Consider the following 57671-nt stretch of genomic DNA (forward strand, 5'->3'; position numbering starts at 1 on the left):
GCTCAGGCTGCAAAAGAACAAGCGGAACAAGAGCGTCAAGCCGCAGAAGCCGCAAGCCTTGCTGAGGAAGAAGCTGAGCGTCAAGCTCAACAAGATGCTGAGAATGCACCTATAATCGAACAAGAAAAACCTAAAAAAGAAGGTTTTTTTGCGCGATTAAAAAGCGGATTATTAAAAACACGTCAAAATTTAGGCTCTGGTTTTTTTAGCTTATTTAGCGGCAAAAAAATTGATGATGACCTCTTTGAGGAATTAGAAGAACAATTACTCATTGCCGATGTGGGTGTGGAAACAACACGGAAAATTATCGATAATTTAACGGCACATGCAAGCCGTAAAGAACTCAAAGATGCGGACGCTTTATACAGTAAATTACGTGAGGAAATGTCTGATATTTTAGCGGGTGCAGATAAACCACTAGTTATCGAAGATAAAAAACCTTATGTTATTCTTATGGTTGGGGTTAATGGAGTTGGGAAAACAACTACCATTGGCAAAATGGCTCGTCAATTCCAATCCGAAGGTAAAACCGTCATGTTAGCTGCGGGAGATACTTTCCGTGCCGCTGCGGTAGAACAGCTACAAGTTTGGGGTGAGCGCAACAAAATTCCTGTTGTTGCACAACACACGGGTGCTGATCCTGCCTCTGTCATTTTTGATGGGATCCAATCAGCTCAAGCTAAAGGTGCTGATATTCTGATTGCAGATACCGCAGGGCGCTTACAAAATAAAGCACATTTAATGGAAGAGCTGAAAAAAATAGTCCGAGTGATGAAAAAACTGGACCAAGACGCCCCTCATGAAATTATGCTAACACTAGATGCAAGTACTGGACAAAATGCGATTAGTCAGGCGAAACTTTTTAATGAAGCGGTAGGTCTGACTGGTATAACATTGACGAAACTCGATGGCACAGCAAAAGGTGGGGTAATTTTCTCTATTGCAGATCAATTCGGTATTCCTATTCGTTATATCGGTATTGGTGAAGGCATTGAAGATTTACGTCCATTTAAAGCAGATGACTTTATCGAGGCTCTATTTGCCCGAGAGGAATAATTTTCGATGATCCGCTTTGAACACGTTAGTAAAGCTTATCGCGGTGGCCGCCAAGCTCTTCAAGGGGTAGATTTTCATCTACAAGCCGGAGAAATGGCATTTTTAACGGGTCACTCAGGCGCAGGTAAAAGTACATTACTTAAACTCATTTGTGGTATTGAGCGCCCAAGTGCGGGTCATATCTTGTTTAATGGTCATGATATCAGTCGTTTGAAAAATAGGGAGATCCCCTTTTTACGTCGACAAATTGGGATGATTTTTCAAGATCATCACCTGCTATTTGACCGAACAGTTTATGACAATGTTGCTATGCCGCTGATTATTTCTGGGGCAAGTACTGAAGATATTCGTCGACGTGTCTCAGCTGCATTAGACAAAGTTGGATTATTGGATAAAGCAAAAAACTTGCCTATTCAATTATCGGGCGGTGAACAGCAGCGTATTGGTATCGCTCGCGCGGTTGTGAATAAACCGACGATGCTACTTGCGGATGAGCCAACGGGTAACCTTGATGGAGAACTTTCTGAGGGGATCATGCGTTTATTTGAAGAATTTAACCGCGTTGGTGTGACCGTTTTAATGGCAACCCATGATGTTGCACTGATTGAGCGTCGTAACTATCGTGTGCTTACTTTAAGTGAAGGTCGGATGCTTGGAGGTCAACATGGCTAGGAATGTCCGTAAAGGCAAGCCAGAACGTACCATGAAGTCGAAAAGCAAGGCACTTAAAGGGGGATGGCGTGAACAGTGGCGTTATTCATGGCTAAATGCGTTAGCTGATATGCTAAGACAGCCACTAGCAACCTTTTTAACCATTATGGTTATTGCTATTTCATTAGCACTACCTAGCCTTTGCTATGTTGTTTGGAAGAATGTTTCCCAAGCCGCATCACAGTGGTATCCTGCACCACAACTAACTGTTTATCTTGATAAATCTCTTGATGAGCAAGGTGGTCAAAATGTGGTTAATCAATTACAGGCCCTTGATGGTATTGAACACGTTAATTATCTGTCTCGCGATCAAGCCATGAGTGAGTTTCGTAGTTGGTCTGGTTTTAGTACTGCTTTGGATATGCTTGAAGAAAATCCATTACCTGCTGTTGCGATTATCACGCCAAAGATTAATTTTGAGGGGTCCGATGTTTTAGCCACTTTACGCGATAGAGTTAGCCAAGTTGGCGGTATCGAAGAAGTGCGCATGGACGACAGTTGGTTTTCTCGACTTGCAGCGCTGACGAGGCTAGTTGGGCAGGTTGCCTCTGTGATTGGCATTTTGATGATAGTATCGTTGTTCTTAGTGATAGGTAATAGTGTCCGTTTGAATATTTTTGCCCGCAGAGATACCATTAATGTCATGAAATTGATTGGGGCAACTGATGGTTTTATTATGCGCCCATTTTTAAATGGCGGTATTGTGTTAGGGGCACTCGGTGCCATTATCTCACTGATAATGACATCATTATTGGTGTGGCAACTCTCCGGTGTTGTTGCGCAAGTAGCCAGTGTATTTGGGACCCAATTTCGTATCGAAGGGCTGTTGTGGGAAGAAACGTTACTTATTTTGTTGTTATCAGCCATTGTTGGCTGGGTCGCCGCTTGGTTAGCGACCATTCAACATCTACGTCATTTCACTCCTGAATAATTGCGTATTTCATCGGCACTTAATATAAGGGTGTCGATGAAAATTTCGCCATTAAGGAACTTCAAACGATAATTTTTGTCCTACATTGACCCGTTGTTGATAAATCTTGCCTATAATTTATTTAATGTAACGAAGCTGATAAACTGATTATTCACCACATCGAATTCAAATTAATTTTTTTTTATTTATTTTATAGAGGATCTGCATGACCAAAGATATGCAATCATTAGCGCTTGTTCCGCAAGGGAGTATTGAAGCTTATATGCGAGCTGCCAATGCGTACCCTATGCTCACCGCTGAGGAAGAGAAGGAACTTGCTGAACGGCTGCATTACCATGGTGATCTGGATGCCGCAAAGCAATTGATCTTATCTCATTTGCGTTTTGTTATTCATGTTGCACGAGGCTATGCAGGGTATGGTTTACCGCAAGCTGATTTAATTCAGGAAGGTAACATCGGCCTGATGAAAGCCGTTCGTCGCTTTAATCCTGAAGTCGGTGTCCGCTTGGTCTCTTTTGCTGTTCATTGGATCAAAGCAGAAATTCATGAATACGTTCTACGTAACTGGCGTATTGTTAAAGTTGCCACGACAAAGTCGCAGCGTAAATTATTCTTTAATTTAAGAAAAAATAAAAAACGTCTTGGTTGGTTTAATCAGGACGAAGTGGATATGGTTGCTCAAGAATTAGGAGTGAGCACCAAAGATGTCCGCGAAATGGAATCACGTATGTCAGCGCAGGACATGGCATTTGATATGTCTGATGATGATGACAGTAGCGATTTTGGTGGTCCTGTTGCACCAGTGCTTTTTTTACAGGATAAATCGTCTGATTTTGCTGGCTCAATTGAAGATGATAATTGGGAAAGTCATGCAACTGATCGTTTATCTGATGCATTGGAGTCCCTCGATGAACGTAGTCAGGATATCATCCGCGCTCGTTGGTTAGATGACGATAATAAAACAACGCTTCAAGAGCTTGCTGATAAATATGGTGTATCTGCTGAGCGTGTGCGCCAACTTGAAAAAAATGCGATGAAAAAATTGCGTTTAGCGATGGAAGACGACGAAGACGAAGACGAAATGTAATTTTTATTTCTTCTTATCACTATCTGCATTTATTATTATTTTGCAGTGTAATAGATGCAGATAGTGACTTAATTTTATTTCCTGCCTTTATTCCTCTTGTTTTAATCACGCTTTATTCAAATCATTCTTTACACTAATCACAGTATAATTCTAATGGCAACCCATCTGGGTCCGCGAAAAAAGTAAATCGTTTTTGTGTATAGGGATCGATTCTTATTGCTTCACAGATAACGCCATGCTGACTTAAATAGGTTATCCATTTATCTAATTCATCAACACTAAATGCAAGATGCCGTAGCCCCATAGCTTCAGGGTAACTAGGTCTTGCTGGCGGATTAGGAAAACTAAATAGTTCGATTTGATAATTATCACCAAAAGCTAAATCTGCTTTCCATGAATCATTTTCTGGGCGGTAGTATTCTGCGAGTAAATTCAATCCAAGAATACGGCAGTAAAAATCTTTACTGATTTGGTAATTCGACGCAATAATTGCAACATGATGAATTTTCTTTAATTTCATGTTATTCACCTATTTTCATATCCCATTCGCCATCTTTTACTGTGGCACTAAAACCACAGGCGCTTAGAAATTTTTCTATGATGATTTTTTGTTGCACTTCTAACCCATTGAAATTGAAGTACCAATGTTTAACTTCAGGTTGTTGGCGGCAAATTTCTTGTAGCAAGTATAGGCCAACTCCCCGACGACGAGTGACTTCACGTACACAAAAATCACTGATAGTTCCTTGAGATCTATTGATACTGACTTTAGCCGCAGCGAGCAATCGGTCATTAAAGCGAGCCGCAAAAAATTGTTGATCTGATTTGAGTGCTTGGATCAGTTGTGGTTGTGTCTGGTCTATCCAGATCTTATATAAGTCTTGGTACTGATGTTCAGTAGGATTAACCAAAGGAATAATCGTGAGTCTCATGATGTATTTATCTGTTTCCTTGTCTGTTTTTCAGTCATTTCTGTTGTCGGAGTGATCCATAACTGATTTTTTAATTTTAGAGAGAAAAATTTTGTCTAGCTTGATCTTCCGAGTTTAGCTCGGATTAATTTAAATTTAACCAGAATATAACACTAGTATTTACAAAAAAACCATTTTATAACATCAGTTTTTTATTCTGCATATAACTTAATAATCTACCATATCCATTTGCTTTTTAGCATAATTATCTTGTTTAATGGTCTGAAATATATAGCCTTATTTGCTGTATTTTGAAATATCAGGCATTGATCCTGTCAACTATAATAAACGACTATAAATCAAACACAAACACTCAGAACCATCGAGATAGGGACAATAACATGAAGAAGATGAATAAAGCATTATTGGCTGGCTGCATCGCAATGGCATTTAGTTCAAGCGGATGGGCAAAGGAAATTAAGATTGCTGTTGTTGGGGCAATGTCTGGTCCCGTTGCACAATATGGTGACATGGAATTTACAGGTGCGCGTCAAGCGATTGCAGACATTAATGCAAAAGGCGGTATCAATGGCGATACTCTAGTTGCTGTTGAATATGATGATGCTTGCGACCCGAAACAAGCCGTTGCTGTTGCAAATAAAGTGATTAATGATGGGATTCGTTATGTCATTGGCCATTTGTGTTCATCATCAACTCAGCCTGCATCTGATATTTATGAAGATGAAGGCATTATTATGATCACACCAGCGGCAACAAATGCTGATTTAACCACACGTGGCTACCAAATGGTATTGCGTACAACAGGGTTAGATTCAGACCAAGGTCCTACCGCAGTTAAATATATTTTAGATGAAATTAAGCCAAAGCGTATTGCGGTTGTCCATGACAAGCAGCAGTACGGTGAAGGTCTAGCTCGTTCAGTTCGCGAAAGTTTAAATAAAGCGGGTGTAAAAGAAGTGCTGTTTGAAGGTGTCACCGCAGGAGATAAAGATTTCTCAGCGTTAGTCGCAAAATTGAAAAAAGAGAACGTTGATTTTGTTTACTTTGGTGGGTATTACCCTGAAATGGGCCAAATTTTACGTCAAGCGAAGCAATCAGGCCTTAATATCGGCTTTATGGGACCAGAAGGCGTGGGTAACTCGTCTTTATCTAATATTGCAGGAGACGCCTCTGAAGGGATGCTAGTCACTTTACCTAAGCGTTATGATCAAGTTCCAACTAACCAACCGATTGTGGATGCACTGAAAGCGAAAAAAGAAGATCCAACGGGCCCATTCGTTTGGACTACTTATGCGGCTATCCAAAGTTTAACAACGGCAATGCAACGTACCGGTAGCGCTGAGCCTGAAGATTTAGCTAAAGATCTGAAAGCAAATCCGGTTGATACAGTCATGGGCACATTAAGCTGGCAGCCTAATGGTGACCTGAAAGGCTTCGAATTTGGTGTGTTTAAATGGCACAAAGATGGGACGTCTACTGCGGTGAAATAATGTCTTTCATACTTTAAGTTGTATAGGTTGGGCGTTATTGATGGCCTTTATGCAATTTGAATTATTTAGGGCAGAGAATGGGTTGTTTTAGTTAAAATTAGCTGGAGGTTAGCTTTGCTGACTTCCAGCTTTAGCTCTCCTTGAGGGACAGTAGTTTGAAAGGATAGTCCTATGTCAGATCAAATTCTTTATTTTATTCAGCAATTTCTTAATGGATTAACATTAGGTAGTACCTATGCGCTGATAGCCATTGGCTATACCATGGTGTATGGCATTATTGGCATGATTAACTTTGCTCATGGCGAAGTGTATATGATTGGGAGTTATGTCTCGTTCATTGCAATAGCCGGTTTAATGATGCTAGGTATCGATGTCGGCTGGATATTGGTTGCCGCAGCATTTGTTGCCGCTATTGTCGTTTCGAGCGCTTACGGCTGGAGTATTGAGCGCGTTGCTTATCGACCTGTGCGTCATTCTAAACGTCTAATTGCCTTGATCTCCGCGATCGGGATGTCTATTTTTCTGCAAAACTATGTCAGCCTTTCCCAAGGTTCACGAGATCTTGCGTTGCCAAGTTTGATCACTGGCCAGTGGATCATCGGAGAAAGTGATGGTTTCGAAGCAATCATCACTAAAATGCAATTGACGATTTGGGTCGTCACCTTATTAGCAATGCTAGCATTGACGGTATTTATTCGTTATTCGCGCATGGGGAGAGCTTGTCGCGCTTGTGCCGAAGACTTAAAAATGGCGAGTTTATTAGGAATTAATACTGATCGCGTTATTTCACTGACTTTTGTGATTGGTGCCGCAATGGCGGCAGTTGCCGGTGTGTTACTCGGACAATTTTACGGTGTTATCAATCCTTATATTGGTTTCATGGCAGGAATGAAAGCCTTTACGGCAGCGGTACTCGGTGGTATCGGTAGTATTCCGGGAGCAATGCTTGGTGGATTGATTCTAGGCGTTGCTGAGGCGATGACATCTGCATATTTTAGCACTGAATATAAAGATGTCGTGTCATTTGGTTTACTAATAGGTGTATTGCTAATCATGCCAACCGGCATTCTGGGACGCCCGGAGGTCGAAAAGGTATGAGAAAAGAAAATTGGATTAATGCCATTGTGGCATCTGTGACTTTTTTTGTTTTAGCCGTTTTTATGTTAGGGCTAAGACTTACTCTTGATGGTACAAAGCTAGTGGTCACTACAGGCGATTCAGTTCGTTGGAATTGGATCTTTGTTGGGATTGGGATCATCTTTATTTATCAACTGGTTCGCCCATCGCTGGCAAAAGTTTGGCAAGGTGTACCGAAAAAATCGTGGGCGATACCTGATTTCGATGGATCAACGCCGAAACAAAAAATTCTTGCCATTATCATTATTATTGCTGCCATTATATGGCCATTTATCGTGTCGCGTGGAAGTGTAGATATTGCCACACTCACGTTAATTTATGTGATGTTAGGTTTAGGCTTGAATGTGGTGGTTGGCCTTTCAGGGCTACTAGTATTAGGCTATGCGGGATTTTATGCTATCGGTGCATACACCTTTGGCTTGTTAAATCATTATTATGGTTTTGGCTTCTGGGAAAGTTTGCCAATTGCGGGCTTAACTGCGGCATTAGCGGGGTTATTACTCGGCTTCCCAGTATTAAGGCTGCGGGGGGATTACCTCGCAATTGTCACATTAGGTTTTGGTGAAATTGTACGTATTTTACTGCTGAATAATACTGAAATTACTGGCGGACCAAATGGTCTTAGCCAACTACCAAAACCTACATTCTTTGGTCTCGAATTTAGTCGTAGTGCTAAAGATGGTTGGGACACATTCCATCACTTTTTTGGTTTAGATTACAATCCGGGTGATCGGATTATCTTCCTCTATTTTGTTGCGTTATTACTCGTTATTTTAACCTTGTTCGTAATCAATCGATTATTGCGTATGCCATTAGGCCGTGCTTGGGAAGCGCTACGCGAAGATGAAATTGCCTGTCGCTCATTAGGACTAAGCCCTACACGGATTAAATTAACCGCATTTACCATTAGTGCTGCATTTGCGGGTTTCGCGGGGACGTTGTTTGCTGCGCGTCAGGGGTTTATCAGTCCGGAGTCATTCACATTTGTTGAATCCGCATTTGTATTAGCAATTGTAGTACTTGGTGGTATGGGCTCACAAATGTCAGTAATTTTAGCGGCAATCATCTTAGTTGTATCAAGGGAGATGATGCGTGACCTTAATGAATACAGCATGTTATTGCTTGGCGCATTGATGGTACTGATGATGATTTGGCGACCACAGGGTCTATTGCCAATGAAACGTCGCCAAATGAAGTTGAAGAAAACGCAGGAGGGCGATATCGCATGAGTATAACAACGCCTTTGTTGCAAGTCAGTGGCCTAACGATGCGTTTTGGAGGCTTGCTAGCAGTAAATAATGTGGAACTGACGTTAAATCAAGGGGAAATTGTTTCTTTGATAGGTCCAAATGGTGCGGGAAAAACCACCATTTTTAACTGCCTAACTGGTTTCTATAAGCCAACTAGTGGCACTATTGTTTATCGTGATAAACATTTAGAAGGCTTACCTGGACAGGCGATTGCTCGTCTTGGCGTTATTCGAACTTTTCAACACGTTCGTTTGTTTAAAGAAATGACAGTAATTGAAAATCTACTTGTTGCTCAACATCAACATTTGAAAAGCGGTATTTTTTCTGGCTTATTGAAAACGCCAGCGTTTCGTCGCGCAGAATCAGACGCGGTAGATAATGCCATTAAATGGCTCGAGCGGGTTGATTTGTTGCAATTTGCTAATCGACAAGCTGGAAATTTGGCTTATGGACAACAGAGACGTCTTGAAATAGCACGCTGCATGGTAACGCGACCAGAAATCCTAATGCTAGATGAACCTGCTGCTGGGTTAAATCCTAAAGAAACCAATGATTTGGATGAGCTAATTGCAGAGCTACGTACTCATCATAATGTTTCAATTTTATTGATAGAACATGATATGAAGTTAGTCATGGGGATTTCAGATAGAATTTATGTGGTAAACCAAGGTACGCCATTAACCAACGGTACGCCGAATGAAATTCGTCAACACCCAGATGTTATTAAAGCCTATTTGGGAGAAGCTTACTGATGTTAGAATTTAAAAAAGTTTCTACCCATTATGGAAAAATACAAGCATTACATGAAATTAGCTTGAATATCCAAAAAGGTGAAATTGTCACTCTGATAGGTGCCAATGGAGCAGGAAAAACGACATTACTGAGTACACTTTGTGGCGATCCTCGCGCTTCTGAAGGGCAAGTGGTTTATCGTGGTGTTGATATTACGCAATTGCCAACAGCGAAAATTATGCGTGAAGATATTGCCTTGGTGCCAGAAGGCCGTCGTGTTTTTTCACGTATGACGGTGGACGAAAATTTGGCGATGGGCGGCTTTTTTGCCACCCGCTCGCAATACCAAGAGCGTATCGAGAAAGTGTATAAACTTTTTCCAAGGCTCTATGAGCGCCGTAGTCAGCGTTCAGGCACGATGTCTGGTGGCGAGCAGCAGATGCTTGCCATCGGCCGAGCGCTGATGAGTCAGCCAGAACTTCTTCTTTTGGATGAGCCGTCATTAGGGCTTGCTCCGATTATCATTATGCAGATATTTGACACAATTCAACAACTACGTGAAGAAGGCATGACTATCTTCCTTGTAGAGCAAAACGCAAATCAAGCGCTGAAGCTCGCAGATAGGGGCTATGTGTTAGAAAATGGGCATATTGTGTTAGAAGATAGTGGTAAGGCTTTGTTGGCTAATGAGGCGGTGCGAAGCGCTTATCTCGGCGGCTAAAATACTCGTCATCCCTCGAGTTGTAGGGGGTGTTGGCTTCGCTTCGGCTACTCGGGTCACATACTTGTGTATGCTTCCCGAGATATCCTTACTTGCCGCCTACCTACAATTCGAATGATTTAGAGTAGTGAATACTGGCTTCCCTTGAGTTATAGGAGGTGTTGGCTTCGCTTTAACTGTCTGCAATCCTAATGCGCTTCTATATGAATAGATACAGGGTCTTTAATCGTTTTAACAACAAAATTTGTTCCATTTTTGTATAGCGTGACTAGTCTTATTCTTGATGATTTGATCTCTATGTTAGAACAGTCTTTTTCTGATTTTAAGTTAATTAAATTAAAGGTTTGTTTACTTAAAACATGAAAAACAGATTCTGTAATGTCTTCTAACTTATTCATTAATAATAATAAAGAACCATTATTAGGGTCTTTTAATGATAAATATTTGACTAATTCTTTAATTGGCATTGCTTGCAACTCTTTGTTATTTTCAAATGAACTATATTTTTTGATAATATTTTCTACATCCATATTTAATAATGATGAAATATTTATTAATCCTTTAAATCCATTCTCAGCACAAAGTGAATTAGATGATGATAACTTACGAAGGCTTATTTCATTATTATCTTTCCCTGGAAGACTTATGGCTTTATATTCTGAGCTTTTAATAAGTAATTTACTAATCTCATTTTTTATATTTTCTTTGTAAATATCATCTACTATGTTATATAGCGTTGGTGCATTACTTGATAATTTATGATAAAAATCATAATGTGATATTAATTGTGGTGCCTGATTATTATCATCAGTATATTTTATTGCTAATTCATTTATGTTAGCAATAAAAGCTGTTATAGGTCTGTCACTTATATTATATAATTTAAAATCTAAACTGTTGCTTTCTTCTAATTTATTATAATTATAATATTTTGATTTAAATAAATTTGATAAATAGTCTTGAGGGGGAATTGTTCTACTTAGTTGGCCTGTTGATTTAGGTATTTTATCAAAATAACTGGCTGGTGGATTAAATATTTCATTGAGGTTACTTATTTTAGAGTGAGACTTATTTTTTAACAAAGGTGACTTTACTATATTCTGCGAAGTAACTTTATTGATTTTCACTAATTTACTTTCATTTTTTGAAAAGTTACTTTGGTTTTTAAAATCCTGAGTGGGTTGTAGCAGTTTATTTATTTTCACTTTTTTATTCCTTTATCTTGTTTTTTAATTATTTGTTTTTTTATTATTTAAATTAAGCAATGGATTTTATTATTTTCTATAGTTATCACTCTCTTTAATTTATCATTTTTTAATGAGTGATTTTAATTTTTTTTCATTATTAAATATTGCAAAAAGTAATGAAATAAATATTTACTGAAATTTATTATTATTTTTGATTGGATCATAAATGAAAGAGAGGGCTATCTAGAGAGATAACCTTAGCTTGATGTATTCGTAATGTGAAGCCTCTCGCATTTTCGCTATTTCTTTGTTTCTATGCATGAAATCAAATGTATATACATATTATCGAGTAGAAACAGCTATCTAGTTGTTGTTGTATAACCTCCCCTTGTATTCAACCTACAAACTTGGTGTAAGAATTCAAATTTAAATGTATATACTTTGTGAATTAAATGTATATATATTTAAGTGAGAAATGAATGATTGTGATGGATTGATAGCGGTAAGCTAACAATGAATTTCAGTAACAATATGAATTGTATGTAAATAATTAATTTGATGGCTTGATTTGAAAATTAAGAAAAATGAGTTCACTCATGATTTCACTGTAAGTTGTTAAGTTAAAGTTAAATCAATTAAGCGATAGGGAATAGACTCATGTTAAACCGTACAGATCCAACTCGTGTTATTCGTGCCCCACGAGGTAGTGAAAAAACCTGCAAAAGTTGGCTAACAGAAGCGGTGTATCGCATGTTACAAAATAACTTAGATCCTGATGTGGCAGAACATCCTCAAAGTTTAGTCGTTTATGGTGGGATAGGCCGTGCCGCGCGTGATTGGGAATGTTATGACAAAATTCTAGAAGTGCTCACGACACTTGAAGATGACCAAACATTGCTAGTTCAGTCAGGTAAACCTGTCGGTGTTTTCCCAACTCATGTTGATGCGCCACGCGTATTGATCGCTAATTCCAATATCGTACCTCATTGGGCTAATTGGGATCATTTTAATGAATTAGACCGTAAAGGTTTGATGATGTATGGGCAGATGACAGCAGGCTCATGGATTTACATCGGCTCTCAAGGCATTGTCCAAGGGACTTATGAAACCTTTATTTCTTTAGCTAAACAACATTTTAATGGCAATCCTGCGGGTCGTTGGATTTTAACTGGTGGGCTTGGTGGTATGGGCGGTGCGCAGCCATTAGCTGCAACAATGGCAGGTTTTAGCATGATTGCCGTTGAATGTGATGAGAGCCGGATTGATTTTCGTTTGAGAACTCGTTATGTCGATAAAAAAGCGACCTCTCTAGATGAAGCTTTGCAATATATCGAAGAAGCGAAAGCGAATGGCGTTCCTGTTTCTGTTGGTTTACTTGGTAATGCCGCAGATATTTATAGCGAAATGGTGAAACGTAATATCACGCCAGATTCGGTTACAGATCAAACAAGTGCTCATGACCCAATACATGGTTATTTACCTCAAGGTTGGACACTCGCTCAATGGCGAGAGAAACAACAAACCGCACCCGCTGAAGTAACTAAAGCGGCGAAAAAAAGTATGGCGGTACAGGTAGAAGCCATGCTGCAAATGCAAAAACGTGGATCAGCTGCTTTTGACTATGGCAACAATATTCGCCAAATGGCAAAAGATGAAGGTGTAAGTAACGCATTTGATTTTCCAGGTTTCGTTCCGGCCTATATCCGACCTCTTTTTTGTGAAGGTATTGGTCCATTCCGTTGGGTGGCATTATCGGGTGATCCTGAAGATATCTATAAAACAGATCAAAAAGTTAAAGAGCTGCTGCCGGATGATAAACACCTACATAACTGGTTAGACATGGCGCGAGAGCGCATCGCATTCCAAGGCTTACCTGCACGTATTTGCTGGGTAGGGCTTAAAGATAGGGAAAGACTCGGTCGCGCATTTAATGAAATGGTTAAAACTGGCGAGCTTAAAGGACCAATTGTGATCGGGCGTGATCACTTGGACTCCGGTTCAGTAGCAAGTCCTCATCGTGAAACCGAATCAATGAAAGATGGCTCAGATGCTGTCTCTGACTGGCCATTATTGAATGCCTTATTGAATACCGCAGGTGGCGCAACATGGGTTAGCTTACACCATGGCGGCGGTGTGGGAATGGGCTTTTCACAGCATGCCGGAGTGGTGATTGTCTGTGATGGAACTGATGCGGCAGATAAACGATTAGCACGAGTGCTACATAACGACCCTGCAACAGGGGTGATGCGCCATGCTGACGCAGGTTATGACATCGCAATTAAATGTGCGAAAGATCAAGGCCTTAATTTGCCAATGGTGAAGTAATGTCGATTGCCAAACCATTTTTTGGGGCGGCAAATTTCCTGAAGATATAAGGAATTCAGTATGAATACTGCGTCAACTCAAAAAAGGACAGGGCCCCTTGCTGGGATTAAAGTCATTGATTTAAGCCGCGTACTTGCCGGCCCTTATTGTACAGGCATGATGGCAGATCTTGGTGCTGAAGTGATTAAAATTGAAGTGCCAAATCAAGGTGATGATAGTCGTCATTTAGGACCTTTTATTGATGGCGAGAGCGTTTATTACGGTCTGATCAACAGAGGGAAGCGCAGTATTGAGTTAGATCTAAAATCAGATGCCGATCGCGCCATTCTTTTTCAATTAGTAAAAGACAGTGATGTGGTGGTTGAAAATTTTCGTCCAGGTGTTACAGCACGGCTTGGCATCGATTTTGACAGCTTAAAACAGCATAACCCCAAGTTAGTCTACGCCAGTATTTCTGGTTTTGGTCAGGATAGTCCGTTAGCAAGTTACCCTGCTTATGACATTGTTGCTCAAGCCATGTCTGGCTTGATGAGCGTGACAGGTTTTCCACAAACGGGGCCAACGCGTAGCGGTGAATCTATTGGTGATGTTTGCGCAGGTATGTTTGCTTCATGGGCGATCAGCAGTGCGCTATTTGCGAGGGAACGTCATGGGGAAAGTGCACAATATATTGATGTTGCGATGGTTGATGTATTGCTAAGTATGCAACTTACTGGGCTTTCAAACTTATTTGCCAATGATAAAGCCCCAAGCTTAGTGGGTAATCGCCACCCTGTATCGACGCCATTTGATACTTATCAGGCCGATGATGGTTTAGTGGTAATTGCGATTGCGAGTGAAAAGCTATTTCAACGTTTTTGCCAATGTATAGGAAAACCGGAGTTGTTGAGTGACCCTCGCTATCTTGACGACCCGACGCGAACGATTTATCAGGCAGAACTGAGACAAGAAATTGAATGTTGGACTGGGCAACGAAGTGTTGAAGATGTGTGCGACCTATTGCTTAATGCAGGGGTTCCAGCCTCACCTATTCATAACTTACAGCAAGCAACCCAGAGTGAACACGCAAAGGTTCGCCAAGTTCTGACACATCTAAACGATGGCGGCACACCTTTGGTTTCTCAGCCAGTTTTCTTTAATGGGTATAAGCCGCATTCGATTCAACGAGCACCTGTATTAGGTGAAGCTAATGATATTTATAAACCGATAAAAACGACAACAAAAAGCGTGGAGACAATACGATGAGCTTTGAAATTAATGAGACAGAACAAGCCATTGTCGATGCAGTTGAAAAAGTGTGTCGCGATATTTTACAGCCTAATGCACAACGTTATGATGAAACAGAAACTTTTTGTGCCGAGAGCTTAGCTGCCCTTGGTGAAATGGGATGTTGGGGAATTAATTTACCGGAACAATATGGTGGTTTTGGTATTGGGAGTGTAGCAATGAGCCGAGTGGTCGAAGGCGTTGCTGCGGCTTGTGCTTCAACATCATCTGCATTAACGGCGCATTTTCTTGCGACTGATTCGATTTTAATTGGTGGGACCGAGCAGCAAAAAGCGCATTGGTTACCGAAAGCGGCAAGTGGTGAAGTTTTAGGTGCTTTTGGCCTGACAGAGCCTGCGGCAGGTTCGAATCCGGCAGATATGCGAACGACGGCAACTCGTGAAAATGGCGGTTGGCGTATTAAAGGTAATAAGCATTATATTACCAATGCGAAAGAAGCGGATTTTATTGTGTTGTATGCCAAAACAGATCCTGAGGCTGGGGCTCGAGGCATCAGTGCTTTCATGATCCCAAAAGGGACGGAAGGAGTGGCATTTTCGCAACCGGAAAAAACCATGGGGTTACGAGGAAGTACTATTTATGAGTTAGCGATTAACTGCTGGCTACCTGAATCGGGTCTTTTAGGTGAAGAAAATAAAGGTTTTCATACGGCAATGGAAGTTTTGGATAAAGGTCGTGTTGAAGTTGCGGCAACCTCATTGGGGATTGCGCGAGCAGCCATGGAAAGCGCATTAGGTTGGGTTAAGGAACGTCAAATTGGTAAAAAACCGTTGGCTGCCTATCAAGGAACTCAATGGCGAATTGCTGATATGCATACACAACTCGAAGCAGCAAGAATGCTGACTTGGCATGCGGCGCAGTTGCGTGATTCAGGCAATCGCTTTAGTTTACAATCGGCCACAGCAAAACTGTTTGCGGCTGAGTGTGCAGGGTTTGTTACTGATGCGGCATTACAACTTCATGGCGGTTATGGCTACATTCGCGATTTACCTTTAGAGCGCTATGTACGTGACGCTAGAATTTTACGTATTTTTGAAGGTACCTCAGAAATTCAAAAAATCATTATTTCTCGCGCTGTTCTAGATGCGGTTTGATAATTTAAAAGAGAAAAGTTAGACCTCGGTAGGCGGGACAGGCGACTACCGATTATTAAGCAAAATTAGCTAGTCACAGGATCATGGAATTAAAACACAACAACAATCAGGTTTAAGAATGTATTTCAATTATTAATGACGGGTAGACAAAAGATAAAACATCGCCCTAAATAATATTTAATGACGGTATTTGACAAATACGCATTATGACTAATTGATTCATTCTTTAGGCCAGCCCTTGCTTAAAGAGGAGTTACCATGACAGTTTCAAACGAAATAAACGTAGAAAAGAAAAGCAAACAGGAAAACGTTCCATTAATTGAAGCTCGCTCTATCGACTATATCCCTGAATCAGAACGTCATGGTACGTTATCGAGTCAATTCACGCTTTGGTTTGGTGCTAATTTACAGATAACCGCAATTGTGACTGGGGCGCTTGCCGTTGTGCTCGGTGGTGATGTGTTCTGGTCGCTAATAGGCTTATTTATCGGCCAGTTATTAGGTGGTGCGGTGATGGCTTTACATGCTGTTCAAGGGCCTAAACTTGGCTTACCGCAAATGATATCCAGCCGTGTTCAATTTGGTGTGTATGGCGCTGTTATTCCTATCCTATTAGTTTGTATGATGTATGTCGGATTTTCGGCAAGTGGTACTGTATTAGCAGGTCAAGCGGTTGGTCAGCTATTACATATTAGCGATTGGATGGGAATATTAATATTCGGTGCGGTAATTATTGGTATAACCATCTGCGGTTATCGGATCATTCATATATTAGGGAAGGCCGCGAGTGTAATTGGCGTTATTGCTTTCTTTTACTTATTTTTCCGTTTGTTCTATATGAATGATGTTTCTGTTTTATTGGATAATCGTCATTTTGATTGGACTAATTTCTTATTAGCGATGTCGTTATCGGCTTCTTGGCAAATCGCCTTTGGGCCTTATGTCGCAGACTATTCACGTTATTTACCGACCAAAACACCGACAATCAAAGCGTTTTTAGCTGTCGGTTCAGGTACTGTGATTGGCACGCAAGCTTCGATGATCTTGGGTGTATTCGCAGCGGCATTAGCTGGCAACAAATTTGCGGGCAATGAAGTTTCTTATATTGTCGGTTTAGGTAGCACAGGTCTAATTGCCGCATTATTGTATATCAGTATTTTCTTTGGAAAGGTCACCATAACGGCGTTGAATGCTTATGGTAGCTTCATGTCTATGGCGGCAATTTGGTGTGGTTTTCGTGGGAAAAACCAAATAACCCGTGGTCAACGACTGTTTTTTATTATCTTAATGGTGAGTTTCTCAACCCTTTTAGGCCTTGCTGGGCAGCATTCATTTCTAAAATTATTCTCTGCATTTTTATTGTTCTTACTGGCTTTCTTTACGCCTTGGAGTGCAATTAATTTAGTCGATTACTATTGGGTGACTAAAGGGCGCTACGATGTACCTGAACTCGCTAATCCAGAAGGGCGTTATGGTCGTTGGAACAAAGTTGGGATCACCACATACGTTATTGGTGTATTAATTCAATTACCTTTTATCTCAACGGGATTCTATACCGGTCCACTCGTGGAGGCATTAGGTGGTGTTGATATTTCATGGATTATTGGCTTAGTGGCGACCAGTGTTATTTATTATGTCGCAATCAAAAAATGGCCAACATCCGTTGCCGATAGGTTGATATTGCCCACGGAGAAATAAGTGTTTTTAAGTGCTGAGCCATAGTCTTAAAGCGTAGATCTAAATAAAAAATAAGAGAGCAATAGCAGTGAATTAATCACTGCTAAGGCTTCCTTCAACTCAAAAATACGTTCAAAGAAATTGAAAGTTATTCAGATAAATAGTGATAGGAGCCGTTATGAAAATCTTAATCGCAGTGAAGCGAGTTATTGACCACAACGTAAAAATTAGAGTGAAAGCAGACGGTTCTGGAGTAGAGCTTACTAATGTCAAAATGGCTATTAATCCATTCGATGAAATCGCAGTGGAAGAAGCGGTACGTTTGAAAGAAGCTGGAAAAGCGAGTGAAGTGGTAGTGGTTTCTATTGGCGAGATAAGTTCTCAAGAGATCTTACGTAGTGCAATGGCTCTCGGCGCAGATAGCGCTATTTTGCTGCAAAGGCCTGCGGATATGATATTAGAGCCGTTGGATATTGCTCGCTTATTACAACAAGTAGTTATTCGTGAGCAGCCAGATCTTATTTTGCTAGGCAAACAAGCAATTGATGATGATTGCAATCAAACAGGACAAATGCTGTCAGCGCTACTTGAATACCCTCAAGGAACTTTTGCATCACAAATTATTATTGAAAATGACTTAATTCATGTTACTCGTGAAATTGACGGTGGGCTAGAAACGCTTTCTATGCCACTTCCAGCTATTGTTACAACCGATTTACGCCTCAATGTACCACGCTATGCAACATTGCCTAATATTATGAAAGCCAAGAAAAAGCCATTAGAAATCATGAATATCGTCGAGATGGATTTCTCACCTTTGGGCCAAGTTAAGACTATCAATGTTTCTGAACCTAAAAAGCGCAGCGGGCAGTGCACTTTATTGAATAATGCAACAGCATTGGTCAGTGAGCTTAAAGCGAAAGAAGTGATTTAATCAAGGAGCCTTACCATGAGTCAGTTATCAGTCTTAGTTATTGTTGAACATGATAATCAAACAATTAAATCATCAACTTATCATAGTATCACTGCGGCACGTGAAATCCTCTCAATAGGGGGTAGCTTACATCTTCTGGTTGTGGGTAGCCAAACAGCAGCGGTGGCTGAACTGGGTAGTGTTATTGATGGTGTTGAGAAAGTTATCACCATTGAAGCGGCGGTATTGGAATCTCAGCTTGCAGAACCCATGACGCGTGCGATTGTTGCCGTTGCGCAGAATTATAGCCATTTGTTATTTCCTGCGACCACATTTGGCAAAAATATAGCGCCACGCGTAGCGGCAACCTTAGGTATTTCTCAGATATCAGATATTACTCAAGTTATCGATGCTGAAACTTTTATTCGACCTATTTATGCAGGTAATGCATTAGCGACAGTACAAAATAATGGCAATCAAGTCGTTATCACTGTGCGGAGTTCTGCGTTTTCAGGAGTGACGGAAATACAAGATAGCGCGCCAATTGAAACGGTTATCGTGAATGATATCAGCCAACTTTCACAGTTAAAAAGCCAGTCTTTAACGCAGGTTGCCCGTGCTGAGTTAAGCTCTGCAAAAATAGTGATATCCGGTGGGCGTGGGCTTAGTTCTGGGGAAAACTTTGTATTATTGGAAGCTATTGCTGACAAATTGGGCGCAGCAGTTGGCGCTTCAAGAGCTGCGGTTGATGCAGGTTATGTACCGAATGATTATCAAGTCGGACAAACAGGGAAAATTGTTGCTCCAGATTTATATATCGCCGTCGGTATTTCAGGGGCGATACAACATGTGGCGGGAATGAAAGAAAGTAAAGTGATCGTTGCCATCAATAGTGATCCTGAAGCGCCTATTTTCCAAGTCGCAGATTACGGTATTGTCGGCGATCTATTTGAAATTTTACCTGAATTTGATCAAGCGTTAGCGTAGGAGGGGCTCATGACTATCGACAATAGCGTAAATATAAATGTGACGCCTGAGCGGGAATCGATGGAATTTGATGTCTTGATTGTCGGTGGTGGGCCCGCAGGATTATCTGCAGCAATTCGTTTAAAACAGCTCGCCATTGAGCGGGAAATCGCGCTCTCGGTGTGTTTAATTGATAAAGGAGCTGAAATAGGCGCGCATATTTTATCAGGTGCAGTTATTGATCCTCGTGCTTTAAATGAATTATTACCTGACTGGCAGCAGAAAGTAACTGCTGATTTAACACCAGTGAGCAGCGATCGATTTCTCTGGCTAAAAGAACATAAAGCAAGCAATTTACCGTTATCATTACTGCCTACCTGCTTAAAAAATAGCGGTAATTTAATTGGCAGCCTTGGGCAGATTTGCGCTGCTTTAGCGGCAGAAGCTGAAGGGCTTGGTGTTGATATTTTTGCCGGTTTTGTCGCGACACAAATTTTATTTGGTGAATCAGGTCAAGTAATTGGTATTACAACAGGTGACATGGGGTTGGATAAAGCAGGAAATCCTACCGCGGCTTATCAACCAGGTATGAATCTAATCGCGAAAATGACCTTTTTTGCTGAAGGTTGCCGTGGGCAATTAGGTAAGCAGCTTATTGACCATTTTGATTTAGCTGAAAATAGTGGAAAACAAACTTACGGACTAGGGTTAAAAGAAATTTGGCAGATCCCAAAAGAGCAACATCAACCTGGGTTAGTTGTTCATTCGGTTGGTTGGCCTCTCGATAATCAAACCTATGGTGGTGGTTTTGCTTATCATTATGGTGACAACTTAGTAGCGATCGGATTAGTTGTTGGGCTGAATTATGAAAATCCATATTTATCGCCTTTTGAAGAATTTCAGCGTTTAAAAACACATCCTTCATTTAGTGCTTTTTTAGAGGGTGGAGAACGATTGAGCTATGGCGCTAGAACGATGGTAGCGGGTGGGTTATCAGCATTGCCAGAATTAACCTTTCCAGGTGGCGTATTAATTGGGGATGACGCGGGATTTCTTAATGCTGCTCGTATTAAAGGAAGTCACTGTGCGGTTAAAAGTGGTTCGTTAGCCGCTGAGGCATTATTTGATCCCCTAAGCCATGAACTAGTGAATGACGAGTTATTTAAAATTCAGTTTAAGAATAAATTTGAACAAAGCTGGCTTTATGATGAGTTATACCAAACACGTAATTTTAAGCCTTATATGAAAAAAGGCTTGGTTATCGGCTCGATGTTATTTGGTACGGAACAATTACTTTTAAAAGGGCGTGCGCCTTGGACGCTTAAATTAAAACACGAGGATCATGAAAGCCTCAAAGAAGCAAAAAATTGCCAGCCGATTGTCTATCCAAAACCCGATGGCACGCTGACCTTTGATCGATCTTCATCAGTGTTTTTATCAAATACTCACCATGAAGAACAACAACCTTGTCATTTGAAATTAAAAGATCTCACGGTTCCAATTAAGGTGAATTTAACAAAGTATGGGGCACCGGAAACGCGTTATTGTCCTGCGGGAGTGTATGAAATTATTAGCGAAAAAGAACAAGATAAATTACAGATAAACGCTCAAAACTGTCTGCATTGTAAGGCTTGCGATATTAAAGATCCTTCGAGAAATATTACTTGGACCGCGCCACAAGGTGGGGAAGGTCCTATTTATCAAGGAATGTAAAATTTATTTGTTGTGATGTTTACCCATGATATTTGAAATTACTAGACTGTTAGTTATTCAAGTTGGTTCAAATGATATCGTTATTCATTAGGGGCGATTTTCAACTAGCTGAATGTAATTTAACGTATTTCTGGGATTAATGTGCTTGATGTGTTTTGTATTTATTAGTCGGTTTGGGGCGAATATGCCCCATTTTTTTAGTTAATTTTCAATGCGAGAATGGAGTTTTAACTTATAACGAGAGCCTGCTGTAATCATATTTACATAGCTAATTAATGTTGTACCTGTCCAAGTTCGGCGGCTAAGTTGCAAGCAAGGAGAGCTTTCTTTGATTGACAGTGACTGAGCTATTGTTTTGGTCGCCAATGTTGCTTCTATTGTATGTTCCATTTCACTTACGGGAAAATGGCGCTGTAAAAAACCGCTCGGTGTTTCGTTATTGCCAAACTGTTGTTTTACAAAATCAGGAGCAATAGAATGGTTTACAAAGCGTTCTTCAAGCATTAATGGGATATCATTTTCGAAATGAAGTACTTTACAGTAGCCAACATCGCTACCTTCGATAATACCGAGCTGCAAAGCGATTTCAGTTGTTGCAGAAATAACTTTAAGTTGTAATTGTTGACCACTATATTTATTACCACTCATTGATATTTCATCAAAAATATCAAAAGCTTTAGTGACGGGTAGTTCATGCTTTTGTGTCGCGACAAATGTACCTTTTCCTGCAATTCGATTTAAAATTCCTTTTTGGCCTAATTCTGAAATAGCTTTATTAACAGTCATGCGACTGACATTGAATTGTGCACAAAGCTCAAGTTCTGTAGGGATCTGGGTTTCAGGTTTAAAAATACCAAGATCAATACTACGTAAAATGTAAGACTGAATTTGTTTGTATGCAGGTTGTGAAGTCATCGTTTTTATTCAACATTACGTTAAAAAGCGTGTTAAAAAGATTTAGTGGCATTTTTGGGTTGTCATCTATACTGACCGCAAGTTTATCAGTAATCATTTTCTTTACTAGTAGGTAATTGTATTTATCACAAGAAAGTTTATTTTTACTTATTTGTTTTATTTTCAAATAGTTTGAAAATGTGTTGAGTCGTTTATTGTAATGGAATTCCTATTTGTACTATATACCTTTATTTATTATTATAATGTTAATTTTACTTAGTAAATTGGCGATGATGGGTAGGTACTCAGTATTATCTAGTTATTTTAATTCGATGTGATTAGTTAAATACGATCTAAATATTAATATTTAAAGGCAGAACAAGAACCTTTAAACGTTAATTTCTATAAGTATAGTCACATTTATTATCAAGTGTAATCGACACTGAAATAATATGATGGAAAAAATAGGATAGTATTAAACCTATCCTATTTTAGTAATGTTTTTTTGTATAATTTTATTGGCGTTTTTTGGGTAATAAAATTACCGCAGTTGCTGCAATAACGGCAACAACCGCGAATGCGATAAAGTTCCAGCTCGTGGCGATACCTAAACTTGCAATATAAGCGCCAAATATTGGGCCGGTCATGGCTCCTATACGAGAAAAACTTAATGCCCAACCCGTTGCAGAAGCTCTTGCATTTGATGGATAGTAATTTGCAATATAGCCAGTCAGTATTAAGGCCGCAGAAATACTGCCGACACCAGCAAAAGCAACTAATACATAGTTCATATAGATATTTTGTTTAAAGGCTAAGCAACCAACACCTATTGCGCCGAGTAAAAAGAAAAATGCGACAGAATTACGCACACCATATCTATCTGCAATTTTTCCTAGGAATAATCCACCTAATGCAGAAGCTAAGCTAAACACGATTAAAAATGTCAGACTTGAACCTAGGTTATAGCCTTCTTTTCTCATAATTGATGGTAGCCAAGTATTTAATCCATAGACTAACAACATGCCACAGAATAATGCTATCCAAAAACAGGCGGTTGCCCGTAAATGCTTTTTAGCAAATACCACTGCTATAATTTCTTTTACACTTTGTGATTTTTGTTGCTGTTGTTCTGGTGATGCCTGATAGTTAATTTCTAATTTATGGGCTAATTGTTCGGCTTGGGTATGCAAACCTTTATGGGATAAATACTCTAAAGATTCAGGCAAAATACGTGCCATTGGCCAGATGAGTAATAATGGTAATGCACCAAAAGCAATAACACTTCTCCAGCCAAATTGCTCTAATAACCACATAGCGACTAACGCGGCGCTTAAAATACCTAATGAATAACCTGAATACATGATGCCATAATTGAACGAGCGTTTCTCTGGGGGAGAATACTCGATTGTCAGCGCTGCGGCGACTGGAATAACACCGCCTAAACCAATACCGCCGATGAAACGCATTAACCCAAAAAACCAAGGCGTTGGTGCTAATGCCGCGCCAATCATCGTTAAAGAAAATAAAGCGACACAGGCGAGTAACATGCGGCGTCTGCCATATAATTCACTTAATGTACCAATAATGAAGGCGCCGAAGAACATGCCAACTAGGGCATAGCTGCTTAATACACCCAACTCTAAAGGAGAGAGACTCCACTGTTTATACTCAGCAAGTGTTGGGAGTACAGCGCCCATAACACCAACGTCATAGCCTTCAAATAAAATACTCATCCAGCAAATTAATAGTACTTTTGATGTTGTTTTTGTTGATCTAAATGATTTTACAGCGATAGTTTGTATTGTCATAAATCGTTCTCTTATCGTGAGCGTTTAATACCTTTTTAAACTGCAGGCGGTGTTTTTTTAATAGGTTCAAAATGGCATGTTCTACACTTAACTTTAATTGAGAAAAGTACAATCACTTATGTTAATGAAAAGTTAAAATGATGCAGTAAATGGATATTGTATGCATTAAATCTGATATGCTTTATGTTAAAGCTCGGGGTGACGAGAAAATATTCTGAGGAAATTTAGTTCACTTATTTTTAAGCTTCAATGAATTATTGATTGTATATGATGATTTGAAGTCTAACTTTTGTGTGAAACACATGTTGATATTTACCCTTTAATTTTAGGTATTCATATGAAAAATAGATTATTGCTGGTAGTTGGGTCGTAGCTGTATTGTTACTAGTCTTAAGCATGGCTAAAACAGTTTCTGAGCTTAAGTCACCAGAAAAATGTGCTGTGTGACAAGAAGGGATATCGATTGAGCTGATATAAAAAATACTTAGGCAAAAAATAAGCGGCTCGTATTCAGAAAGAAGGTGATTTTGATAAAACTAAAATAATGTTCTAGAACGGTATTTTCTGTGATACGAAAGAACGAAAATGCCATGTTGACCGATATTTTGATAACGGGCAAAGAAGTTTAGTATATAAAATATATACAGAGAAACTATTTAGTCAGTAATTAATATATACATTAAACTAATAAAGCATTATATATTCCTTTTGAACATAAAGTGTTTTATGTTTTCATTATGGTTAATTTAAAATTTAAATTTCTCTCCTAAGTGGAATCGAAGTAATTTAATATTATTTTTTTAAAATCATTTCTCACTTTGTTTTTATTTTAACGATTAATTTAAATACTATTGGTCATTGTAAATGAAAACACTTTGTTAAACAATTAGTAAACCTTGGTTATTGTGCGATTAAATAATGGGAACTAGTAATTAAAAATTGGCTATATTTCTTAATTACAATGGAAATGAGTAAACTTAGCTAGACCCTAATTTGTATTTGATGCAAAATATGTTTGTACTAAGTTATTAGTTAAAATAAATAAATTTAATTGAGAATGCTAAATGAATATATCAAAAATCAGTATAGTATCTGTTTTTATTGCAGGTGCATTACTTAGTGGTTGCGCTAAAGAATCTTCTCGTTCACTCGAAGTCGAAAAAGTGGCTTCATATAAGACTAATTATTCAGGCCCTAAAAGCCCAATATCAATCGGGAAATTTGATAATCGTTCTAGTTATATGAATGGTATTTTTTCTGATGGGGTTGACCGTTTAGGTAATCAATCAAAAACAATTTTAATGACGCATTTACAACAAACAGGTCGATTTAATGTTTTAGATCGCGCCAATATGCAGGAATTAAAAGAAGAAGCGGGTATTAAAGGTCAAACGCAACAACTTAAAGGTGCGACTTATGTCATCACTGGTGATGTTACTGAGTTTGGCCGTAAAGAAGTTGGCGATCGTCAATTATTTGGCATTTTAGGTCGTGGTAAATCACAAATAGCTTATGCAAAAGTTAATTTAAATGTTGTTAATGTACAAACATCTGAAGTTGTATTCTCCTCACAAGGTGCAGGTGAATATGAATTATCAAATAGAGAAGTTATTGGTTTCGGTGGAACTGCAAGTTATGACTCTACATTAAATGGTAAAGTTTTAGACTTAGCAATTAGAGAAGCTGTGAATAATTTAGTTTCTGGTGTTGAAAGCGGTGCATGGCAGCCAGCGAAATAAGGGAATATGATGAAAACAAAATTACTGCTAATTATTGCAGGGGCTATTTTATTAAATGGTTGTGCTAAAGAACCGAAACCTTTGTATAACTGGGATGGTTATCAAACAACGGTGTATCAATATTATCAACAAACAGAAACAAGTCCATCCGAGCAAATTGAAGCATTGAAGAAAAATATTGAGATAAGTAAAGCTAAAGGGCTTGCTGTTGCGCCAGGATTACATGCGCATATGGGGTTATTATATTCGACTATTGGTGCCATTGATTTAGCAATGACTGAATTCAATACAGAAAAAGCGTTATATCCAGAATCTGCAGCTTACATGGATTTTCTAATGAAAAATAAAGGGAAAATAAAATGAAACGCGTATTGATAGTCAGTGCTTTGATTATGACGTGGTTATTAACTGGCTGCGCACAGCCAACTAAAGTTGATTACAGTGCGTTTAATCAAAGTAAACCTAAAAGTATATTGGTGTTATTACCTCAAAATAGCACACCTGAAGTACAAGCAAGTCATGGTCTATTAGCTCAAACAACACTGCCGTTAGCGGAAGCAGGCTATTATGTTTTCCCTGTTGCTGTAGTTGAAGAAACGTTTAAGCAAAACGGCATGGCAAATGCAGGCGATATACAAGCGGTTCCACCAAAAAAATTGCATGAAATTTTTGGTGCTGATGCTGTACTGTATTTAGATATTACCGAATATGGAACAAGCTATCAGGTTATTGCGAGTGATACTCGGGTCACTGCAAATGCCAAGCTTGTCGATGCTCGTACAGGGACGTTACTGTGGAGTGGCTCTGCAACGGCTTCAAGTACTGAAAACAATTCATCATCATCAGGTATTATAGGTGTACTTGTCTCCGCCGTTGTTAACCAGATTGCGGATACGATGACAGATAAGAGCTACGGTATTGCTGGCATAACAAGTGCCCGATTATTATCTGCTGGTAAGCCTAATGGGATCTTGTATGGTCCAAGGTCACCTAAATATGGAAAAGATGCACAATAATTGTTAAATGATATCGTAAAAAATAAAGTCTCTATGGAGGCTTTATTTTTATTTAATTTGAGTTTGGTTTTGTTTTTATTAAGTTAAATTAACCTGCAAAATTAAATGATTAGTTATTTATTTTTAATATTAAATAATTATATCAATGAAAATAATTAAGTTAAAAATTAGTTTTCTTATGAATTTCAAATAAACAATAGAGACTGTGATATGAGTCAAACTGTTATAGCCGAAAATCATAATAATGTGATGCATGACTAATTACATGACAATAGTTATTAAATTAATTTCATAACTGTTATATAAACAATGGCAATGGTTGTACTAATTCCTTACTGATAGGAGTCATAGTATGTTTCTTTTAAATGAATTACTAATATCAAGGAGTTTCTTCTATATGAAGAAATGGTTCAACATTGATATTTCCCTCGCTTTCTTTTTCCCAAACAAATAATCCTCTAATTTTTTCCTGTCAAAAATTTGCTAACTTATTTTTATAAGTTCAAATTGTTATTTTTATTATTTAATGAAAAATTAAAGGTATTATCATGGCTAAAAGAATCGTAGAACCATTCCGTATTAAAATGGTAGAAAATATCCGTATTCCTTCAAGAGAAGAGCGTGAAGCTGCATTAAAAGAAGCAGGATATAACCCATTTTTATTACCAAGCAGCGCAGTCTATATTGACCTTTTAACTGACTCAGGCACGAACGCAATGAGTGACCGTCAGTGGGCTGCGATGATTACGGGTGATGAAGCGTATGCAGGCTCTCGTAATTATTATGAATTAAAAGATAAAGTTAAAGAAATGTTTGGTTATGACTATGTTATTCCCGCTCACCAAGGTCGCGGTGCGGAAAATATGTTGTTCCCAGTATTGCTGAAAGTTAAGAAAGACCAAGGCGGCGCGAAAAAGCCGGTATTTATTTCTAACTTTCATTTTGATACTACCGCTGCACACGTTGAATTAAACGGATGTAAAGCAATTAATATTGTAACTGAAAAAGCCTATGACTCAGAAACTTATGATGATTGGAAAGGCGACTTCGATATTCAGAAATTAAAAGATAATATTGCTAAACATGGTGCAGAAAACGTTGTCGCTATTATTTCTACTGTGACTTGTAATAGTGCGGGTGGCCAGCCAGTTTCAATGTCTAATTTGAAAGAAGTTTATGAAATAGCAAAACAACATAATATTTTCGTTGTTATGGACTCTGCGCGTTTTTGTGAAAACGCATACTTTATTAAAGAACGCGATCCAAAATATAAAAATTCTACAATTAAAGAAGTTATTTTTGATATGTACAAATATGCTGATGCATTGACTATGTCAGCGAAAAAAGACCCATTATTAAATATCGGTGGTTTAGTCGCGATTAAAAATAACGAAGAAATATTCACACTAGCAAGACAGCGTTGTGTGCCTATGGAAGGGTTTGTAACTTATGGCGGCCTAGCGGGTCGTGATATGGCTGCAATGGTTCAAGGATTAGAAGAAGGTGCTGGGGAAGATTATTTGCACTATCGTATTGGTCAAGTTAAATACTTGGGCGACCGTTTGCGTGAAGGTGGTATTCCAATTCAATATCCTACCGGTGGTCACGCTGTATTTGTTGACTGCAAAAAATTAGTGCCACAAATCCCAGGCGATCAATTCCCTGCACAAGCCGTCATTAATGCATTGTATTTAGAATCAGGTGTTCGTGCTGTTGAAATTGGTTCGTTCTTATTAGGTCGCGATCCAGAAACAGGTAAACAAAAATACGCAGACATGGAATTTATGCGACTCACTATCGCAAGACGTGTTTATACCAATGACCACATGGATTACATTGCAGATGCTCTGATTGGTCTTAAAGATAAGTTCGCGACACTGAAAGGACTTGATTTTGAATATGAGCCACCAGTATTGAGACACTTTACTGCGAGATTAAAACCTATTAAATAATAAGTAGTTCTTCGGGCTCCCGTGCAATGCGGGAGTCTTATCCTTATTCTTAAGGTATATAGCATGAACAATTTGGCAGCCAAGAAAGAACCCTCCATTATGGTAGGGGGTTTTGTGCTAGGCGGTGCAATGATAGGGGCAGGGATGTTTAGCTTGCCAACTATTATGGCAGGAGCTTGGTTTATTAACTCAGTTGTAATCCTATTAATTGTTTGCTTTTTTATGTTTCACTCAGGGATTTATATTTTAGAATGTATATCAAAATATGGTTCAGGAACAAATTACTTTTTTATATCAAAAGAACTATTACCTAAATGGGCCTGTTATCTTGCAAATATGGCATTAATATTTGTATTGTATATATTGATATATGCTTATATTTCTGCGGCGGGTTCAGTTATCAAAGAGGCAGCAACAATTTATGGGTATGATATTAATCTAAGACTTATATTTGTTTGTTTTACATTAATATTAGGTGCTAGTATTTGGTGGAGTGGTATTGGTGCGAGTAGATTAACGTCATTATTTTTATTCATTAAAATAGTGTTGTTTATTCTCGCATTCTCAGGGTTGTTTCTTATTGTAAAAACAGATTTATTATTAACATCCCCAGTCGAAGGTGGACAAGCTTCATTACTCCCATTTGTCTTTATTGTTATTCCCTATGCGATTACCTCTTTTGGTTATCATGGTAATGTATGTAGTCTTTATAAGCTTTATCATGAGAATGAAAGAAAGGTCGTTAAGAGTTGTATTATTGGGTGTGTATTGGCATTAGTTCTTTATTTTTTATGGATATTAGGCACCATGGGGAATCTTCCAAGGCCTGAATTTCTAAATATTATTAATAAAGGCGGTAACTTAGATGCATTTATAGAATCCCTTTATGCCGTTCTTAATAGTAAGCACATAGCAACATTCTTACTTTGGTTCTCAATTAGTGCCGTGTTTTGTTCATTCTTGGGTGTGGCAATCGGTTTATTCGATTACATCTTATCATCGTTGAACTTTAACGATAATTCATCAGGAAGAATGAAAACAGCATTATTGTGTTTCTTACCTCCACTTGTCCTTTGCATGCTATTTCCTAATGGTTTTCTTATCGCAATTGCTTATGCAGGAATGGCTGCCTGTATCTGGGCGGTTATATGTCCAGCAGTCATGGCCTTGAAAGTAAGAGAACGATTCCCTGATGCAAAATTTAAAGTATGGGGTGGAAAAGGATTGATCTATGCAGTGATTGCTTTTGGGGTATTTGGAATTATTTGTCAATTACTTGCACAGTTTAATTTATTACCGATATACCGTTAATTTTCAAACCTTGTTATAAAAATAACTGTAAAGGCACAGTGCGGGTTTACTGTGCCTTTTTTATTGTTTTAATCATAAATGATCTCAATATTTTTTATCATCTCGTCTGCTTCCGCTGCTGCCTGTATTAGTGAATTTTCAATAGTAATGACATAACCTAGCCGGCTATAACTATCTTTAAGTTGCTTAATTTTTATTGGTGTGGGAACGAATTTAAATAATAACGGCTTATTTAATATAAATTTTGGAATGATCTTATCAATTATCCCAATACGTTTTGAGGTTAAAAATCTTATTGATGCATATTGTGCTTTATATATAAATTTTGGCCTGTATTCCATGTCGTTAACAAACAGAGATAAGTAACAATGAACCAAATCAAATCCAGTTGAAATTGAGCAAAGCTTATCAATCATACCGCCCGCGACCCTCGGATTTATCTCTATCAGCATGATTGATTTTTTATCTAATTTAAATTCAACATGTGCAACCGTATGGGATAATCCAATTTTATTAAGCCAATCTATAATGGTTTTTTTGATTTTAGAGTTTGAATCAAATTTATAGGGGAAGTCATGACCTATTTCGACAGAATATTTTCCTTCGGTGGTGTGCTTTTTAGTAAATCCTAATATTTCCCATTGTGAGGTAGCTGCACACCAATATGCTTCTGCACTATACTCATTTCCATCAATAAACTCTTCAATAAGATAGCTAGAGGATAGTTTATAGCCTCGTTGGTTTGTTCTGAATGCGATAATTTCTTCAACTGCAATATTAACTTCCTCTAGACTATGGCATATTGTTACTTTACTACTACCGCTGTCATCACAAGGTTTTACAACCAGCGGAAATTTCATTTCAGAAATATCAATCTTATCTTTAATATCGAAAACGCGATATTTAAAATCATCATTTGGGTCAAATAATATTTGTCGCGTTTTGTTTTTGTATCGACATAAAATAAGCGACTTCATATTTGGTGAGGGTAAACCGAGGGCATGGGATGCTGCTGCGGCATTGATTAATCGGTAGTCATCAAATGCGACAATTCCATTGGGGTTATAGTCTATTGCAGCATTGATAATTGTTGCAATGCAGTCAGTATTAAGTTCTACAACAAGGTCGGCATACAGTAATGGGTTGTCAGCGATGGTATGGTAAAAATCATATTCCTTGGTAAATAGTACCGCTCTATAACCATTTTCTTGCGCTATTTTTATTGCACGAACACCTGTGCCGGAGATATTACATTCTAGAAAAATTATCGTTTTCATTACGCTTCCTGTTATATAAGTAATACTCTATGGAGAATAAAATAAGTAATATTGAAAATGTTATTAATGGTATGGTTATATGTAATTGTTCAGGGGTTGATATTATTCCTATATAGGCGCCGAGAGATTCGGCTAGTCCCCAACAGAAGATACAAATAGATAATGATATTTTTTTATTTCGAAACGGGCATTTTTCGATAGCCAAGCTGTTGTTATAAGGGCTCCAAATTAGCTCGCTTAATGTGAATAGAATAATTAATAAATACATGCTCATAGTAGATTTGAAATCAAAAAATAGAAGTAGAGTAGAGATTAATGCTAAACTGAGTTTATACATCGTTTCTTGTACGCTTGATTTCTTTTTAGCTAAATAATGGGTTACTTTTACTTGTAAAAAAATAATAATAGCAGCATTTAATGCAAATAAATGAGAAACTGAAATATAATGAATGTTTTCAGCGTAATTTGACTCAAAATGATAAGCTAAGTTTCTAAAAATTAGGCCTAACATAAAAAATGGAATTGAGCTATAACCTACAAATAAGTACCATGCTTTTAGTGTTGAAGAAGGTGTTGTATTATTTTTATCATCTTTTTTTGATATTTCCCCTTCAGTTAAGGTGAAGGCATAAATAGATGATAAAAACATTATTGCTGATGGTAATATAATAATGCCTGAATAAGATTCATTATAAGACCATTCCCCGATAATACCACCTAATGCTGATGATATATTAACAATAACATTCAATAATGAAAAATTCTTTATCCTGTCAGAGTGGTTATTATTTTCAGCCATAAATAGGCTGGCACAAACGTTTGCTATAGAAAATCCTGCGCCAATCGCAGCTGAAACGAATATGAGAAAAATATAACTAGATATGAAATAAATGCTTAAAATAGAAACAGAAGCAAGAAAGTAGGTTGTTATTAATGTTTTTTTATACCCTAGTAATTTTATTATATAGGGGGTGAATAATGAACACGCTCGGCTAATAAATAAAAATATAAATATAATGATTGCAGTCTTATCTTCTGGAATGTTTTTATAGTTCAAAAGATATAAAGAAAAAAAAGGCAAAAAACTGTAGAATGATATGCCCGATAGAAATCGGGATGTGATTATTTTATATATCATGAAAACTCTTTATATTTTTTAACGATTGAATTATAGATTTTATCTAATTGAGCTATCATGTTTTTATTTACATTAGAACTTGTGACAAATCTAACCATATTTGATGTCCATGCAGTACTTAACACGTCATAATTTTTTAAAATATCCACGAGATTTTCGGCATTATTTGTCTTTAACATGACAATATTAGTTTCAACAGGATAGGCCAATTGGAAATATTTGGATGTTATTGAGGCTAAATACTTTGCATTGTCATGGTCTATTTTTAAGTTAATTTCATAATCTTTTAATTTATTCAAGGCAATCGCTGCCATCAATCCCGATTGGTGTAATGCACCGCCATACCATTTTCGATATTTTTTGGCTGTAGTGATATCTTTTTTCTTTCCGACAAGAAGGGAGCCAAAGGGCGCACCTATTCCTTTTGATAAGCAGATATTAAGCATATCTATATTTTCAACATATTTTTGTGGCGATATACTTATTGATATGCATGTGTTTAATACTCTAGCCCCATCGAGAAATAAAAACATATTATTTTCATTGCATAAATGCCTTAGCTTTTTTATTTCTTCAAGTGGAAAAATCATTCCGCCATAAGTGCTAATGCTGCTTTCGATTGATATTATTTTTGGCGTTGAATATAAATTCGACCATCTAGCCTTATAATTTATAGCATCAATAACATCGTCTGCACTAAGGATGCCATTTCTAGTACGAACATTATTAATAACGAGTCCATTTAACGCTGAGGTTTGTGATGACTCAAAAAAACAAATGTGATAGCCAACTTCCGTAATAACTTCATCTCCTGGATTAGAAAGGACTTTTAACCCTATTTGGTTACTCATTGTGCCTGACGGCATAAATATAGCGTCTTCTTTATTAAAGAGATTGGCGATATGATGCTCCAGTTTTTTTACGTAATAATCTTCATTATAACAATCATCTCCAATTTGGTTGTAATTAATACTATCTAAATCTTTGTATTTTAATTTTGTTAAAGTATCACTTCTTAGGTCTATCATGATTATTTCAACCCTTTATTATTTATTATGAAATGTTTTTTTAATTATATTATGTGTAGTCATATCTCATGTTTTTAAGTTTATATAATGGCTAAGCTGAGCGACTTTATAATTGTTATTTGTGAATATCAAGAAATTTGGTGATTGAATGATTTTGAGTGTGATTTAAATCATGTTAATTTTTTAAGCTCAGCATTTTTCTATTTGTTTCTGTTTTTATTATAGTTAATATTAAATTGTTGTTTTTTAATTTCTCAGATAATAAATTATTAGTTAACTATTAATTTGCTCATCAATATCTATAATTTTATGACTATAAGTTTATAATTAATACCATTGTATTTTATAGGCCTATTATCAGGCTACTCGTCAACATACGGGAAAGGCCCTCGGCATCTTTTCAGTGCAATCAAATTGTCTTAATTAATACGTAATATCCTATTTGTAAAAGTTACTTTGTGATATCGATTGATTAGTAAAAGTAAGATGTTTTGATGGATTAACCTTGATTTTTCAAAGGGAGCTCAGCCTATATGCAACATTTTAATTAAATTAATAAATAATACTTATTGATGAAATAGTTTTGGTAATAACGAGCTATATAGTCTTCTGTAAATAATTAAAATTTCTCATTTTCCAGCCGATAAACTTAAATAATGTCATTTTATCTTACCAAAAGAGGAATTTTATGCAGAAACTTCGAGATTATTCGATTCGCTCCGTCATGCTCGTGTTGTTAGGAATCTTATGTTTAATATTAGCTGGAATGAGCCTATATAGCGGCTGGGCACTTAGCCGAATTGCCGATGGTAATAATATTGACCGTCAGTTAGTCAAACAAATGGCAGTATTAAGCCAAGGAAATGATCAGTATTTTCGTTTTGTTACACGATTGACTCGTGCGATGGAAACCAAAAATGCAGGAAAAGAGCCTGATTATGCTTTAGTTAAAGAAGCGATGGTCAATATGGGCACATATTTAGCTGAAATGAAGTCAATTTCTCCCGGCCCTATGGATAAAGCAATATCGGATAGTGTTATTAATACTTGGCAAGCGCTTTTAGATGAAGGGATCAGGCCTCAATTAGCGCTCTCAATGGAAAATGATAATAATAAGTATATTTCCCATTCCCATAATGTAACTCCTGTATTAAGTCGTGCTTTTGGTGCTGCGATTCAACAATTTAATCAATCTGCTGATGATGTTATCGATCATACTCGTGGCACTGTTGATAATCTTATGGATATTACTCGTGTAGTGATTGTTGTTGCTGCAATTCTTGGGGTGTTAATTTTGATCTTTACAGATCGTTTTTTGGTTAGCATGTTACAGAAGCCATTGGATACCATTCGTCAATATTTTGCTCAAATAGCACAAGGGGATTTGAGCCAAACAATTAAGCCATTTGGCCGAAATTGTGCGGGCAGATTATTTCCATTATTAGATGAAATGCAGAATAATTTACGTGAAGCTGTTATGACGATCCGCCTTGGAAGTGAAAATATTTATCGAGGTGCTACAGAGATCTCCAATGGTAATAGCGATCTTTCTTCACGCACAGAGGAGCAGGCAGCGGCTTTAGAGGAAACCGCAGCGAGTATGGAACAAATTACTGCGACTGTGCAATTAAATATGGACAGTACTTATCAAGCAAATAAATTGGCCGCGGCTGCTTTTGTGACGGCAAATCAAGGTAATTCGCTTGTTGAGTCAGTTGTGGCAACTATGGACGAAATTGCACTGAGTGGCAGAAAAATTTCCGATATCATCAGCATGATCAACGATATTAGTTTTCAAACAAATATTTTGGCGCTGAATGCATCAATTGAAGCCGCGCGAGCCGGTGTACATGGGCGTGGGTTTATGGTGGTAGCAGCGGAAGTGCGTAAGCTTGCTAGCCATAGTGCAGATGCCGCAATGGAAATTGAACAATTGATCGCAAACTCAACATCTTGCGTTGAGAAGGGGACAAATTTGGTCAATGAAATGGGCGCAACAATGGAAAATATTTTACAAGATATTGATCAGGTTTCTGTTGTGATGAAGCGAATTACTGTCGCATCTGAAGAGCAAAGTAAAGGTATTGCACAGGTGGGGGTCGCCATCACTCAGATGGATAGTGTCACTCAGCAGAATGCTTCTTTAGTTGAGCAAGTCGCGACAGCGGCAAGTTCTTTAGAGCATCAGACCAAAGATCTACAGCAATCAGTACAGAAGTTTCATTTATCAGCAGATACCGTTGTATAGCGAAATCATGCTGTCTTAGCTATTTACTGCGTCTAGACTTTGGATTTGCAATTTAACATAATTAATTGCTAGCCAAAGCCTAGCCCCTTGTTATTCAAAAATATTAATATTGGAAAACTACCGTTTTTTTAAAATACATTTTGATAGGATGTTCTTTATAGATAATAGGTTCGAATGACATAGTTTAACTTACTGGCTGTGCCTAGCAATGCAAAGTTATCACCGACTTTAGTTCCAAGGCTTCCACTTAATCGATTTCCTTCCGAGTTCCACTCAGATAAAACCGTGCTTTTTGGGTTTTTCATGCTTCTGAGGTTTGATGTGATATTAATCACCCCTCCAGCAGTTCCTGAGCTGTAAAGCACACTACCGCCACCTGGAATGATTTCGATGCGTTCAAGTTGCTCGACAGGGAAGACATCATAATTTGTTGTATAAGGATGGTTAGATAGCGTCGTAATTGGCGCGCCATCTAAGAGAACTTGTAAATTGCGTTGTGCAGTTTCAGAACCTTGACCACGAATATCGATATCGCCTTGCCCTGTGGTATCGACACTAATTCCAGGTACCGATTTAAGGACATCTGAAAAATTAGAGAGTTAGGATATTTTAGATAGGGAAGGGTTGAGGATATGGTCACAAAAAAGCACTTCCTGAAAAACAGAAAGTGCTTCTAAAAACACTGCATTAATCGACTAGGATTAATTCATGCCGTATTTTTTCAATTTCTTACGCAGTGTACCGCGGTTGATACCCATCATTAGGGCAGCACGGGTCTGGTTTCCACGGGTATATTGCATAACCATGTCCAACAAAGGCTGTTCTACCTCAGCCAATACAAGCTCATATAAATCATTAACATCTTGATTATTTAATTGAGCAAAATAGTTCTTCAGTGCTTGCTTAACTGAGTCACGTAACGGTTTTTGAGTTACTTGATCTTGTGAATTTACAGTAGCAACAGTTAGTACGTCAGAATTTACGCGTTGTTCGAACATAGTTCAGTCAGCTCTTATCTTTTATTTACGCAAAAATTTTCAAAAAATGCTTCCAACACCTCCAGCTGTTCGCTGGCATCCTCAATGGCGTTGAATGAGCGCCTAAACTGGTCATCAGGTGCATGCTCTCGTAAGTACCAAGAAACATGTTTGCGCGCTATACGGGCTCCTTTGCCTTGACCGTAAAAGTCGTGCAATTCCTGTACATGCGCTAGCATTATGCGTTGTACCTCTGCCATTGGCATCGGTGGCAATATCTCACCTGTGTCCAGATAATGTTGGATTTCCCGAAAGATCCAAGGTCTTCCCTGAGCAGCTCTGCCTACCATCAAGGCATCAGCCCCTGTGTAGTCTAAGACAGCTCTGGCTTTTAGCGGGTCAGTAATGTCGCCATTGGCAATAACCGGAATGGTAACAGTCTGCTTAACTGCCCGAATATTGTCATACTCAGCTTCACCATTAAACAAGCAGGCTTTAGTTCTGCCGTGAATGGTAATAGCTTGAATACCACAATCTTCGGCCAATTTGGCAATTTCTATACAGTTTCGTTCTTCAGGCGACCAGCCTGTGCGAATTTTAAGTGTCACAGGCACATCTACTGCTTTGACCACGGTTTCTAGAATCGATTTAACGATATCTGGATAACGCAACAGTGCAGAGCCTGCAAGCTTTCGATTCACTTTTTTAGCTGGACAGCCCATATTGATATCAATGATTTGAGCACCACTCTCAATATTAATTTGAGCCGCGGCGGCCATTTCATCGGGATCATTGCCAGCTATTTGAACGGAACGAACCCCAAGTTCATCGCGATGAACCATTCTTAGTCTAGATTTGTCTGTCTTCCACACCTGAGGATTAGAAGAAAGCATTTCTGATACTGTCATTCCAGCACCCATGTCATAACAGAGTGACCTAAAAGGCTTATCTGTGATACCTGCCATGGGGGCAGCAATAAGACAGTTTCTCAACTGATATTGTCCGATACGCATAACTAAAATGGGGGCCATACTGTGACTGCAAGGGCGCGTATATTACGCATTTTTTACAAGATTTGAAAGGACAAACTTTGAGCAAACGGTCATTTATCACTAAAATTTTTATCTTGATTTTTTCAAGAAGGTTAAATTAGCTATATTTAACAATTGATTACAGTTAATTCATCACAATTTATTAAAATTACAGTTACTCGATTCAAATCTAGTGCAGAACAGATTATCGCCAGCTATTGAGCAATATTTGAGCTATAAGATAATCTATTCTGATTTGAATTTCAAAGAAATTATTCTTTAATCAGCATAATATTTCTATTAAAAATGCTTGACACCAGTGATGCGGCACCATTCATCTTTTTCTGCTATAGGGTCAATTTCAAAATCGGCACGATAAGCGTCGGCAACACCTTCGGCTTGTGTTGCAAGCACGCCTGAAAGTCCGAGTAAACCACCCGCACATGGCAATACGCTAATCATAGGCGCGAGTTCGCGTAATGGGCCTGCAAGGATGTTAGCCACGACGACATCGGCTTGCAGCGCTTTTGGTTGGTCTTTGGCGAGATACAAAGATAAACGGTCTGATACATTATTACGCTGTGCATTATCACGGCTTGCTGTAATGGCTTGTGGATCAATGTCGATCCCGATGGCGTGGGCGGCACCTAGTTTTAGGGCTGCAATCGCGAGAATGCCAGATCCGCAGCCAAAATCGATAACAGTTTTACCTTCAAGATCAATGCCGTCTAACCATTCAAGACATAAAGAGGTGGTTGGATGCGTTCCTGTACCAAAGGCTAAGCCTGGATCAAGCATTACATTAACTGCAGTTGGATCGGGTACTTCACGCCAACTTGGGCAGATCCATAAACGTTGACCAAAACGCATTGGATGAAAGTTATCCATCCATTCTCTTTCCCAGTCTTTATCTTCTATTTGTTCTATTTTATGGGGGAAGCCAGCGGCCAGAAGAGGGCTATTTTCTAATTGAGCAATAACTGTATTCATATCGGTTTCTGCGTCATATAAACCAATAACGTCAGTGTCTCCCCATAACCGAGTTTCTCCTGGCAGAGGTTCAAAGACAGGCACATCGTGGCTATCTTGGAAAGTGACAGAGACTGCGCCACTTTCGATAAGTTCGTCGCCTAGTGCTTCTGCTTGTTTAGCGTTTGAGTTAAGTTTTATTTGGATCCAAGGCATGTTTGTTCATTCTCTTGTTTAGTATGCTCGTCATACTTCGAGTTATAGCGTTGTTGGCTGCTCTCGGCTACTTGGGTTATACACTGGTGTATGTTCCGTTGGATTAGCTTCTTCGCCGCCTAACCACAATTTGAATTATTTAGAGCATTAAATTTTGTTTAGTATATTTGTCATACATCGATTTGTGACTTTGGTCATATACCGATCTTTTCAGAATGTATAGGTTGTTCATTTTTTGGCAATTGTACTGGATTCTTGCCAAAAAGATTACCAATGAAAAAGGCAAACAGGCTAAAAATAAGTGACGGTACAATGGCATGGAAGTCCATAATTTCGATTTTAAAACTGGCGAGTAGGGCATAGCTAACGCCACCGATAACCATGGCGCTGATGGCACCTGTTCCATTGGCCTTTTCCCAATATAGCCCTAAAACTAATGGCCAAAGAAAAACAGCTTCAAGCCCACCAAAAGCCAGCAAATTTAACCAAATGATCATTTGTGGCGGATTCCATGCCGCAACCAGTAATAACGCACCTAAAATGAGTGTGGAGAAACTCGAAATACGTGCTAATTTTTTCTCATTTTTTATTTGTTCTGGTACTGCATTGAGGTAAATATCTTTCACAATCGTGGCTGATGATTGCAATAGCTGAGCATTGATTGTCGACATGATAGCTGCCATAGGGGCTGCTAAGAAAATACCTGCTGCAAATGGCGGTAATACTTGAACCATCAGTGTTGGAATGACTTGGTCTGGTATCGTGAGATCAGGCAAAATTGCGCGGCCTAATGCGCCAGCAAAGTGCATACCAAACATTAAAATTGCCATCACTATCGTACCTAGAATGATGCCTCGATGAACGGCTTTGCTGTCTTTATAAGAGATACAGCGCACTGCGGTGTGCGGTAGGCCAATTACCCCAAAGCAAACCAAAATCCAAAATGAGGCAAGGAATGGTCCACTGAGTATGTCATCAGCTCCTTGTGGAGTGACAAGTTTAGGGTCAATAGCTTGAATTTTATCGATAGCGGCTGGAAGTCCGCCTGCATGATAGATAACGGCAACAAGCAAAATAACCGTACCTAATAGCATCACAACACCTTGTAAGGCATCATTTAAGACGCTGGCACGGAAGCCACCGATAGAAGTATACAGTGCGATAGAAACCCCAAAAATCAATAAGCCGTAGGTATAGGGGATCCCTGCTGCGGTTTCTAATAATCGCGCGCCACCGATAAACTGAACCGTCATGGCACCAAAAAACGCGATTAACAAGCTGATACTGGCAAACCAAACGATAAAGCGACTCTGATAGCGGGCGTAAAGCATATCGTTAAGAGTAACGGCATTGTATCGACGCGCTAAAATAGCAAATTTCTTCCCAAGTACACCGAGGGACAGCCAAATAGCGGGTAATTGGATCATCGCGAGTAAAACCCAGCCTAGACCATATTTATACGCTGCGCCGGGGCCACCGATAAAGGAGCTTGCACTGATATAGGTTGCCGTGATCGTCATGGCGAGCACAAAACCACCCATAGAACGATTGCCTAAGAAGTATTCGTTGAGAAACTCCCCTTTGGTACGCTTTCTATAAGCGTAAACAGACAGTAGAAATACAAGTGCAAGGTAGCCGATTAATGGCAGGAGAACTTCAGTCTGCATCATTCTCCTCCAGAGAAATGTCTTTAAAAATGAGTTTTACCATCATGATGCATAAGAGAATAAAAATGATAGGTAGAATCAGGCATGACCATTCGAACCACAACGGGAGTCCTGTGACGCCAATATTATTGCCTGGTAGATAGGCGCAGATGAGCCAGCCTATGAGATAGGCAATGGTAAGATAGAGCGCCCAGCGAGCTTCCTTGTTTGACTGAAGAAAACGTTTATCCATACGTTTTTCCTCCTCATTTCTAAAAAAATAATCAGGGATTGTACGATAATCTGGCGTGAGAGTGTAAAAAATCCTAAATATTCGCGAAGATCAAGACGATCTTTAATGAGGTTGAGGAATAAAACGGCAATAACGACTTATTTTATTTCGAGTACTTTTAAAATTAGTATGAGCGACATTGCCGCAATGCTGGTGGAAGCTAAGACAAGGAATAAGCTATTGTCTATTTTTAAACCAATATTGTTATAGTTTGGGTTTAAGTGTCTTTTTAGTGATATTAAAACAAAAAGTACTGCGCCTAGTACGGCTCCAGATAGCATCAACCATGAAGCCTCGATCAATCCTATACGTAAAAATAACAATATATTCAGTGCGAGTAGAAGCAAGGTACGGCTCCATGCCTGCTGTGTTCGTTCTGATTGCAGTCCAGAATCTCGCATAATGATCTCTATAGTAAAATGTATAAAACAGAAATAATGGCAGAGATAACAATGAACATAGCCACCAATATTAAAAAAGAGGTGTACTGCAATGGCTTGTCTTGACGCATAGCGATTTCGTTTTGCTTCCATCTACAGAGCGCCATGACAGCGGTGATCCCCCCGGCAAAGGCGAGTAAAAGCGTCAATGTAAATTTTACCCATCCTAACGATATATCGTGCAGCAACTGTTCTATCGCGATTGCTCCTGCTAAAAACGCAAGCGCAGTACGGATCCAGGCTAAAAAGGTTCTCTCATTAGCTAATGAAAATCGGTAATCCGGTGTTTTTCCAATATTTTTCCAGTTCTTTTTTTCTATATTCATATGGGGTCCGTAGTTTTTGGCTCATCTCTTGAAATTAATATTGAGAAGGAAATCACAAAACAATGACGACAGTATGGGCTTTATTGGTCTGATGATATATTAATCTAAATGTTATAACAATATAACAATCGATCTTACTTAAATATGCCGCAAGAGAGGCTCTATGGATCTCGATACAATATCAAAAAAAATTATTCAGTTATCAGGCGGTTCTGAAAACTTCGTCCATGTCACTAACTGTATGACTCGCGTTAGAATGACATTAAAAGATGAAAGTCAGGCTGACGTTGCTGGCTTAAAAGCATTGCCCGGGGTACTCGGTGTTATTAGTGATGAAACATTACAAGTCATTGTAGGACCAGGAAAATGTAATAATATTGCTGATGCTATTAATCAGCAATTAGCAAAGGGTGAACAACTTGAATCAGAAACATTTAGCTCAGATAGTGAAAATGGGGTCATTCAAAAAGCTGAAATTGCTCGAAATAGAGCGAAGAAAAAAACGCCAGTAAAAGCTATTTTGCGTGTGATTGCGAATATATTCATTCCGCTATTGCCCGGTTTAATTGCAGCCGGAACATTAATGGGTATCAATAATATTATTGTGAACTCTGCTAGTGCGGAGGCGCTAAGTCAGGGGATACAGGCAACGGCTAATTTATCAGCGGCTCAAGTTATTTTGCAACAAAAAGGCTTGCTGGAAATTAGTACAATAATGGGCATTATCGCGAGTGGCTTATTTAGTTTGCTGGCGGTATTCACGGGTATTTTTGCAGCGAAAGAGTTTAAAGGAACCGAAATCCTTGGTGGGATTATCGGCGCTATAACTATCGCACCTCAAGTTGCAGTCATTGGATTAACGCCGGGGCAGGGTGGCTTGATCGGGGTTATTTTTGCTGTGTGGATATGTTGTTGGCTAGAACGTCGATTACGTCGATTTATTCCAAGTATGATAGACGTTATTGCGACACCTACAATAACTATTATTATTATGACGGGATTATTGCTTTTTGGCATCATGCCTGTTGCAGGTATTGTGTCCAATGTCATTTTAGGATCGTTATCAGGAGTACTGGAACATGGCGGCTTAGCGGCCGGTTTCTTACTTTCATCATTATTCCCTTTCCTGATTTCATTGGGGTTACATCAAGGGTTAATTCCAATTCATCTCGAGCTAATTCAAGCTACAGGTCATTCTCAGTTATTTGCCATTCAGATCATGAGTAATTCAGGCATGGTTGGAGCGGCTATAGCGGTACTTTTATTAACCAAAGACCCCGTGATGAAACGTGTCGCAAAAGGTGCAATACCGACCAGTATTTTAGCCGTCGGAGAGCCAACTATTTTTGGTGTCAATATCCCTGCTGGGTTTGCCTTTATTACAGGATCTATTGGCGCAGGTTTTGGTGGAATGATGATAGTGCTACTCGATGTCACGGCTAATGGAGTCGGTGCAGCTGGTCTCTCCGCTTTGCCGTTGATTGCTGATGGCAAATATCTTGAATATATCCTGAGTTGGTTGGTTGGGTGCAGTATTGCGTTTTTGCTCACTTACTTTGTTGGGCGCATCAGAAAGTATGAATAAGAAAAGGAATTGATGATGAAAGCTGTGATGTTAATGTTTGACTCGTTGAATAAACATATGTTGTCTGCCTATGGTTGCCAGTCAACGATAACACCTAATTTTGAGCGGTTAAGAAAGCGCTCTCTTAAATTTGATAATTTCTATGTGGGTAGTATGCCATGCATGCCTGCGAGAAGAGAATTACATACAGGGCGATATAATTTCCTACATCGTAGTTGGGGACCTATTGAACCGTTTGATGAATCAATGCCTGAAATTTTAAAAAAACAAGGTATTCATACACATTTAGTCACCGACCATAAGCATTATTGGCGAGATGGTGGGGCAACTTATCACTCACGTTTTTCAACCTATGAATTTATTCGTGGGCAGGAAGGCGATAATTGGAAGGGGGTAGTCAATAAACCTATTGTTCTTTATGAATCTGGTGAGACTGAAGAAAATAAGCAACGCAAAATAGCGAGCCGTACACAGCACTTGATTAATCAGCAATATATGCAAGATGAAAAAGATCATCCGTTAGTGAAAACGATTAATCATGGTATTGAATTTATAGAAACAAATCAGGATGCTGATAATTGGTTTTTACAACTTGAATGTTTTGATCCACATGAGCCGTTTTATGTGCCTGAAAAATATTTGCAAATGTATGGATTATCAAATCAAGATTTTGACGGATGGCCTCCTTATTACTTAGTGACCGAAGATGAATCACGACAGAAAGTGATCCGCGGCTTTTATCAAGCACTTGTCACTATGGTGGATGAGTATGTTGGCCAAGTATTAGATGTCTTTGATAAATATAATCTTTGGCAAGATACCATGTTGATTGTTAATACGGATCATGGCTTTTTGCTTGGTGAACATGAGTGGTGGGGGAAAAATATTATGCCCCTTTATAATGAAATCGCGAATACGCCATTTTTTATATACCATCCAGAAATTACTTCGGTGAATGAGTCTAGGAAAATGTTAGCTCAATCCATTGATATTCCAGCGACATTATTAGATTATTTTAATGCACCAATACCGCCAAACATGCAGGGTAAAAGTTTAATCTCAGGGCTAGAAAATGACTCTCCGATTCGTGAATATGCTCTATTTGGCTATCATGGTTGCCAAATTAATATCACTGATGGTGAGTTTGTATATATGCGTTCGCCAGTTGTACAGGGGACGGAAGGCCTAAATGATTACACATTGATGCCGACGCGCATTAATCGACGCTTTACGCCAAAAGAGCTACAAGGAACTCAATTACATGAAGGGTTTGATTTCACACAAGGTTGCGCAGTGCTTAAAATTCCCGCAACGAGTGTGATGACAACTGATTCCGATCGCTTTGGTCACCGTTTATATAACGTGAAACTTGATCCTCAGCAGATATCACCCATTGTAGAATTTGAAACCGAATGCCGCTTATTAGAGAACATTCGTTTGATGATGATAGCGAATGATGCGCCATTAGAGTTATTTGCACGATATGGGTTATCTAAGAACGATGCGGTTAACATGGAACAAATAGCGCTTGAACACCAATATATTGGCGCAGCAGCAACAGCGCTTGATAGCTATGAATTAGCGCAAGATGTGAAGTATGGGGTGATGTCCTTATTACAATATATCGACACCCGAAAACTGGGGGACATTAGAGAGAAGCTACTAAATCAATTAAATAAGTCTCTGAGCCAAGAGCAGTTAATTGCTTTCATTATTGATAATTTCCCTACAGAAAACCATAATGAGCTAATGTACCGGGTAGCTCTGGAAATGAGATTGAAATAATAATGAGCTATTACCCGGTTGGCTTAAACTGGGTAATAGCGATTATGGTTATATGAAAAAACAATTGGATCACAGTGCGCATTCGAAACCTTTATATGCACAAGTTTATGATATTTTAGTCGATAAACTGAACAAGGGTGAATATCGTAAAAATGATACCTTTCCAACAGAGGCTGAATTTCAGGAAATGTTTGGTATTAGTCGGATCACGGCGCGAAGAGCCCTTTCTGAGCTAGAAAAAGAGGGTTATGTCAAACGTTCTCGTGGGGTAGGTACGTTAGTTATTCGTAATTCGAAAAAGGCTTATGCGACTATTCATACTCAAATTTTGGGTGCGCCAACACTTCGAGTTAAACGTAAAATTATTTCGATAATCAAAATAGCACCAAATGCTGAAATTTGCGAAATAATGAATTTAGCTCAAGGTACAGAGCTGATCCGTGTTGAACGAATTATTGCCAAAGGTAAATTAAATATTCAGTACAATTGCTTCTACTTTTCACCTTGTATTGAAAGCGTCACTGAACATGACTTAGAAGAATCCATTTATTTATTCTTAGAGTCTCAAGGGCTGAACTCAAATCATTATACTGAGAAATTATCTGCAGTTATTCCGACAAAACAGGAAATGAAGTTGCTTAATATCGATGAAAAAACACCAGTATTTTCGCGTCGTCGCATCGATTATAACAAAGCTAATGAAGCTATTTTGTATATGGAAGGTAGTTATCTTAGTGATTATTATGAATATAAAGTAAATGGAAGCTAGCATTCAGCTATATTTCATCACTTAAGAAGGTCATTATGAAAAAAGCGTTTCACATTATGGCAAAGCCAACTAGCTATCAATGTAATTTAAAATGTGATTACTGCTTTTATCTTGAAAAAGAGCATCAACAGGGATTCGGGAATCAAAAACTAAAATGCATGGACGATAATGTATTACGTGAATATATACGTCAATATATTGCATTATCCCCAGCGAATAAAATTGATTTTACTTGGCAAGGGGGAGAGCCAACCATGGCGGGGTTGGACTTCTTTAAGCGAGTTATTCATTATCAAAAACGTTATAGCAATGGTAAACAGATTTATAATAGCCTGCAAACTAATGGGGTTTTATTGAATTCTGAATGGGCTGCGTTTTTAAAAGAACACCAATTTTTAGTGGGGATTTCACTCGATGGCCCCGATTGGCTTCATGATATTTATCGTAAATCAAATTCTGGTAATTCAGTATTTAATAAAGTTATTAATGCGATTAATTTATTAAAAGAGCATCAAATTGATTTTAATATTTTAACGGTTATTAATAATGAAACAGCAAAATACCCGGAAGAAATTTATCGGTTTATTACTGAAGTTTTACATGTTAATCATGTTCAATTTATCCCAGTTGTTGAGCATGAAATGCAAAACATGCCAGTACAACACTTAAGCTACCCACAAGAAGCGGGAAGTAAACAATTAACGCCATGGTCAATTACCGGCAAGCAGTACGGTGACTTTATTAAAAAAGTGTTTGATCTATGGGTTAAAAAAGATGTCGGTAAAGTTTTTGTGCAGTTATTTGATAATTCACTTGCCGCGTGGTCTGGGGATATGCCTAGTTTTTGTGTGATGCAGCCTTCCTGTGGTTATGGATTAGTTGCAGAACAAAATGGGGATATTTATAGTTGCGACCATTTTGTTTATCCCGAATTTAAATTAGGTAATTTATTAACTAAGCCACTTAATAAATTAGTTTATAGTAAACAGCAGCAGCGTTTTGGGCAGCAAAAATTAAATCTTTCTACCGCATGTCAGCAGTGTGAATTTAAATTTGCTTGTCATGGTGGTTGTCCGAAACATCGAACATTAAAAGTAGAAAATAAATGGCATAATCATTTATGTGAGGGGTATAAGGCTATTTTCTCTCATATTGACCCTTATATGCGATTTATGGCGAATGAACTGAAATATTATCGATCACCTGCATCCATAATGGACAATTTGCATTTATTTCATCAATCCCATGTAGTCACTAATAATATTCCTATCAGACAGGTAAATTAGTTTTCTCTGTCGAATCTGATAAAAGACAGCTAGTCATAACTTCTTAATAAGAGATAAAAAAATACCGGAAAGTAGAACTTTCCGGTATCGATTGACGATGACTAAAATATCAGAGATTCAGTAAATTAATCCTGAATACCCAGCTTTTTCTCCAAATAGTGGATGTTAGTACCACCTTTTTGGAAATTTTCATCATTCATGATCATTTGGTGCAGTTCAATATTGGTCTTAATGCCATCGATGATCAGTTCATTTAGCGCATTTTTCATTCGAGAAATGGCAATTTCACGGGTCTCACCGAAAGTAATAAGTTTACCAATCATTGAGTCATAATACGGAGGTACGGTGTAGCCTGCGTAAATATGTGACTCCCAACGCACACCAAAACCACCTGGAGAGTGGAAACGTGTGATTGTACCTGGACTAGGCAGGAAGGTATGCGGGTCTTCTGCGTTGATACGACACTCAACAGCATGACCGTGCACAACAATTTCTTCTTGCTTCACAGATAAAGGCATACCTGAAGCAATACGCAACTGTTCTTTAATCAAGTCAATACCGGTGATCATTTCTGTCACTGGATGCTCAACTTGAATACGGGTATTCATTTCAATGAAATAAAATTCACCGTTTTCGAACAGGAATTCAAACGTACCTGCACCACGATAGCCGATTTCGATACAAGCGTTAGCACAACGTTCACCGATATTTCGGCGAATTTCAGGAGTAATGCCCGGTGCTGGTGCTTCTTCAACGACTTTTTGGTGACGACGTTGCATTGAACAGTCACGTTCTGCTAAATAAATAGCATGTCCTTGACCATCAGCCATCACTTGGATTTCAATATGACGTGGATTTTCAAGGTATTTCTCCATGTAAACCATGTCATTATTGAATGCGGCTTTTGCTTCTGCACGAGTCAGATTTATTGATGATTCCAAATCTTTCTCATTACGAACAACACGCATACCGCGACCACCACCACCGCCAGACGCTTTAATGATTACCGGGTAACCAATGCGTTTGCCAATAGCTTTATTTTTTTCAGTGTCATTGCCAAGAGGGCCATCAGAGCCCGGTACGCATGGAACACCTGCAATTTTCATCGCTTTAATCGCTGAGACTTTATCACCCATTAGGCGGATGGTTTCAGCTTTTGGTCCGATAAAAATAAATCCGGATTGTTCAACTTGTTCTGCAAAATCAGCATTTTCAGACAGGAAACCATATCCTGGGTGAATAGCTTGCGCACCTGAAATTTCAGCCGCAGAAATAATTGCAGGAATATTCAGGTAGCTTTTTGCTGATGCTGCTGGGCCAATACAAATGGTTTCATCTGCCAGCAACACGTGTTTTAGATCTCTATCTGCCGTGGAGTGAACCGCCACAGTCTTAATGCCTAGTTCTTTACAGGCACGTAGAATGCGCAGTGCAATCTCTCCACGGTTAGCGATAACAATTTTTTCCAGCATGGAAACGCCTCGTTACTCGATAACAACCAATGGCTCGTCAAATTCTACTGCATCACCGTTTTGCAACAGAATGGCTTTAACAACGCCGGCTTTATCTGCTTCAATTTGGTTCATCATCTTCATCGCTTCAACGATACAAAGAGGATCACCTACGCTAACTGTTTGACCAACTTCAACAAAAGATTTTGCTTCTGGGCTTGGTGCGCGGTAGAAGGTTCCAACCATTGGGGAACGAACTTGGTGACCAGAAACAACAGCAGGTGCTACTGAAGCGGCTTCTTGAACAACAGCAACTGCGTTAGCAAGTGCAGGTTGTGGCGCAGCAGGAGCGGAATAAAATTGTTGAGGTGCCGGCATCATTTGAGACGCTGGTGCTAAGCGGCTGATACGTACTGACTCTTCACCTTCAGAAATTTCCAGTTCAGAAATGCCAGACTCTTCGACTAGTTCGATCAGCTTTTTAATTTTACGAATATCCATGGATATGATTCCGTACTCTTATATTTTAATTGAATTAATTAGATGCAGACGGTTAACCGCTGCCTGTAAAGCAAAACTGTAACCATCAGCACCAAGACCACAAATTACACCGACAGCTTGGTCGGATAAATAAGAATGTTGGCGAAATGGTTCTCTTGCATGCACATTAGATAGGTGGATCTCGATAAACGGGAGTGCCACTGCCAGTAATGCATCACGTAAGGCAACGCTAGTATGCGTGAATGCCGCTGGATTAATTAGAATAAAATCAGTATTACCTCGTGCAGCATGAATTGTATCAATCAGTTCATGTTCTGCATTTGATTGAAAATGACTTAATTTTACACCTAACTTTTCAGCTTCTAGTGTTAGCTTGGACACAATACCTGTAAGCGTTTGAGTACCGTACTTATCAGGTTCCCTCGTTCCTAGCAGGTTTAGGTTTGGTCCATTAAGAAGCAAAATGTGAATATCTTCTGTCATTGTGCTGCTAACTCCGACGATACGCCAATAGTCCGACAACATAACCTGATGTAGGCGGTTTGTCATCTCTTATCATGAAAATAAATAGATTTTTGGCTGACAAAGAACGCATTATAATTATTTCGTAGCATATAGCAGCAAAATACTGGTCTTATCAGAGAAATTACCCGAAATTATTTTATAAATTGTGCGGTAATCCATACTTTTACTTAATGATGCAAAATAAATATGGAACCGCACAAATCGCGTTATTCAGCGCGAAGATTAACAAGGGTACGCCCTGTTACCTGATTATTTAAGAGTTTTTTTGCATATTCTACTGATTGTTCTAATGTAATTTCAGAACTGATTTGTTCGTAGAATGATTCAGGCAGTAGCTGTGCCAAGCGCTCCCATACTTTTGAACGTTTCGCCGCTGGGTAATATACTGAATCGACACCTTGTAAGCGCACATTACGTAAAATAAATGGCATCACTGTGGTGGGTAAGGTAAATCCACCTGCTAAACCGCAAGCTGCAACGGCGCCATTATAGCTAATTTGTGCCAGTAAATTGGCAAGAAGATCGCCACCAACTGTATCAATGGCACCCGCCCAAAGCTGTTTTCCTAAAGGTTTTGCCGGATGAGTATAGTCGCTGCGAGGTAAGATTTTTTTAGCGCCGATACTGCGTAAGTAATCGCTATTTTCTTCACGACCAGAAATCGCCACCACATCATAGCCAAGTGCAGTTAATAGTTGAATAGCAACGCTGCCTACCCCACCACTTGCCCCACTTACGACAATTTCGCCTTTATCGGGTGTAATACCGGCCTCTTCTAATGCATTAACGCAAAGCATTGCCGTGAAACCAGCGGTACCAATAATCATCGCTTTTCGTAAGGAAAGTGCTTCGGGTAAAGGGGTTAAATAATCGGCTGGGACTTTTGCTTGGGTTGCAAGACCACCCCAATGTGTTTCACCAACGCCCCATCCAGTCAGTAAGACATGCTGACCTACGTGAAATCGAGGATCTTCACTGTGATGGATGACGCCGGAAAAATCGATACCAGGTACCATTGGATAATTGCGGACGACGCCAGCTTTGCCATTGATAGCAAGGGCATCTTTGTAGTTAAGTGTTGACCAGTGAATATCAACGATGACGTCACCTGATGGTCGTTTATCTGTCGATAATGCTAAAATTTCAGGGACAATTTTTTCCGCTTGTTGCTGGAGGACGAGGGCTTTCATTGTTCACTCCTAATAAGTGATTAACTATGTATTCGATTAACTTATCATATCAAAATTGCTTTTATTGGTATCAGTACGGTATTTAGGCGCTAGTTTATGTAATTAATTTGTAAAAATGCATTTTTTTTCTGGCATAAATAGGCATTTATCATGCAGAATATCGCACTGTGACGAATTCATTTTGCATACTGATATAAATATGGATTATTTCTAGTTGATAATATAGAGCGAACCATCGTTGGGTACAGCTGTTTCATTATAAAATGAGCCAGTACGTAGCAATAATTAAAATATCTTATTATTATTTGAACTTGTAGATAGAATAACTTGTCACATTGATTGAATGAAAAAGGATGGAGCATATAACAGCTAAAAAAGGGTTGTTTAATTCAAAATATGCGTAATTTTACGCAATGATGAGTATGGCTTGAATTAATAACTATTTTTGAAGTTTTTATCTGCTTCGTTTGGAAAAGAAGCATGTACAGTTAAAGTGTGTAACCCACAGATGAATTAACCATATTTAGAGAAACACCTCATTAACGCCTTGAGGCTGCTTCGAGTGGTTGGTAGAGTAGACGGGTTTATATTCGTCCCCAGCTTGCAGGATAACCCTTTCGTTATGTTTAAAAAATTTCGTGGCATGTTTTCTAATGATTTGTCGATTGACTTGGGTACAGCCAACACCCTCATCTATGTCAAAGGACAAGGCGTAAAATTAAATGAACCCTCTGTTGTTGCTATTCGTCAAGATCGCTCAGGCTCGTCAAAAAGCGTGGCTGCGGTTGGTGGTGAAGCTAAACAGATGCTGGGACGTACACCGGGTAATATTTCAGCAATCAGACCGATGAAAGATGGGGTTATCGCTGACTTTTATCTGACAGAAAAAATGTTACAGCATTTCATCAAGCAAGTGCACAGTAATAGTTTTCTGCGTCCAAGCCCTCGCGTACTGGTCTGCGTACCAGTCGGCGCGACGCAAGTTGAACGTAAAGCTATTCGTGAATCTGCATTAAGTGCAGGTGCTCGTGAAGTCTTCTTAATTGAAGAGCCAATGGCTGCCGCTATTGGGGCAGGCTTACCTGTTTCAGAAGCAACAGGTTCAATGGTTGTGGATATCGGTGGTGGTACTACTGAAGTAGCTGTTATTTCACTAAATGGTGTCGTGTACTCTTCTTCAGTGCGTATTGGTGGTGACCGTTTTGACGAGGCTATTATCAATTATGTCCGTCGTAACTATGGTTCTTTGATTGGTGAAGCGACGGCTGAGCGGATCAAACACGGTATCGGTTCTGCATTTCCGACAGATGAAGTTCTCGAAATTGAAGTTCGTGGTCGTAACCTAGCGGAAGGGGTTCCACGCGGCTTTAAAATGAATTCAAATGAAATTCTAGAAGCGTTGCAAGAACCACTAACTGGTATTGTTAGTGCCGTAATGTTAGCGCTAGAACAGTGTCCACCTGAATTAGCGTCTGATATCTCAGAACGCGGAATGGTATTAACAGGTGGTGGTGCACTGCTTCGTAACTTAGATCGTTTATTAATGGAAGAGACGGGCATCCCAGTAATCGTTGCAGAAGATCCTCTGACTTGTGTCGCCCGTGGTGGTGGTAAAGCGTTAGAGATGATTGATATGCACGGTGGTGACCTGTTTAGCGAAGACTAAATAACGCCATAGGCCGGCTGGGGAAAATTGCTCCAGCCGCTGCTTTGACTTTTTTGATTCTCTGACATTAGCGAAACTCTGCCACTCATGAAGCCAATTTTTAGGCGAGGCCCATCCCTACAGTTACGCATCTTTTTTGCAGTCATAATTGCATTAGTGCTGGTGGTGATTGACCATCGTTTTGAGCCTTTCAATAAAATCCGTAACTATTTAGACACGGCAGTCAGCCCGTTCTATTTTTTAGCGAACGGACCGCGCCAATTTCTTGATAATGTTTCTGAGAGCTTTTCTTCACGTTCACAACTTCAATTTGAAAATAAAGCGTTGAGTCAGGAACTATTACTCAAAAAAGCGGATAATCTGCTTCTCGAACAATTAAAACAAGAAAATTCCCGTTTGAGAGAGTTGTTAGGTTCGCCACTTCGTCAAGATGAGCACATGATGGTGACCCAAGTCATTTCAGGTGCCAATACACCTTATCGTGACCAAGTTGTCATTGATAAAGGCAGTAATGAAGGCGTGTATGAAGGGCAGCCCGTAATTAGTGATAAAGGCGTTGTTGGCCAAGTCGTTGGTGTGAGCTATTTTAATAGCCGGGTTTTATTGATTTGCGATACGGCTCATGCGTTACCCGTGCAAGTTTTACGCAATGATGTTCGTGTGATTGCTGCGGGTTCTGGATGTGCAGATGACCTTTTATTAGAGCCATTACCTGAAAATACGGATATTCGCGTGGGCGATGTGCTTGTGACTTCAGGTCTTGGTGGTCGTTTTCCTGAAGGTTATCCTGTTGCTGTTGTGTCAGCGGTAAAGCATGATACTCAACGGGCTTATACAATAATCAGTGCAAGGCCAAGTGCAGAGCTTCAACGACTACGTTATTTATTATTGTTATGGGGTAATGGGAGTGAACCTGCGGTTCCAATGCCACCGTCTGAAGTTTATCGTGCGGCAAATGAGCGTTTGATGAAAGTTCTTCCTCAAGTGCTGCCTAATCCGAGCGAAATACAAGGGCCACCATTGCCACCATCGCCGGAACCACAGCCATAATAAGGGTAAACAATATGGTTATGGGTAGGAGAATTAACTAAATGGATGAATACCGTGGCAATGGTCGTGGCATTATTTGGTTATCTTTTTTTATTGCATTGATCCTGCAAGTGATGCCTTGGCCTGAACAATTAGCTTTCTATCGTCCCACATGGCTATTATTAATCCTGATTTATTGGGTGATGGCGTTACCTCATCGTGTTAGCGTCGGAACAAGCTTTGTTTTAGGTGTGATTGTCGATTCTATTCAAGGCTCGGCATTAGGGGTTCATGGCCTTTCATTTAGCATTATTTGCTACCTCGTCTCGTATAAGCATCAATTATTAAGAAATATGGCACTTTGGCAGCAAGCCTTAGTCATCGCCTTTCTTACCGTAATTCAAGATTTATCAGTCTTTTGGGCTGAATTTCTATCTTCACAGGTATTATTCCATCCACAAGTATTCTGGAATAGTCCAGTGAATGGTATTCTGTGGCCATGGCTATTTTTGTTATTACGAAAAATTCGTCGTCAGTTCTCAGTATGTTAAGACTTTAGCTGTCGGCAAGCATTGGAAATATTGCTTATGAGTCTGATTTATTTGGCATCAGGTTCACCGAGAAGACGGGAACTGGTGCAATTACTTGACTACCATTTTGAAATTTTACGTCCTGAAGTGGAAGAAAAATGGCAGCAAGGAGAACAACCGCAAGAATATGTACAACGTTTAGCACGAGAAAAATCTTTGGCAGGTGTCGCGATTGCACCACAAGATAGACCCGTTTTAGGTGCTGATACAATTGTTGTCCTAAACGGAGAAATATTAGAAAAGCCGCGTGATGCCGCACATGCCGAAGAAATACTGCGTACACTATCCGGACATACACATCAGGTGATGACGGCGATTGCATTATCGGACAGTCGTTTGACGTTAAATTCACTGATTGTGACAGATGTGACATTCCGCGAGTTATCTTTGTCAGAAATACATGATTATATCCAATCAGGCGAACCAATGGATAAAGCCGGCGCTTATGGTATACAAGGCATTGGTGGGCGTTTTATTCGTCGCATTAATGGCAGCTACCATGCTGTTGTTGGTTTACCGTTGGTCGAAACAGATGAATTAATACAGCAATTTTTAGCGTAAGGTTGATGGTAAGGGAAACTTATGACTGCAGAGCTATTAGTAAACATTACACCATCTGAAACGCGCGTTGCTTATATCGATGGTGGAATTTTACAAGAAATACATGTTGAGCGAGAAGCAAAAAGGGGACTAGTAGGGAATATTTACAAAGGCCGTGTGAGTCGTGTGTTGCCGGGTATGCAGGCGGCCTTTGTTGATATTGGTCTGGATAAAGCCGCTTTTTTGCACGCTTCCGACATCATGCCACATACAGAATGTATTGCGGGTGATGAGCGAAAAAACTTTCATGTCAGAGATATCGCGGAATTAGTTAAACAAGGTCAAGACCTGATTGTACAAGTGGTGAAAGACCCTCTGGGTACTAAAGGTGCGCGATTAACTACAGATATTACATTACCTTCTCGTTATTTAGTTTTTATGCCTGGGGCGTCCCATGTTGGCGTTTCTCAGCGTATTGATAGTGAGACTGAGCGGGAGCGTTTAAAGTCTTGTGTGGCTCAGTACTGCGATGAAAACGGTGGGTTTATCATTCGTACTGCGGCAGAAGGTGTCGGTGAAGAAGAAGTTAAGCAAGATGCTGCATTTTTAAAACGTTTATGGGCTAAAGTCATTGAGCGTAAAAAGCGCAATGTCACGCGGACAAAAATTTATGGCGAGCTTTCTCTCGCATATCGAATTATTCGTGATTTTGCTGGGGCATCACTCGATAGAATTCGTGTTGACTCCCGTTTGACCTATACTCAACTCCAAGAGTTTGTTGAAGAGTATGTGCCTGAAATGACGGCAAAGCTTGAGCTTTACCAAGGCAATCAACCTATTTTTGACCTTTTTGATGTTGAAAATGAAATTCAACGGGCAATGGAAAGAAAAGTTGAATTAAAATCAGGTGGTTACCTGATTATCGATCAGACAGAAGCAATGACCACCATTGATATCAATACGGGGGCTTTTGTTGGTCATCGTAATCTTGAAGAGACCATTTTTAATACTAACATTGAAGCGACTCAATCTATTGCGAGACAATTGCGCCTGAGAAATTTAGGTGGGATTATTATTATTGATTTTATCGATATGACAGATGCTGAACATCGTCGACGCGTTTTAGCTTCATTAGAGCAAGCTTTAAGCAAAGATAAAGTGAAAACAACGATCAGTCATTTTTCGCAGCTTGGTTTAGTGGAAATGACCCGTAAACGTACCAGAGAAAGTCTTGAACATGTTCTGTGTGACGATTGCCCTACTTGCCAAGGTCGAGGAACGGTAAAATCAGTTGAAACCGTGTGTTATGAAATTTTACGTGAGATAGTTAGGGTTCACCGTACTATCGATGCCGATAGATTCTTAGTTTACGCTGCTCAATCAGTTGTTGATGTACTCAAAGGTGATGAGTCACATGCTTTAGCTGAGGTTGAGATCTTCGTGGGTAAACAAGTTAAAGTTCAGACTGAACCTTTGTATAGTCAGGAACGTTTTGATGTCGTGATGATGTAGCACATTCGTGCATAGGAGAAATCGGTGAAACGACTGCCACGCGTTGTATTAGTAACGACAGCTGTTGTATTGTTGCTTTGCGCGTTAGTGTTGACGGGGCTACGCTTTTTCTTACCAAACATTAATAGCTATCGGCAAGATATTGTTTCTTATATTGAAAAACGTGCAGATATTGCATTACAAATCGGTAATATTGATGGGGCTTGGCAATATTTTGGCCCTGTATTTACCTTGTCGGATGTTGCTCTTAAAAGTGAAACGACAGATGCGAGCATCAGTAAAATTACAGTTGAATTGGATATTTGGCATTCACTGTTTTCACTGCGCTGGCGTTTTCGCGATCTGACATTTTATCAACTCAATGTTGATCATAAAACGCCATTTAGTTTAGATGGGTCAACTAACGATCAATCCTTTGATGGCATTGAAGATCTGTTTTTACATCAATTTGATCACTTCGTCTTAAAAAATAGCCAATTCACTTTTCTTACCCCCTCTGAACAAAAAATGACGCTGATTTTACCTGAGCTTTCTTGGCTCAATCAAAATGAACGTCATCGTGCTCAAGGATTCGTTAGCCTTGAAACGCTTAATAAGCAGCGTAGCTACTTACAAATCAAACTCGATGTATCTGATAAAAATGGTACTTTGAGTGACGGTATTTTCTATTTACAGGCCGATAATATTGATATGCAACCTTGGTTAAGTCGTTGGTTGCGTGAAAATACCAGTTTGCGAGATGCTAATTTCAGTCTTTCTTCTTGGGTGACGATTAAAAATAGCCGCATCGATAATGGTCTTGTCCAATTACGTCAGGGCGAAGCTAATTGGGGAAGCGATGAGTTAACGCAAAACCTGCAAGTTAATGATTTATTAGTCCGAATGAAGCGTCAAGGTAATGGATGGTTATTTAATATTCCAGAGCTTGATACGTTAAAAACCAATGAATACATTTGGCCTCAAGGTAGTGTTTCTGTTCTTTATTTGCCTTCATCAAAAAAATATCAAAATAAGGGCCATTGGCGAATTCGCGCTAAAAATATTGAACTTGAGCGCCTTAGTGAAGTGTTGCCTACATTTTCGTTTGTCACCCCTGACATGGTACAAGATTGGCAACACCGTCAGCCAACAGGTGTCGTCACTGAGTTCTCCCTAGATGTAACGCAGGACACTGTTGAGCATACACAAATAAGTATGGATTGGCAGGATGTTAGCTGGAAAAAATGGAAGCAATTACCTTCTGTTAATCACTTTAGTGGCGTATTGAATGGCGGAACGGACGGCGGAAATCTTTCTTTTTCATTACTCAATAGTGATGTTGATTATCAGGATGAATTTAAAGCTCCTTTTGAAATAAGCCGTGCTACAGGCCAGTTAAATTGGTTGAATAACGACAGTGAATTTAAATTATGGAGCCAGTCACTGGATGTCCAAGCTAAATCTTTGTGGGTAAATGGTGAATTTACCTATGCGCAAGCGAAAAAAGACCCTTATGCCGATCTCGCTATTCTTGCTGGAATACGCTTAGAGGATGCAGGTGATGCCTGGCGTTATTTTCCACAAAAATTAATGGGACAAGATGTTGCTGATTATCTGACAAAAGCCATTATTGCGGGTCATGTAGATAACGCAACGTTGGTATATAAAGGAGATCCAGCACATTTCCCTTATGATAATAACGATGGTCAGTTTCAGGTCTTTGTGCCATTGAGAGAGGCAACTTTT

Annotated in this window: 51 protein-coding genes and 1 pseudogene (1 of these 52 running past the window's edge); 32 read left to right on the forward strand and 20 right to left on the reverse strand. The window is 39.1% G+C overall.

Annotated elements, in window-relative coordinates; translation table 11 throughout:
• From ftsY to rpoH, 4 genes are all read left to right on the forward strand, one after another.
• Positions 1 to 1056 (forward strand): signal recognition particle-docking protein FtsY (gene ftsY, locus DD649_RS08980; RefSeq protein ID WP_294106207.1); only part of this gene is annotated, 1056 nt, incomplete at its 5' end.
• A 6-nt stretch (positions 1057 to 1062) separates the two neighbouring features.
• Complete coding sequence (gene ftsE, locus DD649_RS08985) at positions 1063 to 1728, forward strand: cell division ATP-binding protein FtsE (RefSeq protein WP_294106209.1); 666 nt, start codon at positions 1063 to 1065, stop codon at positions 1726 to 1728.
• Positions 1721 to 2698, forward strand: a complete 978-nt coding sequence (gene ftsX / locus DD649_RS08990) for a permease-like cell division protein FtsX (RefSeq protein WP_294106211.1) — start codon at positions 1721 to 1723, stop codon at positions 2696 to 2698. The genes ftsE and ftsX overlap by 8 nt, the downstream gene beginning before the upstream one ends.
• A 205-nt stretch (positions 2699 to 2903) precedes the next feature.
• The gene (gene rpoH, locus DD649_RS08995; protein WP_294106212.1) at positions 2904 to 3785 is read left to right on the forward strand and encodes an RNA polymerase sigma factor RpoH; all 882 of its coding nucleotides are present in this window, start codon (positions 2904 to 2906) and stop codon (positions 3783 to 3785) included.
• Between the two features lie 133 nt (positions 3786 to 3918).
• On the opposite strand, the gene DD649_RS09000 is transcribed toward rpoH, so the two are convergent.
• Positions 3919 to 4305 (reverse strand): VOC family protein, encoded by a 387-nt coding sequence (locus tag DD649_RS09000; RefSeq protein ID WP_294106214.1) that lies wholly within the window; start codon positions 4303 to 4305, stop codon positions 3919 to 3921.
• A 1-nt stretch (position 4306) separates the two neighbouring features.
• Entirely contained in the window at positions 4307 to 4717 is a 411-nt protein-coding gene (gene panM, locus DD649_RS09005) for an aspartate 1-decarboxylase autocleavage activator PanM (RefSeq protein ID WP_294106216.1), read from the reverse strand.
• Between the two features lie 380 nt (positions 4718 to 5097).
• On the opposite strand from panM, the gene DD649_RS09010 reads away from it, so the two are divergent.
• From DD649_RS09010 to livF, 5 genes are all read left to right on the forward strand, one after another.
• Positions 5098 to 6207 carry a branched-chain amino acid ABC transporter substrate-binding protein gene (locus DD649_RS09010; protein ID WP_294106219.1) on the forward strand — a complete coding sequence of 370 codons (1110 nt, stop codon included), beginning with the start codon at positions 5098 to 5100 and terminating at the stop codon, positions 6205 to 6207.
• A gap of 171 nt (positions 6208 to 6378) precedes the next feature.
• Positions 6379 to 7305, forward strand: a complete 927-nt coding sequence (livH, locus tag DD649_RS09015) for a high-affinity branched-chain amino acid ABC transporter permease LivH (protein WP_336430131.1) — start codon at positions 6379 to 6381, stop codon at positions 7303 to 7305.
• The gene (locus DD649_RS09020; RefSeq protein ID WP_336430133.1) at positions 7302 to 8573 is read left to right on the forward strand and encodes a high-affinity branched-chain amino acid ABC transporter permease LivM; all 1272 of its coding nucleotides are present in this window, start codon (positions 7302 to 7304) and stop codon (positions 8571 to 8573) included. Before livH ends, DD649_RS09020 begins: the two co-directional genes overlap by 4 nt.
• Before the next feature lie 2 nt (positions 8574 to 8575).
• Positions 8576 to 9346 (forward strand): high-affinity branched-chain amino acid ABC transporter ATP-binding protein LivG, encoded by a 771-nt coding sequence (gene livG, locus DD649_RS09025; protein WP_336430537.1) that lies wholly within the window; start codon positions 8576 to 8578, stop codon positions 9344 to 9346.
• Positions 9346 to 10047 carry a high-affinity branched-chain amino acid ABC transporter ATP-binding protein LivF gene (gene livF, locus DD649_RS09030; protein WP_294106227.1) on the forward strand — a complete coding sequence of 234 codons (702 nt, stop codon included), beginning with the start codon at positions 9346 to 9348 and terminating at the stop codon, positions 10045 to 10047. The genes livG and livF overlap by 1 nt, the downstream gene beginning before the upstream one ends.
• 188 nt (positions 10048 to 10235) lie before the next feature.
• Here the strand turns inward: livF and DD649_RS09035 are convergent, their stop codons facing one another.
• On the reverse strand, positions 10236 to 11252 hold the full coding sequence (locus DD649_RS09035; RefSeq protein ID WP_294106230.1) for a hypothetical protein: 1017 nt from the start codon (positions 11250 to 11252) through the stop codon (positions 10236 to 10238).
• A 639-nt stretch (positions 11253 to 11891) separates the two neighbouring features.
• Here DD649_RS09035 and hutU point away from each other — a divergent pair.
• The 7 genes from hutU to DD649_RS09070 all read left to right on the forward strand — a co-directional run bounded on the left by hutU (position 11892) and on the right by DD649_RS09070 (position 21209).
• The gene (gene hutU, locus DD649_RS09040) at positions 11892 to 13559 is read left to right on the forward strand and encodes a urocanate hydratase (RefSeq protein ID WP_294106233.1); all 1668 of its coding nucleotides are present in this window, start codon (positions 11892 to 11894) and stop codon (positions 13557 to 13559) included.
• Positions 13560 to 13619: 60 nt separating this feature from the next.
• Positions 13620 to 14804 carry a CoA transferase gene (locus DD649_RS09045; protein WP_336430138.1) on the forward strand — a complete coding sequence of 395 codons (1185 nt, stop codon included), beginning with the start codon at positions 13620 to 13622 and terminating at the stop codon, positions 14802 to 14804.
• Positions 14801 to 15940: an acyl-CoA dehydrogenase family protein gene (locus DD649_RS09050; protein WP_336430142.1), complete on the forward strand. Its 1140-nt coding sequence runs from the start codon at positions 14801 to 14803 to the stop codon at positions 15938 to 15940. The genes DD649_RS09045 and DD649_RS09050 overlap by 4 nt, the downstream gene beginning before the upstream one ends.
• Positions 15941 to 16198: 258 nt before the next feature.
• Positions 16199 to 17638: a cytosine permease gene (locus DD649_RS09055; protein WP_294106238.1), complete on the forward strand. Its 1440-nt coding sequence runs from the start codon at positions 16199 to 16201 to the stop codon at positions 17636 to 17638.
• A gap of 157 nt (positions 17639 to 17795) precedes the next feature.
• A complete protein-coding gene (locus tag DD649_RS09060; protein WP_294106241.1) occupies positions 17796 to 18551 on the forward strand; it encodes an electron transfer flavoprotein subunit beta/FixA family protein in 756 nt (251 codons plus the stop codon).
• A gap of 15 nt (positions 18552 to 18566) precedes the next feature.
• Positions 18567 to 19517, forward strand: coding sequence for an FAD-binding protein (locus tag DD649_RS09065; protein WP_294106244.1), 951 nt, complete (start codon positions 18567 to 18569; stop codon positions 19515 to 19517).
• A gap of 9 nt (positions 19518 to 19526) precedes the next feature.
• Complete coding sequence (locus DD649_RS09070) at positions 19527 to 21209, forward strand: electron transfer flavoprotein-ubiquinone oxidoreductase (protein WP_294106247.1); 1683 nt, start codon at positions 19527 to 19529, stop codon at positions 21207 to 21209.
• Positions 21210 to 21410: 201 nt separating this feature from the next.
• On the opposite strand, the gene DD649_RS09075 is transcribed toward DD649_RS09070, so the two are convergent.
• Together DD649_RS09075 and DD649_RS09080 are read right to left on the reverse strand one after the other, a co-directional pair.
• On the reverse strand, positions 21411 to 22124 hold the full coding sequence (locus DD649_RS09075) for a UTRA domain-containing protein (protein ID WP_294106250.1): 714 nt from the start codon (positions 22122 to 22124) through the stop codon (positions 21411 to 21413).
• 494 nt (positions 22125 to 22618) lie between these two features.
• Complete coding sequence (locus DD649_RS09080) at positions 22619 to 23911, reverse strand: aromatic acid/H+ symport family MFS transporter (protein ID WP_294106253.1); 1293 nt, start codon at positions 23909 to 23911, stop codon at positions 22619 to 22621.
• A gap of 1064 nt (positions 23912 to 24975) precedes the next feature.
• Here DD649_RS09080 and DD649_RS09085 point away from each other — a divergent pair.
• The 5 genes from DD649_RS09085 (at position 24976) to DD649_RS09105 (ending at position 29929) form a co-directional block, all read left to right on the forward strand.
• Positions 24976 to 25650, forward strand: a complete 675-nt coding sequence (locus DD649_RS09085) for a CsgG/HfaB family protein (RefSeq protein WP_294106255.1) — start codon at positions 24976 to 24978, stop codon at positions 25648 to 25650.
• Between the two features lie 9 nt (positions 25651 to 25659).
• The gene (locus DD649_RS09090; protein ID WP_336430155.1) at positions 25660 to 26013 is read left to right on the forward strand and encodes a DUF4810 domain-containing protein; all 354 of its coding nucleotides are present in this window, start codon (positions 25660 to 25662) and stop codon (positions 26011 to 26013) included.
• On the forward strand, positions 26010 to 26666 hold the full coding sequence (locus DD649_RS09095; protein WP_294106273.1) for a DUF799 domain-containing protein: 657 nt from the start codon (positions 26010 to 26012) through the stop codon (positions 26664 to 26666). The genes DD649_RS09090 and DD649_RS09095 overlap by 4 nt, the downstream gene beginning before the upstream one ends.
• A gap of 548 nt (positions 26667 to 27214) precedes the next feature.
• On the forward strand, positions 27215 to 28618 hold the full coding sequence (locus DD649_RS09100; protein ID WP_294106276.1) for a tryptophanase: 1404 nt from the start codon (positions 27215 to 27217) through the stop codon (positions 28616 to 28618).
• Positions 28619 to 28681: 63 nt separating this feature from the next.
• Positions 28682 to 29929 carry an aromatic amino acid transporter gene (locus DD649_RS09105; RefSeq protein WP_294106280.1) on the forward strand — a complete coding sequence of 416 codons (1248 nt, stop codon included), beginning with the start codon at positions 28682 to 28684 and terminating at the stop codon, positions 29927 to 29929.
• A gap of 68 nt (positions 29930 to 29997) precedes the next feature.
• Here DD649_RS09105 and DD649_RS09110 read toward each other — a convergent pair whose 3' ends face one another.
• The 3 genes from DD649_RS09110 to DD649_RS09120 are packed head-to-tail and all read right to left on the reverse strand — an operon-like array spanning position 29998 to position 33372.
• Positions 29998 to 31206, reverse strand: a complete 1209-nt coding sequence (locus DD649_RS09110; RefSeq protein ID WP_294106283.1) for an ATP-grasp domain-containing protein — start codon at positions 31204 to 31206, stop codon at positions 29998 to 30000.
• A complete protein-coding gene (locus DD649_RS09115; RefSeq protein ID WP_294106285.1) occupies positions 31178 to 32344 on the reverse strand; it encodes an MFS transporter in 1167 nt (388 codons plus the stop codon). Before DD649_RS09115 ends, DD649_RS09110 begins: the two co-directional genes overlap by 29 nt.
• Entirely contained in the window at positions 32341 to 33372 is a 1032-nt protein-coding gene (locus DD649_RS09120; protein ID WP_336430167.1) for an aminotransferase class I/II-fold pyridoxal phosphate-dependent enzyme, read from the reverse strand. The genes DD649_RS09115 and DD649_RS09120 overlap by 4 nt, the downstream gene beginning before the upstream one ends.
• Before the next feature lie 688 nt (positions 33373 to 34060).
• Here DD649_RS09120 and DD649_RS09125 point away from each other — a divergent pair.
• Positions 34061 to 35620, forward strand: a complete 1560-nt coding sequence (locus DD649_RS09125) for a methyl-accepting chemotaxis protein (RefSeq protein ID WP_294106291.1) — start codon at positions 34061 to 34063, stop codon at positions 35618 to 35620.
• 155 nt (positions 35621 to 35775) lie between these two features.
• Here DD649_RS09125 and DD649_RS09130 read toward each other — a convergent pair.
• The 8 genes and pseudogenes from DD649_RS09130 to DD649_RS09165 form a co-directional block, all read right to left on the reverse strand.
• Positions 35776 to 36204: pseudogene (locus DD649_RS09130) on the reverse strand (Plug domain-containing protein); the annotation flags it as partial.
• A 117-nt stretch (positions 36205 to 36321) separates the two neighbouring features.
• Positions 36322 to 36618: a DNA-binding transcriptional regulator Fis gene (gene fis, locus DD649_RS09135; RefSeq protein WP_004258438.1), complete on the reverse strand. Its 297-nt coding sequence runs from the start codon at positions 36616 to 36618 to the stop codon at positions 36322 to 36324.
• Between the two features lie 14 nt (positions 36619 to 36632).
• Entirely contained in the window at positions 36633 to 37610 is a 978-nt protein-coding gene (gene dusB / locus DD649_RS09140; RefSeq protein WP_294106952.1) for a tRNA dihydrouridine synthase DusB, read from the reverse strand.
• A 318-nt stretch (positions 37611 to 37928) separates the two neighbouring features.
• Complete coding sequence (gene prmA / locus DD649_RS09145; protein ID WP_294106427.1) at positions 37929 to 38813, reverse strand: 50S ribosomal protein L11 methyltransferase; 885 nt, start codon at positions 38811 to 38813, stop codon at positions 37929 to 37931.
• Between the two features lie 194 nt (positions 38814 to 39007).
• Positions 39008 to 40480: a sodium/pantothenate symporter gene (panF, locus tag DD649_RS09150; RefSeq protein ID WP_336430176.1), complete on the reverse strand. Its 1473-nt coding sequence runs from the start codon at positions 40478 to 40480 to the stop codon at positions 39008 to 39010.
• On the reverse strand, positions 40470 to 40712 hold the full coding sequence (locus tag DD649_RS09155; RefSeq protein WP_336430179.1) for a DUF997 family protein: 243 nt from the start codon (positions 40710 to 40712) through the stop codon (positions 40470 to 40472). The genes panF and DD649_RS09155 overlap by 11 nt, the downstream gene beginning before the upstream one ends.
• Positions 40713 to 40849: 137 nt before the next feature.
• On the reverse strand, positions 40850 to 41152 hold the full coding sequence (locus DD649_RS09160) for a DUF202 domain-containing protein (RefSeq protein ID WP_294106433.1): 303 nt from the start codon (positions 41150 to 41152) through the stop codon (positions 40850 to 40852).
• A gap of 8 nt (positions 41153 to 41160) precedes the next feature.
• Positions 41161 to 41517 (reverse strand): DUF202 domain-containing protein, encoded by a 357-nt coding sequence (locus tag DD649_RS09165; protein ID WP_294106435.1) that lies wholly within the window; start codon positions 41515 to 41517, stop codon positions 41161 to 41163.
• Positions 41518 to 41680: 163 nt separating this feature from the next.
• Between DD649_RS09165 and DD649_RS09170 the strand changes: the two genes are divergently transcribed.
• Genes DD649_RS09170 through DD649_RS09185 form a run of 4 tightly spaced genes read left to right on the forward strand, consistent with a single transcriptional unit; the run spans position 41681 to position 46942 of the window.
• On the forward strand, positions 41681 to 43102 hold the full coding sequence (locus DD649_RS09170; RefSeq protein WP_294106437.1) for a PTS transporter subunit EIIC: 1422 nt from the start codon (positions 41681 to 41683) through the stop codon (positions 43100 to 43102).
• Positions 43103 to 43117: 15 nt separating this feature from the next.
• On the forward strand, positions 43118 to 44887 hold the full coding sequence (locus DD649_RS09175; RefSeq protein ID WP_294106439.1) for a sulfatase: 1770 nt from the start codon (positions 43118 to 43120) through the stop codon (positions 44885 to 44887).
• A gap of 52 nt (positions 44888 to 44939) precedes the next feature.
• The gene (locus DD649_RS09180; RefSeq protein ID WP_294106444.1) at positions 44940 to 45656 is read left to right on the forward strand and encodes a GntR family transcriptional regulator; all 717 of its coding nucleotides are present in this window, start codon (positions 44940 to 44942) and stop codon (positions 45654 to 45656) included.
• A gap of 35 nt (positions 45657 to 45691) precedes the next feature.
• Positions 45692 to 46942, forward strand: coding sequence for an anaerobic sulfatase maturase (locus tag DD649_RS09185; protein WP_294106446.1), 1251 nt, complete (start codon positions 45692 to 45694; stop codon positions 46940 to 46942).
• A gap of 125 nt (positions 46943 to 47067) precedes the next feature.
• On the opposite strand, the gene accC is transcribed toward DD649_RS09185, so the two are convergent.
• From accC to DD649_RS09205, 4 genes are all read right to left on the reverse strand, one after another.
• A complete protein-coding gene (gene accC, locus DD649_RS09190; protein WP_294106448.1) occupies positions 47068 to 48414 on the reverse strand; it encodes an acetyl-CoA carboxylase biotin carboxylase subunit in 1347 nt (448 codons plus the stop codon).
• Positions 48415 to 48426: 12 nt separating this feature from the next.
• Positions 48427 to 48894, reverse strand: coding sequence for an acetyl-CoA carboxylase biotin carboxyl carrier protein (accB, locus tag DD649_RS09195; protein ID WP_294106450.1), 468 nt, complete (start codon positions 48892 to 48894; stop codon positions 48427 to 48429).
• 18 nt (positions 48895 to 48912) lie between these two features.
• Complete coding sequence (aroQ, locus tag DD649_RS09200) at positions 48913 to 49377, reverse strand: type II 3-dehydroquinate dehydratase (protein ID WP_294106953.1); 465 nt, start codon at positions 49375 to 49377, stop codon at positions 48913 to 48915.
• A 248-nt stretch (positions 49378 to 49625) separates the two neighbouring features.
• A complete protein-coding gene (locus tag DD649_RS09205) occupies positions 49626 to 50609 on the reverse strand; it encodes an oxidoreductase (protein WP_294106452.1) in 984 nt (327 codons plus the stop codon).
• A gap of 622 nt (positions 50610 to 51231) precedes the next feature.
• On the opposite strand from DD649_RS09205, the gene DD649_RS09210 reads away from it, so the two are divergent.
• The 6 genes from DD649_RS09210 to yhdP form a co-directional block, all read left to right on the forward strand.
• The gene (locus DD649_RS09210) at positions 51232 to 52275 is read left to right on the forward strand and encodes a rod shape-determining protein (protein ID WP_294106454.1); all 1044 of its coding nucleotides are present in this window, start codon (positions 51232 to 51234) and stop codon (positions 52273 to 52275) included.
• A gap of 87 nt (positions 52276 to 52362) precedes the next feature.
• Positions 52363 to 53325: a rod shape-determining protein MreC gene (gene mreC, locus DD649_RS09215; RefSeq protein ID WP_294106456.1), complete on the forward strand. Its 963-nt coding sequence runs from the start codon at positions 52363 to 52365 to the stop codon at positions 53323 to 53325.
• Positions 53326 to 53366: 41 nt separating this feature from the next.
• Positions 53367 to 53855, forward strand: coding sequence for a rod shape-determining protein MreD (gene mreD / locus DD649_RS09220; protein ID WP_294106459.1), 489 nt, complete (start codon positions 53367 to 53369; stop codon positions 53853 to 53855).
• A 36-nt stretch (positions 53856 to 53891) separates the two neighbouring features.
• Positions 53892 to 54455: a Maf family protein gene (locus tag DD649_RS09225; RefSeq protein WP_294106460.1), complete on the forward strand. Its 564-nt coding sequence runs from the start codon at positions 53892 to 53894 to the stop codon at positions 54453 to 54455.
• 21 nt (positions 54456 to 54476) lie between these two features.
• On the forward strand, positions 54477 to 55946 hold the full coding sequence (gene rng, locus DD649_RS09230; RefSeq protein ID WP_294106462.1) for a ribonuclease G: 1470 nt from the start codon (positions 54477 to 54479) through the stop codon (positions 55944 to 55946).
• A 24-nt stretch (positions 55947 to 55970) separates the two neighbouring features.
• On the forward strand, positions 55971 to 57671 hold the beginning of the coding sequence (yhdP, locus tag DD649_RS09235) for an AsmA2 domain-containing protein YhdP (protein WP_294106464.1). Its footprint extends 2091 nt past the window's final position; the window shows 1701 of its 3792 coding nt (coding positions 1–1701); it begins with the start codon at positions 55971 to 55973; its stop codon lies beyond the right edge, outside the window.

The organism is Providencia sp. (assembly GCF_003533305.1).
Classification (GTDB): Bacteria; Pseudomonadota; Gammaproteobacteria; order Enterobacterales; family Enterobacteriaceae; genus Providencia.

Bases quoted from the DNA above. Each gene is read 5' to 3' on its own strand.
- DD649_RS09155 (WP_336430179.1), bottom strand. From the start codon at position 40,712: ATGGATAAACGTTTTCTTCAGTCAAACAAGGAAGCTCGCTGGGCGCTC.
- fis (WP_004258438.1), bottom strand. From the start codon at position 36,618: ATGTTCGAACAACGCGTAAATTCTGACGTACTAACTGTTGCTACTGTA.
- DD649_RS09170 (WP_294106437.1), top strand. From the start codon at position 41,681: ATGGATCTCGATACAATATCAAAAAAAATTATTCAGTTATCAGGCGGT.
- DD649_RS09010 (WP_294106219.1), top strand. From the start codon at position 5,098: ATGAAGAAGATGAATAAAGCATTATTGGCTGGCTGCATCGCAATGGCA.
- aroQ (WP_294106953.1), bottom strand. From the start codon at position 49,377: ATGACAGAAGATATTCACATTTTGCTTCTTAATGGACCAAACCTAAAC.
- DD649_RS09100 (WP_294106276.1), top strand. From the start codon at position 27,215: ATGGCTAAAAGAATCGTAGAACCATTCCGTATTAAAATGGTAGAAAAT.
- DD649_RS09070 (WP_294106247.1), top strand. From the start codon at position 19,527: ATGACTATCGACAATAGCGTAAATATAAATGTGACGCCTGAGCGGGAA.
- dusB (WP_294106952.1), bottom strand. From the start codon at position 37,610: ATGCGTATCGGACAATATCAGTTGAGAAACTGTCTTATTGCTGCCCCC.
- DD649_RS09085 (WP_294106255.1), top strand. From the start codon at position 24,976: ATGAATATATCAAAAATCAGTATAGTATCTGTTTTTATTGCAGGTGCA.
- DD649_RS09120 (WP_336430167.1), bottom strand. From the start codon at position 33,372: ATGATAGACCTAAGAAGTGATACTTTAACAAAATTAAAATACAAAGAT.
- DD649_RS09050 (WP_336430142.1), top strand. From the start codon at position 14,801: ATGAGCTTTGAAATTAATGAGACAGAACAAGCCATTGTCGATGCAGTT.
- DD649_RS09045 (WP_336430138.1), top strand. From the start codon at position 13,620: ATGAATACTGCGTCAACTCAAAAAAGGACAGGGCCCCTTGCTGGGATT.
- DD649_RS09175 (WP_294106439.1), top strand. From the start codon at position 43,118: ATGAAAGCTGTGATGTTAATGTTTGACTCGTTGAATAAACATATGTTG.
- mreD (WP_294106459.1), top strand. From the start codon at position 53,367: ATGGATGAATACCGTGGCAATGGTCGTGGCATTATTTGGTTATCTTTT.
- rng (WP_294106462.1), top strand. From the start codon at position 54,477: ATGACTGCAGAGCTATTAGTAAACATTACACCATCTGAAACGCGCGTT.
- livF (WP_294106227.1), top strand. From the start codon at position 9,346: ATGTTAGAATTTAAAAAAGTTTCTACCCATTATGGAAAAATACAAGCA.
- DD649_RS09205 (WP_294106452.1), bottom strand. From the start codon at position 50,609: ATGAAAGCCCTCGTCCTCCAGCAACAAGCGGAAAAAATTGTCCCTGAA.
- DD649_RS09165 (WP_294106435.1), bottom strand. From the start codon at position 41,517: ATGAATATAGAAAAAAAGAACTGGAAAAATATTGGAAAAACACCGGAT.
- panM (WP_294106216.1), bottom strand. From the start codon at position 4,717: ATGAGACTCACGATTATTCCTTTGGTTAATCCTACTGAACATCAGTAC.
- DD649_RS09055 (WP_294106238.1), top strand. From the start codon at position 16,199: ATGACAGTTTCAAACGAAATAAACGTAGAAAAGAAAAGCAAACAGGAA.
- DD649_RS09020 (WP_336430133.1), top strand. From the start codon at position 7,302: ATGAGAAAAGAAAATTGGATTAATGCCATTGTGGCATCTGTGACTTTT.
- DD649_RS09115 (WP_294106285.1), bottom strand. From the start codon at position 32,344: ATGATATATAAAATAATCACATCCCGATTTCTATCGGGCATATCATTC.
- DD649_RS09095 (WP_294106273.1), top strand. From the start codon at position 26,010: ATGAAACGCGTATTGATAGTCAGTGCTTTGATTATGACGTGGTTATTA.
- DD649_RS09125 (WP_294106291.1), top strand. From the start codon at position 34,061: ATGCAGAAACTTCGAGATTATTCGATTCGCTCCGTCATGCTCGTGTTG.
- accC (WP_294106448.1), bottom strand. From the start codon at position 48,414: ATGCTGGAAAAAATTGTTATCGCTAACCGTGGAGAGATTGCACTGCGC.
- DD649_RS09105 (WP_294106280.1), top strand. From the start codon at position 28,682: ATGAACAATTTGGCAGCCAAGAAAGAACCCTCCATTATGGTAGGGGGT.
- hutU (WP_294106233.1), top strand. From the start codon at position 11,892: ATGTTAAACCGTACAGATCCAACTCGTGTTATTCGTGCCCCACGAGGT.
- DD649_RS09110 (WP_294106283.1), bottom strand. From the start codon at position 31,206: ATGAAAACGATAATTTTTCTAGAATGTAATATCTCCGGCACAGGTGTT.
- DD649_RS09210 (WP_294106454.1), top strand. From the start codon at position 51,232: ATGTTTAAAAAATTTCGTGGCATGTTTTCTAATGATTTGTCGATTGAC.
- DD649_RS09075 (WP_294106250.1), bottom strand. From the start codon at position 22,124: ATGACTTCACAACCTGCATACAAACAAATTCAGTCTTACATTTTACGT.
- ftsX (WP_294106211.1), top strand. From the start codon at position 1,721: ATGGCTAGGAATGTCCGTAAAGGCAAGCCAGAACGTACCATGAAGTCG.
- DD649_RS09080 (WP_294106253.1), bottom strand. From the start codon at position 23,911: ATGACAATACAAACTATCGCTGTAAAATCATTTAGATCAACAAAAACA.
- prmA (WP_294106427.1), bottom strand. From the start codon at position 38,813: ATGCCTTGGATCCAAATAAAACTTAACTCAAACGCTAAACAAGCAGAA.
- DD649_RS09000 (WP_294106214.1), bottom strand. From the start codon at position 4,305: ATGAAATTAAAGAAAATTCATCATGTTGCAATTATTGCGTCGAATTAC.
- DD649_RS09060 (WP_294106241.1), top strand. From the start codon at position 17,796: ATGAAAATCTTAATCGCAGTGAAGCGAGTTATTGACCACAACGTAAAA.
- ftsE (WP_294106209.1), top strand. From the start codon at position 1,063: ATGATCCGCTTTGAACACGTTAGTAAAGCTTATCGCGGTGGCCGCCAA.
- DD649_RS09225 (WP_294106460.1), top strand. From the start codon at position 53,892: ATGAGTCTGATTTATTTGGCATCAGGTTCACCGAGAAGACGGGAACTG.
- panF (WP_336430176.1), bottom strand. From the start codon at position 40,480: ATGCAGACTGAAGTTCTCCTGCCATTAATCGGCTACCTTGCACTTGTA.
- DD649_RS09065 (WP_294106244.1), top strand. From the start codon at position 18,567: ATGAGTCAGTTATCAGTCTTAGTTATTGTTGAACATGATAATCAAACA.
- rpoH (WP_294106212.1), top strand. From the start codon at position 2,904: ATGACCAAAGATATGCAATCATTAGCGCTTGTTCCGCAAGGGAGTATT.
- DD649_RS09180 (WP_294106444.1), top strand. From the start codon at position 44,940: ATGAAAAAACAATTGGATCACAGTGCGCATTCGAAACCTTTATATGCA.
- mreC (WP_294106456.1), top strand. From the start codon at position 52,363: ATGAAGCCAATTTTTAGGCGAGGCCCATCCCTACAGTTACGCATCTTT.
- DD649_RS09160 (WP_294106433.1), bottom strand. From the start codon at position 41,152: ATGCGAGATTCTGGACTGCAATCAGAACGAACACAGCAGGCATGGAGC.
- accB (WP_294106450.1), bottom strand. From the start codon at position 48,894: ATGGATATTCGTAAAATTAAAAAGCTGATCGAACTAGTCGAAGAGTCT.
- DD649_RS09090 (WP_336430155.1), top strand. From the start codon at position 25,660: ATGAAAACAAAATTACTGCTAATTATTGCAGGGGCTATTTTATTAAAT.
- livH (WP_336430131.1), top strand. From the start codon at position 6,379: ATGTCAGATCAAATTCTTTATTTTATTCAGCAATTTCTTAATGGATTA.
- DD649_RS09185 (WP_294106446.1), top strand. From the start codon at position 45,692: ATGAAAAAAGCGTTTCACATTATGGCAAAGCCAACTAGCTATCAATGT.